At 64.1% G+C, this 55,734-nt stretch carries 56 protein-coding genes and 1 pseudogene (1 of these 57 only partly in view); 15 read left to right on the top strand and 42 right to left on the bottom strand.

Features of this window, described 5'->3' with window-relative positions; genetic code table 11:
* Positions 1-38: 38 nt before the first annotated feature.
* Genes F7P65_RS01415 through F7P65_RS01395 form a run of 5 tightly spaced genes read right to left on the bottom strand, consistent with a single transcriptional unit; the run spans position 39 to position 7,504 of the window.
* Entirely contained in the window at positions 39-3,275 is a 3,237-nt protein-coding gene (locus F7P65_RS01415) for an efflux RND transporter permease subunit (RefSeq protein ID WP_150289964.1), read from the bottom strand.
* The gene (locus F7P65_RS01410; RefSeq protein ID WP_150289963.1) at positions 3,272-4,420 is read right to left on the bottom strand and encodes an efflux RND transporter periplasmic adaptor subunit; all 1,149 of its coding nucleotides are present in this window, start codon (positions 4,418-4,420) and stop codon (positions 3,272-3,274) included. Before F7P65_RS01410 ends, F7P65_RS01415 begins: the two co-directional genes overlap by 4 nt.
* The gene (locus F7P65_RS01405; protein WP_066701120.1) at positions 4,417-5,685 is read right to left on the bottom strand and encodes a TolC family protein; all 1,269 of its coding nucleotides are present in this window, start codon (positions 5,683-5,685) and stop codon (positions 4,417-4,419) included. The genes F7P65_RS01410 and F7P65_RS01405 overlap by 4 nt, the downstream gene beginning before the upstream one ends.
* Positions 5,686-5,739: 54 nt before the next feature.
* Entirely contained in the window at positions 5,740-6,108 is a 369-nt protein-coding gene (locus F7P65_RS01400) for a hypothetical protein (protein WP_066701121.1), read from the bottom strand.
* Positions 6,109-6,166: 58 nt separating this feature from the next.
* Positions 6,167-7,504 (bottom strand): MFS transporter, encoded by a 1,338-nt coding sequence (locus F7P65_RS01395; protein WP_066701122.1) that lies wholly within the window; start codon positions 7,502-7,504, stop codon positions 6,167-6,169.
* A gap of 91 nt (positions 7,505-7,595) precedes the next feature.
* Between F7P65_RS01395 and F7P65_RS01390 the strand changes: the two genes are divergently transcribed.
* The 5 genes from F7P65_RS01390 (at position 7,596) to F7P65_RS01370 (ending at position 11,557) form a co-directional block, all read left to right on the top strand.
* On the top strand, positions 7,596-7,865 hold the full coding sequence (locus F7P65_RS01390; RefSeq protein ID WP_066701123.1) for a metal-sensing transcriptional repressor: 270 nt from the start codon (positions 7,596-7,598) through the stop codon (positions 7,863-7,865).
* A gap of 136 nt (positions 7,866-8,001) precedes the next feature.
* Positions 8,002-8,853 carry a chromate resistance protein ChrB domain-containing protein gene (locus tag F7P65_RS01385; RefSeq protein WP_066701124.1) on the top strand — a complete coding sequence of 284 codons (852 nt, stop codon included), beginning with the start codon at positions 8,002-8,004 and terminating at the stop codon, positions 8,851-8,853.
* Positions 8,850-10,265 carry a chromate efflux transporter gene (gene chrA, locus F7P65_RS01380; protein WP_066701125.1) on the top strand — a complete coding sequence of 472 codons (1,416 nt, stop codon included), beginning with the start codon at positions 8,850-8,852 and terminating at the stop codon, positions 10,263-10,265. The genes F7P65_RS01385 and chrA overlap by 4 nt, the downstream gene beginning before the upstream one ends.
* 31 nt (positions 10,266-10,296) lie before the next feature.
* The gene (locus F7P65_RS01375) at positions 10,297-11,022 is read left to right on the top strand and encodes a superoxide dismutase (protein ID WP_083216031.1); all 726 of its coding nucleotides are present in this window, start codon (positions 10,297-10,299) and stop codon (positions 11,020-11,022) included.
* A gap of 331 nt (positions 11,023-11,353) precedes the next feature.
* Positions 11,354-11,557 (top strand): hypothetical protein, encoded by a 204-nt coding sequence (locus F7P65_RS01370; protein WP_066701126.1) that lies wholly within the window; start codon positions 11,354-11,356, stop codon positions 11,555-11,557.
* A gap of 8 nt (positions 11,558-11,565) precedes the next feature.
* On the opposite strand, the gene F7P65_RS01365 is transcribed toward F7P65_RS01370, so the two are convergent.
* From F7P65_RS01365 to F7P65_RS01275, 19 genes are all read right to left on the bottom strand, one after another.
* The gene (locus tag F7P65_RS01365) at positions 11,566-14,379 is read right to left on the bottom strand and encodes a conjugal transfer protein TraG N-terminal domain-containing protein (protein ID WP_066701127.1); all 2,814 of its coding nucleotides are present in this window, start codon (positions 14,377-14,379) and stop codon (positions 11,566-11,568) included.
* 18 nt (positions 14,380-14,397) lie between these two features.
* Positions 14,398-15,852 (bottom strand): conjugal transfer protein TraH, encoded by a 1,455-nt coding sequence (locus F7P65_RS01360; RefSeq protein ID WP_066701128.1) that lies wholly within the window; start codon positions 15,850-15,852, stop codon positions 14,398-14,400.
* Positions 15,852-16,679 carry a conjugal transfer protein TraF gene (locus F7P65_RS01355; RefSeq protein WP_083216030.1) on the bottom strand — a complete coding sequence of 276 codons (828 nt, stop codon included), beginning with the start codon at positions 16,677-16,679 and terminating at the stop codon, positions 15,852-15,854. The genes F7P65_RS01360 and F7P65_RS01355 overlap by 1 nt, the downstream gene beginning before the upstream one ends.
* A 283-nt stretch (positions 16,680-16,962) precedes the next feature.
* The gene (locus tag F7P65_RS01350; protein WP_150289962.1) at positions 16,963-18,756 is read right to left on the bottom strand and encodes a conjugal transfer protein TraN; all 1,794 of its coding nucleotides are present in this window, start codon (positions 18,754-18,756) and stop codon (positions 16,963-16,965) included.
* A gap of 38 nt (positions 18,757-18,794) precedes the next feature.
* Positions 18,795-19,541, bottom strand: coding sequence for a type-F conjugative transfer system pilin assembly protein TrbC (gene trbC, locus F7P65_RS01345; protein WP_066701129.1), 747 nt, complete (start codon positions 19,539-19,541; stop codon positions 18,795-18,797).
* A 12-nt stretch (positions 19,542-19,553) separates the two neighbouring features.
* The gene (gene traU / locus F7P65_RS01340; RefSeq protein ID WP_096367889.1) at positions 19,554-20,573 is read right to left on the bottom strand and encodes a conjugal transfer pilus assembly protein TraU; all 1,020 of its coding nucleotides are present in this window, start codon (positions 20,571-20,573) and stop codon (positions 19,554-19,556) included.
* Positions 20,573-20,842 carry a hypothetical protein gene (locus tag F7P65_RS01335; RefSeq protein WP_066701131.1) on the bottom strand — a complete coding sequence of 90 codons (270 nt, stop codon included), beginning with the start codon at positions 20,840-20,842 and terminating at the stop codon, positions 20,573-20,575. Before F7P65_RS01335 ends, traU begins: the two co-directional genes overlap by 1 nt.
* Positions 20,842-21,498: a type-F conjugative transfer system protein TraW gene (gene traW, locus F7P65_RS01330; RefSeq protein WP_066701132.1), complete on the bottom strand. Its 657-nt coding sequence runs from the start codon at positions 21,496-21,498 to the stop codon at positions 20,842-20,844. The genes F7P65_RS01335 and traW overlap by 1 nt, the downstream gene beginning before the upstream one ends.
* On the bottom strand, positions 21,495-22,031 hold the full coding sequence (locus F7P65_RS01325) for a S26 family signal peptidase (RefSeq protein ID WP_066701133.1): 537 nt from the start codon (positions 22,029-22,031) through the stop codon (positions 21,495-21,497). Before F7P65_RS01325 ends, traW begins: the two co-directional genes overlap by 4 nt.
* Positions 22,012-22,686, bottom strand: coding sequence for a TrbI F-type domain-containing protein (locus F7P65_RS01320; RefSeq protein WP_066701134.1), 675 nt, complete (start codon positions 22,684-22,686; stop codon positions 22,012-22,014). The genes F7P65_RS01325 and F7P65_RS01320 overlap by 20 nt, the downstream gene beginning before the upstream one ends.
* On the bottom strand, positions 22,679-23,038 hold the full coding sequence (locus tag F7P65_RS01315) for a hypothetical protein (RefSeq protein WP_066701135.1): 360 nt from the start codon (positions 23,036-23,038) through the stop codon (positions 22,679-22,681). Before F7P65_RS01315 ends, F7P65_RS01320 begins: the two co-directional genes overlap by 8 nt.
* Before the next feature lie 5 nt (positions 23,039-23,043).
* Positions 23,044-25,635, bottom strand: a complete 2,592-nt coding sequence (traC, locus tag F7P65_RS01310) for a type IV secretion system protein TraC (protein WP_066701136.1) — start codon at positions 25,633-25,635, stop codon at positions 23,044-23,046.
* Position 25,636: 1 nt separating this feature from the next.
* Entirely contained in the window at positions 25,637-26,632 is a 996-nt protein-coding gene (locus tag F7P65_RS01305; protein WP_150289961.1) for a TraV family lipoprotein, read from the bottom strand.
* Positions 26,629-27,507: a DsbC family protein gene (locus F7P65_RS01300; protein ID WP_066701138.1), complete on the bottom strand. Its 879-nt coding sequence runs from the start codon at positions 27,505-27,507 to the stop codon at positions 26,629-26,631. Before F7P65_RS01300 ends, F7P65_RS01305 begins: the two co-directional genes overlap by 4 nt.
* Complete coding sequence (locus tag F7P65_RS01295) at positions 27,494-28,834, bottom strand: TrbI/VirB10 family protein (protein WP_066701139.1); 1,341 nt, start codon at positions 28,832-28,834, stop codon at positions 27,494-27,496. The genes F7P65_RS01300 and F7P65_RS01295 overlap by 14 nt, the downstream gene beginning before the upstream one ends.
* Before the next feature lies 1 nt (position 28,835).
* Positions 28,836-29,645, bottom strand: coding sequence for a type-F conjugative transfer system secretin TraK (locus tag F7P65_RS01290; RefSeq protein ID WP_066701140.1), 810 nt, complete (start codon positions 29,643-29,645; stop codon positions 28,836-28,838).
* Positions 29,645-30,211: a type IV conjugative transfer system protein TraE gene (locus F7P65_RS01285; protein WP_066701141.1), complete on the bottom strand. Its 567-nt coding sequence runs from the start codon at positions 30,209-30,211 to the stop codon at positions 29,645-29,647. Before F7P65_RS01285 ends, F7P65_RS01290 begins: the two co-directional genes overlap by 1 nt.
* A gap of 1 nt (position 30,212) precedes the next feature.
* Positions 30,213-30,503, bottom strand: coding sequence for a type IV conjugative transfer system protein TraL (gene traL, locus F7P65_RS01280; RefSeq protein ID WP_066701142.1), 291 nt, complete (start codon positions 30,501-30,503; stop codon positions 30,213-30,215).
* A gap of 58 nt (positions 30,504-30,561) precedes the next feature.
* The gene (locus F7P65_RS01275) at positions 30,562-30,882 is read right to left on the bottom strand and encodes a TrbC/VirB2 family protein (protein WP_066701143.1); all 321 of its coding nucleotides are present in this window, start codon (positions 30,880-30,882) and stop codon (positions 30,562-30,564) included.
* A 377-nt stretch (positions 30,883-31,259) separates the two neighbouring features.
* Here F7P65_RS01275 and F7P65_RS01270 point away from each other — a divergent pair, with 377 nt between their 5' ends.
* Together F7P65_RS01270 and F7P65_RS01265 are read left to right on the top strand one after the other, a co-directional pair.
* The gene (locus tag F7P65_RS01270; RefSeq protein ID WP_150289960.1) at positions 31,260-31,724 is read left to right on the top strand and encodes a hypothetical protein; all 465 of its coding nucleotides are present in this window, start codon (positions 31,260-31,262) and stop codon (positions 31,722-31,724) included.
* Between the two features lie 101 nt (positions 31,725-31,825).
* A complete protein-coding gene (locus F7P65_RS01265; RefSeq protein ID WP_066967399.1) occupies positions 31,826-32,404 on the top strand; it encodes a hypothetical protein in 579 nt (192 codons plus the stop codon).
* On the opposite strand, the gene F7P65_RS22260 is transcribed toward F7P65_RS01265, so the two are convergent.
* Positions 32,401-32,850 carry a lytic transglycosylase domain-containing protein gene (locus F7P65_RS22260; RefSeq protein ID WP_232037496.1) on the bottom strand — a complete coding sequence of 150 codons (450 nt, stop codon included), beginning with the start codon at positions 32,848-32,850 and terminating at the stop codon, positions 32,401-32,403. The genes F7P65_RS01265 and F7P65_RS22260 overlap by 4 nt on opposite strands.
* A gap of 642 nt (positions 32,851-33,492) precedes the next feature.
* Here F7P65_RS22260 and F7P65_RS01255 point away from each other — a divergent pair.
* The gene (locus tag F7P65_RS01255) at positions 33,493-34,791 is read left to right on the top strand and encodes a hypothetical protein (protein WP_150289959.1); all 1,299 of its coding nucleotides are present in this window, start codon (positions 33,493-33,495) and stop codon (positions 34,789-34,791) included.
* Between the two features lie 15 nt (positions 34,792-34,806).
* Here F7P65_RS01255 and F7P65_RS01250 read toward each other — a convergent pair whose 3' ends face one another.
* Positions 34,807-35,076, bottom strand: a complete 270-nt coding sequence (locus F7P65_RS01250) for a hypothetical protein (RefSeq protein ID WP_066701146.1) — start codon at positions 35,074-35,076, stop codon at positions 34,807-34,809.
* A gap of 154 nt (positions 35,077-35,230) precedes the next feature.
* On the opposite strand from F7P65_RS01250, the gene F7P65_RS01245 reads away from it, so the two are divergent.
* On the top strand, positions 35,231-35,554 hold the full coding sequence (locus tag F7P65_RS01245) for a hypothetical protein (protein ID WP_070936271.1): 324 nt from the start codon (positions 35,231-35,233) through the stop codon (positions 35,552-35,554).
* Between the two features lie 559 nt (positions 35,555-36,113).
* Here F7P65_RS01245 and F7P65_RS22590 read toward each other — a convergent pair.
* The 3 genes from F7P65_RS22590 to F7P65_RS01225 form a co-directional block, all read right to left on the bottom strand.
* Entirely contained in the window at positions 36,114-36,455 is a 342-nt protein-coding gene (locus F7P65_RS22590; protein WP_076605463.1) for a winged helix-turn-helix transcriptional regulator, read from the bottom strand.
* 412 nt (positions 36,456-36,867) lie between these two features.
* Positions 36,868-37,596 (bottom strand): methyltransferase family protein, encoded by a 729-nt coding sequence (locus tag F7P65_RS01230; RefSeq protein WP_083216029.1) that lies wholly within the window; start codon positions 37,594-37,596, stop codon positions 36,868-36,870.
* The gene (locus tag F7P65_RS01225; protein WP_066701148.1) at positions 37,593-37,862 is read right to left on the bottom strand and encodes a DUF2933 domain-containing protein; all 270 of its coding nucleotides are present in this window, start codon (positions 37,860-37,862) and stop codon (positions 37,593-37,595) included. Before F7P65_RS01225 ends, F7P65_RS01230 begins: the two co-directional genes overlap by 4 nt.
* Before the next feature lie 252 nt (positions 37,863-38,114).
* Between F7P65_RS01225 and F7P65_RS01220 the strand changes: the two genes are divergently transcribed.
* From F7P65_RS01220 to F7P65_RS01200, 5 genes and pseudogenes are all read left to right on the top strand, one after another.
* A complete protein-coding gene (locus tag F7P65_RS01220; protein ID WP_171012665.1) occupies positions 38,115-39,575 on the top strand; it encodes an MBL fold metallo-hydrolase RNA specificity domain-containing protein in 1,461 nt (486 codons plus the stop codon).
* Positions 39,572-41,110 (top strand): thymidine phosphorylase family protein, encoded by a 1,539-nt coding sequence (locus F7P65_RS01215; protein WP_066701149.1) that lies wholly within the window; start codon positions 39,572-39,574, stop codon positions 41,108-41,110. The genes F7P65_RS01220 and F7P65_RS01215 overlap by 4 nt, the downstream gene beginning before the upstream one ends.
* Positions 41,107-41,991: a ribose-phosphate pyrophosphokinase gene (locus F7P65_RS01210; RefSeq protein WP_150289958.1), complete on the top strand. Its 885-nt coding sequence runs from the start codon at positions 41,107-41,109 to the stop codon at positions 41,989-41,991. Before F7P65_RS01215 ends, F7P65_RS01210 begins: the two co-directional genes overlap by 4 nt.
* A gap of 169 nt (positions 41,992-42,160) precedes the next feature.
* Positions 42,161-42,356, top strand: a pseudogene (locus tag F7P65_RS22255) (hypothetical protein); the annotation flags it as partial.
* A gap of 593 nt (positions 42,357-42,949) precedes the next feature.
* Positions 42,950-43,570: a response regulator transcription factor gene (locus F7P65_RS01200; RefSeq protein ID WP_030541612.1), complete on the top strand. Its 621-nt coding sequence runs from the start codon at positions 42,950-42,952 to the stop codon at positions 43,568-43,570.
* A gap of 143 nt (positions 43,571-43,713) precedes the next feature.
* Here F7P65_RS01200 and F7P65_RS01195 read toward each other — a convergent pair whose 3' ends face one another.
* The 10 genes from F7P65_RS01195 to atpD form a co-directional block, all read right to left on the bottom strand.
* On the bottom strand, positions 43,714-45,480 hold the full coding sequence (locus F7P65_RS01195) for an oleate hydratase (RefSeq protein WP_066701150.1): 1,767 nt from the start codon (positions 45,478-45,480) through the stop codon (positions 43,714-43,716).
* Positions 45,481-45,559: 79 nt separating this feature from the next.
* On the bottom strand, positions 45,560-46,408 hold the full coding sequence (locus F7P65_RS01190) for a F0F1 ATP synthase subunit gamma (protein WP_021245233.1): 849 nt from the start codon (positions 46,406-46,408) through the stop codon (positions 45,560-45,562).
* On the bottom strand, positions 46,405-47,937 hold the full coding sequence (locus F7P65_RS01185; RefSeq protein ID WP_306303067.1) for a F0F1 ATP synthase subunit alpha: 1,533 nt from the start codon (positions 47,935-47,937) through the stop codon (positions 46,405-46,407). Before F7P65_RS01185 ends, F7P65_RS01190 begins: the two co-directional genes overlap by 4 nt.
* Positions 47,909-48,658, bottom strand: a complete 750-nt coding sequence (locus tag F7P65_RS01180) for a F0F1 ATP synthase subunit B family protein (protein ID WP_021245231.1) — start codon at positions 48,656-48,658, stop codon at positions 47,909-47,911. Before F7P65_RS01180 ends, F7P65_RS01185 begins: the two co-directional genes overlap by 29 nt.
* Position 48,659: 1 nt before the next feature.
* Complete coding sequence (locus F7P65_RS01175; RefSeq protein WP_017501321.1) at positions 48,660-48,902, bottom strand: F0F1 ATP synthase subunit C; 243 nt, start codon at positions 48,900-48,902, stop codon at positions 48,660-48,662.
* Positions 48,899-49,570 (bottom strand): F0F1 ATP synthase subunit A, encoded by a 672-nt coding sequence (locus F7P65_RS01170; RefSeq protein WP_234703094.1) that lies wholly within the window; start codon positions 49,568-49,570, stop codon positions 48,899-48,901. The genes F7P65_RS01175 and F7P65_RS01170 overlap by 4 nt, the downstream gene beginning before the upstream one ends.
* Before the next feature lie 26 nt (positions 49,571-49,596).
* Positions 49,597-49,863: an ATP synthase subunit I gene (locus F7P65_RS01165; protein WP_017501319.1), complete on the bottom strand. Its 267-nt coding sequence runs from the start codon at positions 49,861-49,863 to the stop codon at positions 49,597-49,599.
* Positions 49,860-50,135, bottom strand: a complete 276-nt coding sequence (locus F7P65_RS01160; protein ID WP_021245229.1) for an AtpZ/AtpI family protein — start codon at positions 50,133-50,135, stop codon at positions 49,860-49,862. The genes F7P65_RS01165 and F7P65_RS01160 overlap by 4 nt, the downstream gene beginning before the upstream one ends.
* Complete coding sequence (locus tag F7P65_RS01155) at positions 50,132-50,542, bottom strand: F0F1 ATP synthase subunit epsilon (protein WP_037448025.1); 411 nt, start codon at positions 50,540-50,542, stop codon at positions 50,132-50,134. Before F7P65_RS01155 ends, F7P65_RS01160 begins: the two co-directional genes overlap by 4 nt.
* Positions 50,539-51,951: a F0F1 ATP synthase subunit beta gene (gene atpD, locus F7P65_RS01150; protein ID WP_037448022.1), complete on the bottom strand. Its 1,413-nt coding sequence runs from the start codon at positions 51,949-51,951 to the stop codon at positions 50,539-50,541. The genes F7P65_RS01155 and atpD overlap by 4 nt, the downstream gene beginning before the upstream one ends.
* A gap of 275 nt (positions 51,952-52,226) precedes the next feature.
* On the opposite strand from atpD, the gene F7P65_RS01145 reads away from it, so the two are divergent.
* Entirely contained in the window at positions 52,227-52,646 is a 420-nt protein-coding gene (locus F7P65_RS01145) for a hypothetical protein (protein WP_017501314.1), read from the top strand.
* A gap of 27 nt (positions 52,647-52,673) precedes the next feature.
* On the opposite strand, the gene fabI is transcribed toward F7P65_RS01145, so the two are convergent.
* The 3 genes in view from fabI to F7P65_RS01130 are tightly spaced (each overlapping or abutting the next) and all read right to left on the bottom strand, a layout consistent with a single transcriptional unit that may run on beyond the window.
* Positions 52,674-53,447, bottom strand: a complete 774-nt coding sequence (gene fabI / locus F7P65_RS01140) for an enoyl-ACP reductase FabI (protein ID WP_037448018.1) — start codon at positions 53,445-53,447, stop codon at positions 52,674-52,676.
* Positions 53,444-54,634: an acetate/propionate family kinase gene (locus F7P65_RS01135; protein WP_037448015.1), complete on the bottom strand. Its 1,191-nt coding sequence runs from the start codon at positions 54,632-54,634 to the stop codon at positions 53,444-53,446. The genes fabI and F7P65_RS01135 overlap by 4 nt, the downstream gene beginning before the upstream one ends.
* A protein-coding gene (locus tag F7P65_RS01130) for a bifunctional enoyl-CoA hydratase/phosphate acetyltransferase (protein WP_066701152.1) crosses the window boundary here: on the bottom strand, positions 54,627-55,734 show its 3' portion. The gene runs 320 nt beyond the window's last position; only the last 1,108 of its 1,428 coding nucleotides appear in the window; its start codon lies off the right edge, out of view — the gene reads right to left on this strand; it ends in the stop codon at positions 54,627-54,629. Before F7P65_RS01130 ends, F7P65_RS01135 begins: the two co-directional genes overlap by 8 nt.

Here is a 55,734-nt window from a genome sequence, read left to right as displayed (position 1 = left end):
CGTCCACTCCTCGGTAGTGTAGCCTTCGTGGCCCGCCGTTAACTCTGGACAGCGGCGTCGATCTTGGATCGTTGATCACGGCGGACTTGCCACCGAGCAGCAAGAGCCGTGATCGCCGGCAAAACGAGCAATGTGAGCACGGTCGAGGTGATCAGTCCGCCGATGACCACGGTCGCGAGCGGCCGCTGGACTTCGGCACCCGTACCGGTTGCCAATGCCATCGGCACAAATCCGAGACTGGCGACTAACGCCGTCATCAACACGGGGCGCACGCGCTGCATCGCGCCACTGACGATGGCGTCTTCCTCGCCCGCCCCTTCTTCGCGTCGCTTGCGGATCGCGCTCATCATGACAAGGCCGTTGAGCACCGCCACGCCCGACAGCGCGATAAACCCGACCGCCGCGGTGATCGAAAACGGGATGCCGCGCAGGAGCAGCGCGAACACGCCGCCGGCGAGCGCCATCGGCACCGCGCTAAAGACGATCGCTGCCGGCACGAGCCCGCCGAGTGCCATGTAGAGCAGTGCGTAGATGGCAACGAAGCAGATTGGCACGACGATCAGCAAGCGCAGCCGGGCCGATTGCAGGCTTTCGAATGTGCCGCCCCAGGCTGTATACATGCCGGGCGGAAGATCGAGGTTGCCGATCTTCGCCTGCGCTTCCTGCACAAATCCGCCCAGATCTCGGCCGCGGACGTTGACCTGCACGACCACCATGCGCTTGCCGTTCTCGCGGCTGATCTGGTTCAGCCCCTGGGTGTAGCTGAACCGCGCCACTTCGCGCAGCGGGATCGAGCGGGCAATCTGGCCATCGGCCGCGGGCAGCATCACCGGGATGGCGCCGAGCGTTTCAAGATCGTCGCGCTGGGCGTCGGGCAAGCGAACGACCACCGAGAATCGCCGGTCACCTTCAAACAACAGCCCCGCCTCACGGCCTCCCAGTGCTGCGGCGACGGTACTGGCGACCTCCTCAACCGTCAGTCCGTAGCGCGCCGCCGCGAGCCGATCGATCTTCACATCGAAGGTCGGCGCACCGTCAGTCTGTTCGGCGCTGACGTCGCCCGCGCCGGGTATCGTGCGCAATACGCCGGCGATGCGCTTGGCCTGCGCGCTCATCGCATCAAGATCGTCGCCGTAAAGCTTGACCGCGACATCGGCGCGCACGCCCGCGATCAGCTCGTTGAACCGCATCTGGATCGGCTGCTGGATCTCGGTGCGGTTGCCGATCAGCGGCTTCATCCGCTCCTCGATCCGCCGCAGGATATCCTCCTTGGTTTTGACCTCGGCGGGCCATTCGCTCTCGGGCTTGGGGATCACATAGGTGTCCGAGGCATTGGGTGGCATCGGGTCGGTGCCGAGATCGGCGTTGCCGTTCTTCGAGAAGACCAGCGCCACCTCGGGCAGCGTCTTCAGGGCGTTTTCGATCTGCAGCTGCATCTGGGTCGACTGGTCGATCGATGCGGAGGGCACGCGGAAGTTGGTGACGGTGATGTCCTTCTCGTCGAGCTGCGGCATGAACTCCTCACCGAGGAACCCGAACGCGAACACAGCCGCGGCAAACACGCCGACCCCACCGAGAATGAACGGCATCGGGCGCGCGACCGCCTTGTCGAGCAGCGGGGCGTATTTCTCCTTGAACCAGCGGATCGGCTTGACCTCGGTCTCGCTGACCCGGCCCTTGATGACGATCGCGATCATGGCGGGCACGAAGGTGATCGACAGCACGAATGCGCTGGCCAGCGCGACCATGAGCGTGATCGCCATCGGCGAGAAGGTCTTGCCCTCGACCCCCTGGAAGGTGAGCAGCGGCACGAACACGAGGAAGATGATCAGCTGACCATAGACGGTCGGCCGGACCATCTCCTGCGCCGCCTCGATCGTCTCGCCCATCCGCTCCTCGAGCGTGAGCAGACGGCCTTCATGCTCCTGCCGCTCCGCAAGGCGCCTGAGCGCATTCTCGACGATGATGACCGCACCGTCGACGATCAGGCCGAAATCGAGCGCGCCGAGGCTCATCAAATTACCTGATACGCCGAGCCCATTCATGCCCGCCGCCGTCATCAGCATGGTGATCGGGATGACCGCCGCCGTGATCAGCGCGGCGCGGACATTGCCGAGCAGCAGGAACAGGATGACGATGACGAGCAGCGCGCCTTCGACCAGGTTCTTCTCGACCGTGGCAATAGTCGCGTTGACCAGTTTCGAGCGGTTATAGACCGGCTCGGCGAAAACGTCAGGTGGAAGGGCCTTGTTGATTTCGGTGAGCCGCTCGGCCGCGCTGTTGGCGACGATGCGGCTGTTCTCGCCGACCAGCATCAGCACAGTCGAGATGACCGCTTCCGATCCCATGCGGCTGCCCGAACCGGTCCGCACCGCGCCGCCGATGACGACCTGACCGACATCCTTGACGCGCACGGGGACGCCCGCGCGGGTCGCGACGACGGCCTGCTCGATCTCGTCGATCGATCTGAGCCGCGCATCGGCGCGGACGAGGAAGCTCTCGCCCGCGCGCCGGACATAGTTGGAGCCGGCCGAAAGGTTCGCCTTCTCCAGCGCATCGGCGAGGTCGGTGATCGATAGGCCGTAGGTCGAAAGCGCATTGAGGTTCGGCTCGACCAGATATTGCTTCACATAGCCGCCGTTTGAATCGACGCCGGCGACGCCTTTCACGTTGCGCATCTGCGGACGGATGATCCAGTCCTGCACCGTGCGCAGATAGGCCGCCTTGGCGAGTTCGGTGGTGAGCCGCTCGCCCTCGGGCGTCAGGTAACTCCCGTTGGACTGCCAGCCGGGCTTGCCGTCGGTATGTTCGGCGCCGCCCTTGCCGTCGGGATGCCGGAACGCGACCGAATAGAAGAAGATCTCGCCAAGCCCGGTGCTGAGCGGTGCGAGGTTGGGCTGGATGCCGGCAGGCAGGCTGTCCTTGGCCTGGGCGAGACGCTCGGTTACCTGCTGTCGCGCGAAATAGATGTCGGTCGTGTCCTCGAACACCGCCGTCACCTGGCTGAAGCCATTGCGCGAGAAGGACCTGGTCATCTGCAGGCCCGGAATTCCGGCGAGCGCTGTCTCGACCGGGAAGGTCACCTGCTTCTCGATATCTACCGGTCCAAGCGTCGGCGCAAAGGTGCTGATCTGCACCTGCCGGTTGGTGACATCGGGCACCGCGTCGATTGGCAGCTTGGTGATCTGCCAGGCGCCGAACGCGACGACCAGCAGGGTGAGACACGCAACCAGCCAGCGGCCGCGCACCGAGAGTTGGAGGATGCGGCCGATCATTCCGCCGACTCCTTCTCGAGTTCGGCCTTGAGCAGGAAGGCGTTGATAGTCGCAATCGGCGTGCCGGCCTTTAGCCCAGATACGATTGCAACCAGTCCGCCGCTGCGGCTGCCGACCTCCACATTGGTCGCCTTGAAGCCGTTCGCCGTGCGGACGAACACGACCGTTCGGTCGCCGACGGTCTGGACCGCGTCCTGCGGCACCATCACGCCATCCTTGGCGGCGCCACCGCTGCCGAAGATGCGGGCCTGTATGAGCTGGCCGGGTGCCAGCATCGACACGCCGGCACTTGGTTCGATGACCACCGTCGCACCGCGCGTGTCGGGATCGACCACGCCCGTCGAAGACCGCACCCGGCCTTCGATGATCTGGCCGTCAGCCAGGCTGAGTTCGACGCGATCTCCCGCACGGACACGCGGCGCATCGGCCGACGGCAGGCTCGCCGTGATCTGGAGACGGCTGGGATCGGCCACTCGGAACAGCTCGGTCTCGGCCGAAACGAACTGGCCAAGGTTGGCGGGAGCTGCGGTGACACGACCTGAGACCGGGCTGGCTACCACCACCGATCGCCCGTCACGCGCGACCCGCGTTGCGCCGGCGGCAGCGCTGGCGCGCATTGCGTCGGCGCGGGCGACCGCGAGGTTGGCTTCAGCCGTTTCATAGTCCGCGCGCGGCGAGACGCCCTGCGCGAGCAGGCTGCGCTCGCGCGCCAGTTGCCGGGCCGCGAGCGTCACCCGCGCGGAGGCAGCAGACTGGTCTGCGGCGATCGCCGAGGCATCGCGACTCTCGACCAGCGCCAGCGTCTCGCCGGCGCGAATGGGATCGCCGATCCGCTTGAAGATGCGGCTCACCGTGCCGGCGGCGCGCGAGGTCAGCACCGCCTCCGCGTCGGGCGTCGCCTCGAGCGTTGCGGATGCCGCGATCGCCGCGTCGAGTTCGCCCGAGGCAGCGGGCGCGACCGAGATCTGCGAGGTCTTGATCGCCTCGGCGGTCATCGCGACGCTGTCCGATGGCGCGGCCGATTGTTCGGCGGCTGCTTCGACCTGTGGTGTGGGAGCGGTCAGGCGAGCAATGCCGAACCCGGCGCCGGCAGCCAGCACGAGCGCCAGCGCAGCGCCGGCAGTGAGTTTCTGATTGGCGTTCATTGGATGGGTTCCCCCGTGATGGTGCGGCCAGCGAGGCGGGCTAGGCGTGCGCGCGCTTCGAACCGGGCGGTTTCGGCGTCGAGAACGGTGCTGCGGGCGGTGCCGAGACCGTGGCGGGCGGCGAGCAGTTCGACGAGCGGCGACTTGCCTGCCTCATAGGCGATGCGGGCGAGACGATAGGTCTCGTCGGCGGTGGCAAGCGCGCCGCGCGCGGCGGTCACCCGGCTTTCAGCGGCGGAGAGCTCGGCGGCCGCCGATTGCGCTTCGGCACGGGCCTCGGCGCGTAGCACCGCAAGCCGGGCTTCGGCGGCATCGACCTCGGCGCGCGAGGCGGCGATGTTGCCGCGGTTGCGGTCGAACAGGTGAAGCGGAATGGTCACGCCGCCGAGCACCGCGGTCGCACCCTCATATTCCAAGCGGCGCACGCCCACGCTCGCGGTGATGTCGGGTGTCGCACGGCGGCTTTCGACATCGAGCCGGCGCGCTGCGGCCGCGCGTTCGGCTTCGGCGACGAGCAGCGCGGGACTGGCCGTCGGATCGACTGGGCCAACCATGTCCGGGCTGGGACCGGTATCGAGCAGCGATTCAGCGAGGCTGGCAAATGGCGCATCCGCTCCGACCAGTGCCGACAGCCGGACATAAGCGGAGATGCGGTTCGCTTTGGCGAGATCGAGCTGGGCGCTGACCTCGTTGAGCGCCGAGCGTGCCTGGAGCGCGCGGAGCCGCGTTTCCTTGCCCGCACCGACCAGCGCTTCGGCTGCCTTCAGGTCGCTCTGCGCTTCCTCGACTTCGTCTTCGGCAAGGCCAACGCGCCGGTCACCGATTTCGGCGGCGGCGTAGGCGCGTGCGAGATCATAGGCGAAAACGACCCGGGCATCGCGGTCGCGAGCACGCGACGCGACCACGCCGGCTTCTCCGGCAGCGATCCGTGCCGAGCGCTTTCCGCCCAGTTCGATCGGCTGGCTATATTGCAGCGTCGTCTCGGCGCGCCCGAACCCGGAATAGGGTGACGATCCCGCCACATTCTCGGTCATCACATTGATACTCGGATTGGGCCGTGCGCGCGCCTGATCGCGCAGCCCTTCGGCCTGGCGGACGCCGGCTTCGCTTACCGCGAGCCGCGGAGCGTCCTCGCTTTCACGCAGCAGCGTGGCGAATGGCGGCGCTACCTGCGCATAGGCGCTCTGGGCGACCGCCATGAGGCAGGTCGCGGCCAGCATGCCGGCAACCGCACGCCGCGGCAGCCGGCCTCGAAAGGCTTGCATCGGTATTTCCCCTTGAAGGCTTGAAGATCGGGCGCGCCAGACGGGCGCGCGACTTCAGCCTCGCGGGGGTCTCAGGAGTCCGTCGGGGTGGATCGCGCCGGGCGCCTGCGGGCCGGCAATGCTCCACTGGAGCGGCACCGGCTTGAGCATCGCAGCCAGCACGGGCTGGCGCGGTACATCGATCGTCTGGATCACGGCGTGCGCCGCCATGTGCAGGACATCCGCCATGTCGGGCGTCTTGCTTGGCGCATGCTCGTGATGATCGCGATCGACACTGGTTGCATGAACTGCGGCATGGCTGTGCGGCATGCCATCGTGCCACGTCGATAGCGCCAGCACGCCGATCATTGCGAACAACGCCATAAGCGCGGCGACGCGCCCGAGCGCGCCACCGGAGCCGAAGCGCCGCGTGGAGATCGACATTGCTGTCATACGACAAGACCTATCGCGAGAGCTGTGAACTCACAAGACGAACGCGCGATCATTGGCGCGGCCAATGCTGGTGCAGATCGTCGATCACGAAGACATGGCTCTGGTTGCCGCCGCTATGATCTTGGCGAAGATGCGGATGGTCCGGGCCAAGCGTCTCGTGATCATGCGCGATCTCTTGCGGATCGCTCTTCGGCCATAGCGCGACGGCTGCAAAGAACCCGATCCCGGAGAGACCTGCCATCGCGGTCAGCGCCGCGGGCATTCCAATCGTCGCGCCAAGCTGGCCGACCAGCGGATAGGCGATCAGCCAACAAACATGGCTGAGCGCGAACTGGGCGGCGAACAGCGCGGGCCGGTCTCCGGCGCTGGCCGAGCGACGCAGCAGGCGCCCCGATGGCGTGACGCTCATCGAATAGGCGATGCCGAGCAGCGGCCATGTGAGCAACAGCACCGTCCAGCCAATCCGCCCGCCGCCCGCGGTCGCGCCCCATGTGGCGAGGCCGGCGAGCATGACGGTCAGCAAGGCGGCGGCACTCACCATCACCGCGCGATCGGCAATACGATCGAGAACGCGCGGCAACAGCAGCGCCGCGAGCATCGAGCCGCCGCCATAGGCGGCAAGCGCCAGGGCGACCTGCGACTGGCCGAAGCCGAGTCCGCGGACGATGACGACGGTGTTGACGATGACCATCGCGCTCGCCGCGGCCGCAGCAAGCGTCACCGCGAGCAGGCCGCGCAGGCGCGGTGTCTTGAGATAGATACGGATTCCGCGGGTCGTCTTGTCGTAGATGCCAGTATCGGCCTTCGGTGAAGCGGCGCTCCTGGCGAGGCCTGATGAGACCACCAAAGCCGCCGAGGCGAGGAACCCGATCGCGGTCCCCGAGAACAGCCAGTGGAAATTGATGATCGTCAGCAATGCCGCCGCGAGCATCGGGCTGGTCAGGCTCTCCATGTCATAGGCCAGCCGGGACAGCGACAGAGCGCGGGTATAGTCGCCCTCGTCGGGGAGCACGTCGGGGATGGTTGCCTGGAACGTCGGCGTGAACCCTGCGGACGCGGCCTGCAGCACGAAGATCAAGACATAAACCTGCCAGACCTCGCTGACGAACGGCAGGCAGATCGCGACCGCCGCGCGGACCAGATCGAGCGCGACCAGCAGCGCCTTGCGCGGCACGCGGTCGGCGAACGCGCCGGCGATCGGACCAACGCCGATATAGGCGACCATCTTGATCGCCAGCGCCGTGCCAAGCACCGCGCCCGCATCACCACCGGCGATGTCATAAGCGAGCAGGCCGAGGGCGACCGTCGCCAGGCCGGTCCCGACCAGCGCGATGAGCTGGGCGAGGAAAAGATGACGATAGGTCCGGTTGGCGAGCACGGTAAGCACGCCCGCCCCATATCCCCCTGGGGGGATACATGTCTATCCCCCCAGGGGGATATTTTCTCGACAGTCGGTCGCCTGCATGCGATGCTATCTCATGGCCCACTATGCACACTCCAATCATCCGGCGATCATCAAGCGGCTGAACCGTGCCGCTGGTCACCTGAAAAGCATCGTCGGGATGATCGAGGAGGAGCGGCCGTGCGTCGATATCGCGCAGCAGCTCCAGGCGGTCGAAAGCGCGATCGCCAGCGCGAAGAAGGCACTGATCAACGATCATATCGACCATTGCCTCGTCCATGCCGAGGAGGGTGAAGGACCGGCGGAGGCGATCGCGCAGTTCCGCGCGATCTCCAAATATCTCTGACCAATGCGCTTTCTTGCGCAGAGCTTTCTTGACAGTCGCGGGCTCCGGAGGCTTATTCGCGGCATGGGGATCGCGATCACCCCATGAGGCGACAGGCTGAAGCATCGCGTCCTTCTTGATAACTCAAGGACGCATCATGCCTGCGCTCAATTCCATCCAAGTCGACAAACTATTTCGCCTGATCGGCACGCCCAAGGCGCCGGTCATCATCGATGTTCGCACCGACGAAGACTTCGCCGCCGATCCGCGCCTCATTCCCGGTGCGATGCGCCGACCCTGGGCCGAGGTCGCCAACTGGGCGGGCGGCTTCCGCGGCAGGCCGGTCGTGGTCGCGTGCTGGCAAGGCCACAAGCTCAGCCAGGGCGCTGCCGCATGGTTGCGGCAGGATGGCGCGGAAGCTGAAGCACTCGACGGCGGCGTCAAGGCGTGGGTCGATGCCGGTTATCCGCTGGTGCCCGAAGCGATCCTGCCAACGCGCGATCCGCAGGGTCGTACCGTGTGGGTCACACGCGCGCGGCCGAAGGTCGATCGCATCGCTTGCCCTTGGTTGATCCGCCGCTTCGTCGATCCGAACGCGGTCTTCCTGTTCGTTGCGCCCGGCGAGGTGGTCGGGGTCGCAGACCGGTTCGGTGCGGCGCCGTTCGACATCGAGGGCGACGGCATCCGCTGGAGCCACGACGGCGATCGCTGCACCTTTGACGTGATGCTCGACGGGCTCGGCCTGGCCGGGGTCAAGCCGCTTGCCCATCTCGCCATGATCGTGCGCGGCGCCGATACCGGGCGTCCCGATATCATTCCCGAGGCAGCGGGGCTGGTCGCGCTGTCGCTCGGTCTGTCGCGCATGTATGCCGACGATCTCGAACAACTCGACGCCGGAATGCTCGTCTATGACGCGCTCTATCGCTGGTGCCGCGATGCGACCGGGGAGACCCATGACTGGGTCTCGCATCAACCGAAAGGCGCGCGCGCGAAGCCGGTGACGGCATGAGCACCGCATCCGTGGAAGTGGGCGTCGCGTCGTCGCGGCAGCCGGGACCGGTCGCGCCGGTCACACTTGGCGAAGCCTTCTGGGTCTGGCTGCGCATCGCCGCGCTCTCGTTCGGCGGTCCCGCCGGGCAGATCGCGGTGATGCACCGCATCCTCGTCGACGAGAAACGCTGGATCGGCGAGCATCGGTTCCTGCACGCGCTCAACTATTGCATGCTGCTTCCCGGTCCCGAGGCGCAGCAGCTCGCTACCTATATCGGCTGGCTGATGCACAAGACGCGTGGCGGCATTGTCGCCGGCGCGCTGTTCGTGCTGCCCGGCGCGGTCTCGATCATGGCCTTGAGCTGGATCTACGCGCTCTACGGCCGGGTCGGCATCGTCTCTGCCTTGTTCTTCGGCCTCAAGTGCGCGGTGCTCGCGGTGGTGTTGCAGGCGGTCGTGCGGATCGGCAGCCGCGCACTCAAGAACACCATCATGCGCGGGTTGGCAGTGCTGGCATTCCTGCTCATCTTCTTCCTCGGCGTGCCGTTCCCGGTCATCGTGCTCGGCGCTGGCCTGATCGGCTATTTCGGTGGGCGCGCGGGGATCGCCGCGTTCCAGGTCGGCGGCGGGCACGGCGCGGCCAAGGGCGAGATCGTCGAGGATGCCGACACGCTGCTCGGCGAGGCGCTGCCCGCGCACGCCAATCCCACGATTCGTCAGTCGCTGCGCCAGGCGGTCGTCTGGATGGTGCTGTGGCTGGCACCGGTTGCGGTGCTCTTATTGCTCCTCGGGCGGACCAATGTGTTCAGCCAGATCGCCACCTTCTTCTCGACCATGGCGGTGGTGACGTTCGGTGGTGCTTACGCGGTGCTCGCCTATGTCGCGCAGCAGGCGGTCGAGGGCTATCACTGGCTCAGCCCGACCGAGATGCTCGACGGTCTCGGTATGGCCGAGACGACGCCCGGACCACTGATCATGGTGCTCCAGTTCGTCGGGTTCATGGGCGCCTATCGCAATCCGGGGATGCTCTCTCCGTTGCTCGCGGGGACGCTCGGCGGACTGCTCGCAACCTGGGTAACGTTCATTCCCTGCTTCCTGTGGATCTTCCTCGGCGCGCCGTTCATCGAGCGGATGCGCGGCAACAAGGCGCTCTCCGGCGCGCTCGCGGCGATCACCGCGGCTGTCGTCGGCGTAGTGCTCAACCTTGCCGTCTGGTTCGCGATCCACACGATCTTCCGGCAGGTGCGGCCGCTGCGGGCCGGCCCGATCGAGTTCGACATGCCGATGCTGACCAGCGTCGATCCGTGGGCGCTCGCCATCTCGCTTGCGGCGATCATCGCCATGTTCCGCCTGAAGGTCGGTATCTGCCTGACGCTCGGCGGCGCTTCGGCCGCAGGCGTCGCCCTTCACCTCGCCGGGCTGGTCGGATGACCGGCCACAGCCATTTCCAAAGGAGACGCCCATGACTGACCCCACGATTGATCGCCGCAACCTTCTCGCCGCCGGCGCGATGGTGACTCTTGGTGCCGCCGCCCTCGGTTCGGCCGAAGCCGTGGCACAGGCTCCGGCCGCGGCCGGTCCCGCCGGCAAAGCGTTCGCGCCGCAGCCCGTTCCGCTGCCGTTCGATCCGAAGTCGATCACCGGCTTGTCCGAGCGGCTGCTCGTCAGTCATCACGACAACAACTACGTCGGCGCGGTGAAGCGGCTCGGGGCGATCAGCACGCAGTTCGCGGGGATCGATCCGATCAAGGCGCCGGGGTTCACGGTCAACGGCCTCAAGCGCGAGGAACTGATCGCCTGGAATTCGATGATTCTGCACGAGCTCTACTTCGCTGGCCTTGGCGGAACGTCGCGCCCGGGTCGCATGCTTGGCCAGCTGATCGAGCGTGACTTCGGCAGCTTCGATCGCTGGGCAGCGGAGTTCACCGGGATGGGCAAGGCACTCGGCGGAGGATCGGGCTGGGTGCTGCTCCAGTGGAGCCACCGCGACAACCGGCTGACCAACCAATGGGCCTCCGACCACACCGCGACCCTCGCCGGGAGCACGCCGCTCCTCGCGCTCGACATGTACGAGCATGCCTACGCGATGGATTACGGCGCCAAGGCAGGAGACTACGTCGATGCGTTCATGCGATCGATCGCGTGGAGCCATGCCGACACGTTGGCCAGCCATTTCGGTGGCGGTTAAAAAGACGCCCGCCAACGAAGCTTTCGCTCTGTCTGTTCAATATTGAGGGAGCTCATCGCAGAGCGATGGTTCCTTTGGTTTGTCGACAGCGAGCGTCGTTATGAGCCGGGGCAGCGTTGAGCTGTGTGGAGGGCTCCACACTGCCCCGGCTCATAACGACGGTTGGGCAGCCCTATCGCCAGCGAGAGTCTCGTTTCTAACTTGCGCGAGAATGTCTCTTTTCAAAATTGGTTTAACAGAATTTGCGATTGTGGCACGTGTCCGCATCGGCCTATTCCGGTTTGAATGCGAAGTTACTCAATGATATGATGTCGGCGGTAGAAAGTCGCCCATGTTTGATACGATCACATACGCATTCACCAAAGATCTACCCGGCGGCCCAATCTATAGGCCGGCCGATCCGATGCCGCATGAGATCAATTCCGACGAGAGCGATGACGATACTAGCGAGCTTTCGCGTGGCCGCCTGATCGGTGGCGTGATTTCGCTTGTCCTGCTCGTGGCGACGGGTGCCTATCTTTACCTGACGCTCTGACCGGTCCTTTACTTCCGCAAGTTCGGATCGGTGAAGAAACCGCGATTGAGTTCGCGGCCGACCTCGGATTGTAGATCAACATTCGCGCCACCGCGATTGTTACGGGCGGCTTCCGCTGCCGCCCGATCACCGTCCAGCTTCGCCTGTCCATCAGCGATCATGCGGGCAGCGGCGCCAGGGTCGCCGCCTCCCCCACCGCTACCGATCCCGCTAACCCCGCGCGGATTATAGGAGCCGCGCACATCGCCGGCGTCGAGATCGATCCGCGACACGTCGACCAGCGACGGGTCCTTGATATCGCCGCTGATCTCGGACCAAAGCGCGTCTCGTTTTTCCTGTGCCCACTGTTGAATCAATTGGTCACGGACCGCGCGCTTCTGCGGCGTTAAGTCGGTCGCCCAAAGCTCGGGCGCATCAAGGTTGGGATGAAGGGCCTGTTGCAGCCTGTACCATTGCGCAAGATCCTGGCTCATATTCTCGCTGAGCTGCATCCCGTGCGATTCGGCGAAGCTCGCATCGCGCGCGAGGGATTGCGATAGCTCTTCCATACGCCGCGCGGCCTCGGAATAGGATCGTGCCCGCGAAAGGGCGTCCTCGGTGCTCACCGAGGACGATGACGTCACCGATGACCGGCTGAACGAGCCTGAACGAACATAAGTGCCGTCGGATGTGCTAGCTCCGCTGCCGTTGGAGTGCTCGTCGCGCACACCGCTTGAAGACGAGCTGGAGCTGTCGGAGGAACGCGTTTGATCCGTGCCATAGCGAAGATTGTCGACCTGTTGCCCGGTCTTGCTGACCCCAAGGGAACCGCCGACATTGGGAAGAAGTCCCCCGCCGCCTGCCCGCCCACCGCCACCCTTACGACCTCCGCCGCCGCCGATGCCGCCATTGATCCCGCCGGTCACCTGATCGAGCGTGCCGGCTGACCGATCACGGCCCATCGAGATCCGATCGGTCAACCCGGTCGAGGAGCGCTCCTCTAGGCCCTGCGAGCTCGACCCGGTAACACGATCGAACTTCTCGACATTTGTATTTGCGGTGGACCCGCTTCCAGATTCAAAGCCTCTGGATCGCTCGGACGAGACCCCAAACGCACTTCGGTTCGTGTGTGTGCTGGTCAGAATATCCTGCGCGGCATTCTCCCACGCTTGCGCTTGGCGATGCGCCGCGCTCGACATTTCCCGCCATTCCGCGACGGTGCCGCTGTTCATGGTTGGCGTGAACCCCAGCCGCGAGATCGCGCCCGACATGTCGATGACATCTTGTCCATTGCCGAAGCCCGACACCACGGCGCCGTTGTCCTGGCGCCAACCCACGCTGGTCGCACCGCCCGTGAAACTCGGCGCAATCGACCATTGGTCGCTCTGGCGCATGTTCGACGTCGCATTCGCCCAGCTCACATTGCCGTAAGAATAGTTTCCCGTGGTCTGTTCCAGCGCGGCAGCCTCGGCGGCGTTCTGTGCCGGCGCAAGCATCGAGGTCGCCTGGCCCGCGATCGACATCGCGCCCCGTGCAAGACCCGCGGCGAGAAATGGGATGCTCATCAGCATGAAGCCGGCGATCGTCGCAGTCTCTCCATTCACGGCGCCGATGCCGGCATAGGTGCCCAGCGTGACGCCGCCGGGCGCGACCCCCGCGGCGGCGGCCTCGGCTCTTGTCATGCAGATCATGTGCAGGATGACATAGAGAGGCCCCCAGGCTGCGAGATAGAAGAAGCCCATCGCATAGCCCTTCAGGGTCGCGAGACCCGTTTGCGGCATCAGGAACAATGGGAATATCACCGGGAACATCGCGAAGAAGACCACGGTCAGCACGATGTTGAGGATGGGCACCCAGGCCATCGCCTGCTGTGCGATCGAATTATAAGTGTTGCGTGCCTGAATGTCGGCGCGGGTCTGCGCGAAGGTGTCGATCGTCGCCGCGCCCGATCCGCCCGCCATGCTGTTGCGGGCTTGCATGAAGGCGTTGATCGCCGTGTTCTGCCGCATGGAATCGCTGTAGTTGCTGCCCGAGCCGGTGAACGCGGCATTGGCGATCGGCAGATCGTGCCTCAGCTTGTCGGCCGCCAGCGCGTTGCTCAGCTTCGGGTAAAGCTCCTTCCCCCAGAACGGCGTGTTCGCCTCGATCATCGGCGCCCACCGCGCATTTAGCATGTCGTAAGCCTGCCGGCAGGTGACGATCGCGCTGGTGACGGTCCCATCGCCCTGCCGTTCGAGCCATTCCTGCGATCGGGCTTCCGAGCCGGGACCGATTTCCGCCCAGAGATCCTTCGATTGCGCCAGGACGGTCAGCGACTTCCGGTAGAGCATCACGTCCCCGAAGACGCATTTCTTGAAATGCTCCTCAAGATTGGTCGAGAACTCGGCATCGCGGATCACGAAGTTGCGAGTGGCGTCGAACAGGCGCGCGCCATAGACCATGCCGTTGGTCGAATAGTTGAGCTCGCTCGGCATCACGAAAACGGTCTCGGCCGTCCGCGTCAGCCAGTCGCCAATCTGCGTGGTGAAACTTGCCAGAACACCAAGCCCGAGCGGCACGTTCGCGACCGTTGCCGGTGCCAGTGACGGATTGATCCGGTCGGTGACCTTCACGTCGATGGTCGGCACCATGAGGCAGAGATAGATCGCCGTCGATTGCAGAAACCAGTTCATCCACACGCGAAAGTTCATCGTGAAGGCGACGACGAGCAGAGAGTAGATGAGCCCCATCACCATCACGACGCGGAGGAGCGAGCGGTATCCACCTCCCCCGGACCAGGCAGCGACGGCGTTGAAGGTGTTGACGAGATATTCCCCGCCCCCGACCGTAAAGACCTCGAGCATCGCGCCGGCTCCCCTGCCCTAATTCAGCCCTTGTGCGTTCAACCCGCGCGAGAAATTGAGCGCGGACGCCATGCCCGGCGTCATCGAATTCTGGAGCGTGGATTCGAGCATGATGCTGCGATCGATGATCTGCATCGTCACCTGCAGCTTGTTGGAGAGCTTCACGTCACGCTGCGCGAATTTCTGCCGCGTCGCAGCGATTTGCTGTTTCCACTGCGTCGCGGTGGCCTGGTCGAACGTCTGATAGTGAGTCTGCGCCTGCTCGACGCGATCGAGCATGTTATCGAGCATCGCGGCCAGCAGATCGACTGCGACGATCTCTGAGAGCGTTTCGATTTCGCCGTCGGTCAGCGCGTAATGCGCATAGGCCTGGACTGACAGGATCTTGTAGAGCGGTACGGTCGCGAGGTTGAGGAGCTGCTTCTCCGAACCGTCGAGCGCGGTGTCCGTCCTGATCTTGCTGCTCATCGAGCGGATCATCCCTGCGATCCGCGGCCGCAACGCCGACGAGGCCGGCACCGTCAGGGTCTGCTCACCGACATCGTAGCAATCCGTGTCGTTGCACTTGAGCATCTTCACCGCCGGTGCGTTCGCCGTGCCGTCGAGCAGCGCCGTAACCACCGCCTCCTCGGCGGGCCCGAACATGATGACCTTCCCGCCTACGCTCGGATCGGTTGATGGCGTGGTGATCACCGTGCCGACGAGCGTCATGATATATTCGGAGAATGACTGGTCGAACGCCCCGAATTTGGCGGACTTCTTCAGCGCCTCCCAAGTGTAGTTGTGTGGCTCGCCGACGAGCTGGTCCTTCATGCTCGCATCGGTATTGCCAGCGATTGTGCTGTCCCGGCGGTTGCCGTTGTTGCAGCCTTGCCGTGAAGCGGCCCAATCGGAGAATATGCCCTGGCTGTTGCCGACCGCCTCGCAGATCGTCGAGCGGGTGGTTTCCATCTGCGGCCAGATTCCACCGACCAGCGCCTGCGCCGTCTCGCAGCTCGATATATTCATCTGGTTGAGAAGCTGCGCCTTCTGGCTGAACTCATCCATTACCTTCCCGATCTCTGGCGAAACGGAATCGATCGCGAGCTTGAAGGCGAAACCAAGGGCATTGTTGGCGGTCGCCTTCAACATCGCCACGATTTCCGAGGCGTTGATGAAGGAGAAGCTGCCTGCGAACAGGTCGATGCCGCCGCAGCCCGCCCGCGCGCTCGGAAGCTGCAGATTGAACGGCGAGACGCTCTTCTGCGGAAAGCGGGTCCACACGTTGCCAAGCGAGTAATAGCCCGCGGACTGACCCTGGAATGCCGTCGGCCCGGTGACATTTGCGGCGCCACCGGCATCGTTGAAGAAGCCGTTCATCTCAGACGCGACATCAGCGTGCGCGACGCCGACGATCGCGAAATGGGAAGCTGCGATTAACGCCAGACCAGAGCCGAACTTCCGGCGCAGGACGCCCTTTTTTGCCTGTGTCATCAATAGTCGCTCCCGACCTTGGTGTTGGTCAGCATGAAGATGCGGTCCATGATTTCGTCGGCGCTGAGCACGCCGTAGCCGACCGGAATCGTCCGCTTGGTCTGGGTATCGAACAGGACCAGCGCAGGCGTTTCATTGCCCGGCACACCCATTCGTGCCCGCTGCCCGGAATCGACGACGTAATTCGGAAAATCCCTGCTCGGCCCGCCGTCCATGGATACGGCCATCACCGTCATCCGATGACTATCGGTGACCGATCGCAGGATCGGCGCGAACACCTCGCACGCGCCGCAACTTTGGGCATAGAAATAGAACAGCCCGTAGCGCTGGCCGAGGCTGGTGAGGACAGCATCGCGGTCGGCCTTCCGATTATCGAGCCACAGACGCTTGCCGACCGTCGAAACCGGGCGTTGCAGCGTATAGTCGAGGTCCGGGTTCTGCCAGAGCGCGCGTTGCCAGGTGTCCGAGAATGTCGACGCGCGATCGAGCTGTTCGCGCTGGAAGCGGATATAGTTGATGACGTTCGCTTCCGTCGGCTCGAGGATGGCCTTGGCCTTCAGCTCGTCGAGTTGCTTGGCGATCGCGGCGATCCGATCCGTGGCGCGATCCGCTTCGACAGGCGTCGCCGGCTTGGCGTTGTCCATCGGCTTTGGCTTCGCGCAATAGAACCACTGCCCCAGCCTGCGCTCGCCGCAGTAGAATTCGTCCGGCCGATCCTGCTCGATGGTATCATTTCGGGCCGCGGGCGCGTCCTGGGCAAGCGCGGGCGCCCAAATCGCCGCCGAGAGAGCTGCCGCAAGGATCACCGTCCGGTCAAGAATTGCCATGTTCCGTCCCTCCCTCGGCCTTACCGGGCGACTGTGCAGGGCGTTCGCGGGGCGGGCTTTCTTTGCGCGCTTCCCAATCCGGTAAATGAACACAGCAATCGGCCACCGTTGCGGCGTGCCGGGAGGCGCACGGCGGGCGCGGCGACGGGCTCTCGTGCGCTGGCTGAAGCAGCAGCGCTGCCGCGATGACGGGCAGCTCAAGAAGCGGCATCGACATGATCATTCTCCCTGACTTTCTGGCTTCGGACGGCCTCCCCCCGGCGTGGTGCACATCTGACCCGCCTCATTTTCCGTGGAGGTCGTAGTAGGACTGAATTTTCGCCTGGATGTCCGTCATCGTCTGGACTTCGTCAGGCAGCTTCGCCGCATCCATGAAGTCCGCATACACCTCGGTGAAATTCATGACGGAGAGGTCGAGGCGGGCAAATTCGTCGACGGTGAAGCCCTGACACGTTTCCTTTTTGGCGCTCCCCCAAGGCTTGCCGAGCTGTGGCCGGCCCTGTTCCTGAAGCACGCGGCTGAGCTTGCTTTCAAAGCAGCAATAGGCGGTCCGCTTCGTTGTGCAGATGCCGAGGATCTTCGATGAGCAATAGGTTCCGAGATTGTGGCACAGACCCATCCGATCCTTGATGTCGAGCTTCATCTCGTCCTGCGAACAAGCGAACAGGGTCAGGAAGGGCGTCGCCAACGCGGCGATCGCCGCAGGCCCGCCGGCCAGTGCGGCTGCGCCTGCACCGACCGTCAGCAGGCCTGACGTTTTGCCGGCGCAGCAGTTGATGAGCCCGAACACCGGCTTGTGACAGGTCTCGCGATTGCCCTTGAAGACCGTGAAATTGGTCTCGTCGAACTCCTCACCGGCCTGGTCGATCGAATGCAAGGCGACGAGCGCATCCTTGAATTCGGTCGACGCCTCGCGAACGATCGGCTCGCAATCACCGTTGATGCAGTAGACATCGTCGCCGCAAATATATTGCGGTGCGTCGCTGGTCCCACTCAAGGGCGTCGGGCATTTATAAACCCGGTTTTCGACCTGACATGCGCCGCCGTTCGGTTCGTCATCAAGGCATTCGGTCCGCAAATAGGTGCAGGCCCGATTGCTCTCGAGGTCGCCGCAGTCGCTGGCGGGAGTCAGCGTGTGGCAGGTGAAGTCTCTTTTCCACGCCCAGCATGCCTGGGTTATCGGCACCCCATTGATGACGCGGGTCTCCGGGCCCTCGGTGCAAATCTCCCCCGCAGGATCGGCCGTGCACATGGCATCCGCTGTAAGAGGTCCACAGCCGTCGGCCCTCTTGACGGTGACCTGCGTGTCGGTCGTTTTGGCATGCCAATCCCGTCCGGTAATCGGGCTAGGGAGGAAGGCAATTCCCGTCAGGTCCTGGGAGCAAACATATTCGGTGGCGTTGTAATCGTCGCAAAATTTGTTCGTCGAAACGCCGTAGATGCGATGGGCGGCGCACGCCTGCATCACCACGCCAGTCGGACGGCATGTCCCGGCCGTTATATGCGGCGCCATCGAATCGTACCGTGCGAACGGGGTGCCGTAGGCGCTGTTGGGAACCACAAAGAATTTGAAGGCGTCGACCGTCGTCGTCTCCGGCACCATCGTGATCGAGCAGGAGCGCGGCTGGTCCTCGATCTTCGTGCCCTGATTGCAGGTCGCTTCGTAGTAGCCTGCGTTCCCAACCGCCGGTGGCAACGGCACACAAGACCCGCCACCGCCGCTATAATCTTCACCGGCCAGATAGGTGGATGGATCGTTCTCAACCGACGTCGCCCTCTGCGTGGCCGCCAAGATCTCCGAATTGCTGAACGTCGCGCGCGTCCGATCGGCGTCCGTCGTGATGCGATATTGCTCGTTCGAGGACTTCGCCGATTGACCGGCCGCCTCAAGTCGCTCGGGATCGTCGAAATAGGAACCTTCGGGCAGGCTCGGGCCGGAATAGCCGGGGACCGCTGCCGCCTGGGCGTCACTCGACGGTACGAGCGTCGGATCGTTGCGCTTCTGGGTGCCGAGCTCCTTGCCCTGCTCCCGCGCCTCCTCGACGGTCGTTTGCGCCAGCGCCGGCGTTACGACCATCAGCGCGACAACGAGCGCAGCCGAGGCGGGGATCGACCTCACCGATTGACCTTGCGCATGTTGGAGAGCCCAACGGCGGCGACGCGGGCACCCGGGCCATTCCCCTCGGCAAACTGCTCGAGCGCATATTCAACCGAGACGTTGCCAATGAGACGGTCGTGGGGCGGAACCTTGGTCTGGCACGAGAAACCGGCGCAAAGGTCGAAATCGGACGAGACGGCGATATAGGTCGGAACAGCTTGGACGTCGAAAGCGCGGAAGAGGCGCGGATCAATACCGACATTGGCGAAATCGTCCTGCCGGGTCACGATCTTCCCGAGGGCGGACGAAAACTCCTTCATCGAATTGTTCGGAAAGCCCCGGAAGACGACCACACCGCCCGCGCGCGCGGTATCGCCGATCAATTGCTTGAGCGCCTGTGGCGGCATCGACAGGCTGGCAAACACTATGAACTGGGGTGCTTCGCCCTTCCCCACCGTCGCGTTCGACGCGGCGCCCGCTACGATTTCGTCGAAGTCGACCGGACCAGCGGGCCCCTTGGGCAGATCGGTCTTCGCAACGCGCTGCATGTTGGCCATGCCACCGTCATTCACATTGGCCGCCTCCTCGCGGAACGCATCACCCCTGTCCTTCACCTGATTGACGAACGCCTCGGCATCAGCCTGAAGCTCGGCTGAGCGCTTCTTGATCGCCTGAACGTCGATCCCATCGACGCTCTGCGCAAGCACCGCCGATATGCTGGCGATGCCGAGAACAGCAGTAGAAGCCCAAAGATATCCGCGCATCGAAAGGCCCCCCTAGAGAACGCAGCAGTTGCGTTTGCGCCAGACCAGGTAGCCCATGTCCTCGCCACCGGCGGGATAGGCGCGGCCTGCGTCGGGCGGCATGGTGGATGCCCCGATCGCGGAGCAAGCGAAGCGACCGCTCACGGTCGGGATCGGATTGACCATCTGAAAGCGGTATTGCTGCTTCCGCATGATCGGCATGAGGTACTTCTTGCAGAGGCCCGCCGACCCCATCGTTCCCCACGCCAGCGCCTCGCGGTGCATCTTGTACGCAAAGCGCGACAGCGCGAGCCGCGAGGACTGAACGTGGCCGATCGACGACGGCACGTTTCCATTGAGCGGATACATGCTGCCCTGGCAGCCAGCGCACCAGAATAGCGGATCGAGCGGCAAATGGGCGGTGCCGGCGATGCAGTCTCCGGCGCAGGCAACCTGGGCGATCGGATTGGCAAAAACGATGGCTTCCGGGTTGATAAGTGCTGTCAGCGAGTCGTCCTGCCAGAGCGGGTCGATCTCGGTCATGTACGCGATATCGAAACTTGCCTGCTCGAAGCAGACGAAGTCGGTCAGGATTTCCATCCAGTAGAGGAGCGGGTACACATACCAATGGACGTGCCATTTGGCCGTGCTCTGGGAGCGGCCGCCCACCATCGACGGGCCGGCCAAATAGCCCTGTCCGATGTCGAAGCCGGGTGCGATGCGGATACCACCAAGGTTCGGAAAGCACCAAGGCTTCATGGTCACGTCCGCGAGGCGCGCTGGTTCCCAGAAACCGACGGAGATACCGATCCGAGGAATGGGGCTGCCGCAGGCGCAAATAGGCGAAGCCGGATTGGCTGTATCCGGCCGGCCGCTCGGCCAGATCTTGAGGCCGCCCACCGACAGCGGGAAGAGGCACGACCAACAGACATCGGTGATCGGGTTGACGAACTTCCCGTGACAGGTCGGTCCCGCCGCCTGAGCGCTCGGCGCGAGAATGAAGGCGGCGATCATCGTCAGGAGGAGCCGCAGAGCCCATCGCGCGCTATGCATCATTGCTCCTCCCCGCTTGCTTCCAGAAATGAGGTGTCGGCGCGATGCTTCCGCGCGAGGTAGACGGCGGTCGTGCAGATATTGGCAAGCAGAAGTACTGCGATCGCGCATGGCGCCGCCCGCCCGAAGGCGAGCGATAGCGGCTGCAGGCCAATAATCGCGGCGCCGAGCATCAGACAAAGCATCTGCCAAATCAGGCGCAGACGTCGCAGCGCGCCGGTCTCGGGGGCCGCCATCGGCGTGCGAAGCATGTCTAGCCAAGGTGGCATCAGCCTGTTTTTCCGGGCTTGAGCGCGACTTCGGACACGCGCATCACCCTGCCGGCCTGGGTGACGATTGCCGGTGTGTGCTCGATGCCGAACCGGGTCGTGAGCTTGCCTGCCTGGTCGAAATAGAAACGCCGCTTTTTCGCGGTCATCAGCTCGACCGGCGAGCCATTGACCAGGATGATCTTGGCCTTGATGTCGGAGTAATGCTCGATGGCCCACGCCGTCTGCGCGGGGTCGTCACCATCGATGAAGACGAGGTCCTGTCGGACCGAGACGAAGTCGAGCGGATTGATACGCTGGCCGGCCGCGGCGATCAGGTTTCCTTTCTGATCGCGAATGTCGCGCTCCATCATGACCGAAGGATCGAAGTCCCAGCTTCGGGCCGCTCGCGCCGCGGTTATCCCCGCCACGGGATCAGGACGCCGAACCTTCGCCTCGACGCGCTTGGCAAACATCTCATTGGTGCGCGCGAGTTCGCCACTCGCCTCGGCCCTGCGCAGTCGGGCTTCGATCGTCGAAAGCAGATCCGGCTCGATCACCGGAAATGCCTGTGCCGCCTGGCCATAATCCTTCGCTTCCGACCGCATCGGGGGAAAGACGAGCGCCGCGCCTAGCGCCGCAACCGCGCACACGCAGCTCGTGACAAGCATCCTCATAGGATTGGCTCCCCTGTCCCAATGATCTGGCGCCCGCAGACGAAGCCAATTTCGCCGTAACGGCTGTCGAAGCCGTCCTTGTGAGGCGTCGCCGCGAAATAGCATCCGGCCGGCACCCGTCCGGTGGCGCCAGGAGTCAGCGGCTCGCCGAAGCGTGTGAAGGGCTTCATCTGCGCGACCGGGTGACCATTCACGGCGACCGTCCGGCCGATATGGCTGATGATGTCGCCGGGCACGCCGTAGGCGATCTTCCCGAACATCTGTGGCTTCGCGCCGAAATGGCGGCGGAGGAGCTCGCCGGGCGGCGGATCGAAGAACACATAGTCGCCGCGTGCCGGCAGCTTGTGGCGCTGGATGAGAAACGCCCAATTCGGGAGCGAGTCCGTCGTGTTGATCAAAAGGGCGTGGCCATCACGCCATTCGCCGATCGCGCCGAAGCCAAGCGTCCCGGCGACGGCCACCGCCAGCATCCCCCACATGCGCGTGCGGGGACGCCAACGCAGGGCTTCCACCCTATTGGCCGCCGTTGCCATCAGGTCCTCCGAACGTCGAGACGGACGCACCGGGAATCTGCGGCGGGATTGGCTGGGCCGGAAAAGCCTGGCCCGCGGGCACCTGAGGGCTGGCGCCGGGGACGCCAGCCATCGGATCGATGGTTGCCCCCGGCGCCGCCAGCGGTGCTGCACGCGAGGCGGCCAGCGCCGATTGGGCAGCCGAGAGCTCCTGCATCCGCTGCAATTCCTCGACGGACATACGCTTGGGTTCGGGAACGCCCGAGGCAAAGACCGCCATTTTCAGGCTGTCGGTGATGTCCGGCACGTTCTTGGTGAGCACGGCTTCACCGACAAGCACGATCTGGCCGTCTTGGCTCCTGCGCTGCAGTTCCTTGTCGAGCGAGGACATGAACGCCTGCATCTCGGCGCGCACGCGGTCGGGCGGCGAGCCTGAGAAGCGCTGTGCCTCGACATAGTCGCCGACCAGCGCCGACAACCGTGCCGAAACGATATGGTCTTGTTTCGACTGGGTCAGTGCCCGCGTCACCCACATTCCCCAGATGATCGCAGCGACGAGCAGCAACAGGATCAGCATCTGGACGCGCGTGAAGCCGCCAAAACCGACCCTGCGCTTCGCTGCTCGGGTCTCAGGCGCGGAAGGGGGAGGAAGGTCGAGTTGGGGTTGGTCAGCCATGAGGCGGAACTCCCTCATCCGCACGCTGCGGAAGGATGCGATTGGCGCGAAGAGCGACGACGGCGGTGGAAAGGATCATGTGCGCGATCGCGAACATGTTGAGGAAGGCGGCGGTGCGCGCCGGGTCCGCGGCAACGTAGCGCGTCGTGAAATTATTGAGCTGATGGACGAAACCATCGAACGAGAAGCCGCCGATCGCGAGGAAGAAGAGGCAGAAGAGGCCCCAGGTGATGAGCATCGTCGACGCGACAAAGCCGAGCCCATGCAGCAGGAAATGAAGCATGGTCTGCCATTCATGGCGCGTGAACCCGATGTATCGCCGGGCGGTGGTCGGGACCGGATGCGTCGCCATCCCTGCTACTCCGCCGCGATCGCGATCTCGTCCTCCGGGACGAGATTGCTGACCCACTTTTCGGGATTGTTCGGAAACGCGATCCGCTCGATCGCCTCGTCCATGCTGAGGCCCTCGGCGATCAGAGCGTCGATCGCCGCAAAAGTCTTCGGACTCGAGGAGAACAGCGCTGCGGAATAGGGGTCGAGGACCAGGCGGCCGACAGCGAGGGTGTCGGGCCCTTTGATCATGATGTCCGAATATTCGAAGCCGTTGCGCTTCAAGGATCGCAACAGCGCATCGGTGTGATCGTCCATCTCGAAGCGGTCATGCTTCTTGAAGTCTGCGATCGTCTCCGGCTTTTGCTGGAGGATCACGAACCAGTCGGAATTTTCGAGCGCCGCGACCGATCCGGCCGATTTGTAATAGTCGTTCAGCGATTGCGTCGCCGTGACCAGCGATGCGCCATATTTCCGGCAGGTACGCGCGTAGGTCTCGATGAAATCGGCCATCGCCCCGCCGCGGAGCATCTGCCATGCTTCGTCGAGGAGTAGCGCTTTCGGGATCGAACGATCCAGCTTGCGCATCATCTGCTGCGACATGAACATGATCGCCGTCAGGACGACGCTGCGCAGCTCCTCACGGGCAGACAGATCGGAGAGCTCGAAGACCGTGAGCTGGGCCGAAAGTTCGAACGAGACCTCGCCCTGAAAGAAGCGGCCGTAGGTGCCGCCCGACGAGAAGGGCCGCATCGCGATCGCAAGGTTCGCGGCCAGCCCGTTTCCGGTTGCCTCGAGCGCCTCGATGACAAGATCGATCGAGCCGCGGCTGCCGTGCGCCTCCCAGACCTGGTTCACGGCACCGTCGATCAGCCCGCGCTCGGTGTCGTCGAGCAGGTTGATATGCCGGGACATCTGATTGATGATGGCCTTCAGCATTGCCATGCAGTCGAGGAGATAGTCCTCGTCTTCGGCGGCCTGGGCCTCGTCGATCATCGAGAAGGGATTGAGACAGAAGCCCGAGCTCATGGTGAACTCGACAAAGGCGCCGCCCTGAAGTTTGGCCGAATGCTCGAACGAACGCCCGTCGTCGATCACGACCACTCGCGCGCCGGCACCGCAGAGCGAGCCGCATAATTCCTGCAGCGCGACCGACTTGCCGGAGCCCGATTTGCCGAACACGGCGACGTTGTGATTGCCGGCGGCATTCTCGAAGGGGCTCCAGAAGAAGGGCTGTCCGCGCCGGCCGATCAGCAGCAGGTGGGGAATGCTTCCGCCGAGATATTCCCCCTGCAGCGGCGCGAGATTTGCGGCCGTCGTCGTGAGCAGAGTGCGCATCCGCTTCATGCGCTCGAGATCCTTTGACAGGCCATTGGCCATCGTCATGGGCATCGCGCACAACAGACCCATCACCTGCAGGTAGCGGTCATCGAGAAGATCCCAGCCCGCCGCACGGTAGACCGACTTCAGCACTCGCTCGTTGCTGTCGCCCTGCCCTTTCGGCGAGAACGACGTGACGCTGAAGAACACGCGCACGAGCTTCCTGCCCTGCCGGATCTCTTCATTGACGTGTCGCCACTCCTGCGACTGCTCGCGGAGCTGCGGCAGGAAGCGGGACGATTTGGAATCGGCCAGGCTGGTCGTTCGCATGAACTTGTAGCTGGCCTTGTTGGTCGACGCCTGCGGGTCCGGGAACTCGATGCACAGGTTGGTCGATACGGGGCATGGCATGCGCAGCTTGTCGGTAAAGATGTCGCCGATCAGCCGGGTTACGTCCCATGGCGCCCAGCGCGTGGGCAGGTTGCGCACCGAGAAGGAGCGCACATCGAACACGTCGGGGTAGATCTCCCCGATCTCCGGCGCGCCCTTCAGCGTTTTTCCGGTCGGCCGGAAGCGCTCGGTCCGCAGCAACATGCGGTCCGGCTCGATATGCAGCTCGATATCCCTTCGGATCGCCTGATCGGCGATCGGGTCGAGAGGGTTGTAGCTCACCGCATCGTCGCCAGCGGCGGTGGTCGGCGACGTGATATCGTCGATCCAGCCGATGAGCGCGACCGGGTCCATCTTGCGGGCGGATACGTTCACCGATTGAAGAGCCGAGATCAGCCCGTCCATGAGCGATACGATCTGCTCGATCGTGATGTTTGAGGACTCCGGCGTCGAGTAGGATATCGCGACCCGATGATGGCGAAGGCAAAACGGCGCGTCGGCTGAAAGCGAATTCCAGACGCCGTCCGTCAGGAAGTCGACCCGGTGCTTGGCCATCCGTTCGTAAACGCCGCGCGCCGAGTAGCGGGGCAGATACCATTTCGAGAGCTGCTCGCCGATGCGCGGCGACATCCATTGGTGAATCTGAAGGCAGCCGGGCGCGGGAATGCCTTCGGACAGGAACTGCGCCAGGATCTCACCCGTCCGCTCGTCCGCGCCGACCAGCGGCGCGGCCTCGATCACGAAGCCGCGCGAGGCGCTATTGTAGAAGATACCGGTCTTCGGGTCGAAGCTTCGATAAGGGAGCCAATGCGCAAGCATCGGGACCACCAGGTCCGGCCGCTGGGTGTCCGGTCGCTTGCTGTCGCCGAAGATACCGGACAGCAACTCATCGAGGAAGCCGCTCGCCATCTCAATTTTCCTCTGGAGCAGCGGCCGGGAAGTTCGCCGCGCGCACGGTGGGCTTCGTCTTGGGCTCGGGTGTCGGCGTCGATCCGGGCAGAGCTGCTGCCTTCGCGTCGCTCGCTGCCTGAGCCGAGCGCGCCTGGTATTCGGTAGAGCCTCTCACCCGCGTGATTGCTTCGCCGATCGCGGTCGCACTGTCTGCGCCCTCCGGCGCCGGGGCGGTCCCGGCCGAGGCTTTGTCTGCCGTTGCGAGCGGCGGCACCTTCGCTTCGATAGTCGGCGCCCCCGGCACTGCTCCCTCGACGCTGCGCGATTCCGCGCGCCTGGAGGAGACGTTAGTGGCCGGGGGCGTCGGTGTGCGGCCCGCCTTGGGGGCTAGACGGGTCGCAACATCGTCCTTGATCGCTTTGACCGGGTCGGCTGCACGGGCGCGGGCTGCCGCGACGGCCGCAGGATCGGGTAGATTGGGGTCGACGCCGCCCGTCGCTCGGCTTGCCAGTTCCGCTCGATCGACCGCTTCGGCGAGCGATTCCGGCTGCTCAGCAGCGACAATCGCATCTCGGTCCGGTATCGCTGTTGCATTGACGAGGAATTGTTGTTGCCATTCCCCGCTTTGCACCACGGCATGGACTGCCGTCACCTCATGAAGGCGGCCACGCTCATCGATATATGGCTGAAAGACAATGCGCAGCACGCGCTCCTGGGTACGGCGCGCATCGATCTGAGGTGCCGGCGCTTGTCCTAAAAAGGCGATGTGCGAGGATCTGGGTGCAGACTGCCTGGCCGGCCCGCTGCTGGCCGGCGATGAACGCTCGACAGTGCCCTCTCCGGTGATCATCGCGAGTGCTCGATCGTCGATCGAGGACGATGGCGCGCAGATGCCATCGGGCGCTTTACAGGAAAAACTTCCCTTCACATTGCTGCCGAACGTGGCGCACCCGCCAAGCAGGGACAGAGCGGCGATCGCGCAGCCGCGCAGCGACAGGGCGTGCCGCGCCGTCACGACCGCGTCCCCTGCAGCCAGGCCTCGAGAAACTCCTTGGGCCGATATCCTTCCAGGACGGCGCCATCACCCCGAACGATGATTGGCGTCGCATTAAGCCCATGCTCGCGCGCGAAGCGCTCGTTTGCATCGAGCCCCTTGGTGTCGCAGCTCGCCGGCGCTTTGAATGGCTCACCGGCATAGGCGGCATGCAGCGCCTGTTCCTGGTTTTTGGAGCAATAGACGCGGTCGGCGATGTCGCGGCTACCGAGGACCGAGATCGGACGCTCGACCACCTTCACATCCATGCCGCGCAAGACGCTGGCGAGCGCCCTGCAATAACCGCAACGGAAGTCCGTGAAGATGGTGATGCTCTGTTTGGCCGACCGGTTGCCCCAGACAATGGCCCCGTCGGCCGGAAGCCCAGACAGGTTGAGCGAGACGGGGCGGACCGGCGCGGATGTCTTGCCGACACCGCGCGCCGTCGCTGCGATTTCGCCAGCCTCGCCGTCATCGGATACCGCGGCGTTCGCCTTGGCGGCCCCGCCCACCAGCATGTCCGGATTGATCTCGAGCAGCCGCGCCGCGGTCAGGTCTTGGCGCGTCTCCATATCGTAGACACGACCGATGATCAGATAGCGCGCGCCATGATTGACGTAGAAGAGGTTCGCGCCCGAGGTGACTTCGCACAGCCCGTCGATCTTATCGCAATCGAGCTTGTTGATCGGCGTCTTCGGAAGCCTGGTCTTCAGGAGCAGGCTGACCTTGGCGTCATCCTTGCCGGCGACATCGGCTGCAAGAGCGATTCCGGCAACGCCGAGCGCGGCAGCGGCCGCTACAATCGGCGCCGGGCGAGCGAACGCGCGCAGCTTTCGCAGACGATCAATTGCGGACATAGACACCCTCCAGGAAAACGATTTCGACATCGATGCCGGTCGGCATCTCGATCACGGGCTGATATTGCTCGGCCCGCTCGATCAGATATTTCGAGACGTCCTTGCCCGATTCCGCGGCACCGCCGCCGAGCGCGCGCAGGCCGACGCTGCCGAAGTTGGGCGTGCGGTTGACGCCCCCCTCCCCGTCGGTGCTGATGCTGGCGAGCGGCTGATTGAAAGCGGTGTTGAGAGCGTTGCCGCCACCACTGACCAGACCGGCCAGAAACGCCTGCATGGCAAGCGAGCCTTCCCGGCTGACCACTCGGCCGCGCACCCCTGTCTTGCCGCCAAAGGCGATGAACCCCTTGACCTCGGAGACGGCGTAGCGCCCGCCAGGCTGCGGGCACGTCATCTTTTGCAGTTTGACGTAGACCTTCTCGCTCGAGAGCTCGCCGCGGGCGGCACCGTTCACGAGGCAGCCTTCGATCTTGGTCGTTAGGAGGCGCCCGTTCTGATAGACGGAACGGGCCGGGCCAGTGACGCGAAGCACGACCGGCAAGGGGTCGGTCTGGCTGTTGACGCCGGCGCTCGCGTCAACGCCGACTATGACCTTGGCACTGGCGAAGCTGTTGGGCGGCAGATAGTTGATGCTGTCGCTGAAGGTGGTCGTTCCCTTAGCGACGCGCGTGGCATTGCCGGCATCTGCGGTCTGGAAACTGACCAGCTTGACCTCGGCGGCGCCTCCCATCGGCATCGGGCGACCATTGGCAGACGCGTTCGGCCCATCCGGACGCTGATAGGCCTGGGTCCCGTTGGGCCCGTACATCGCGCCCGGCCCGGTCGCGGGCGCTGGCGCCGGCGTAGTTCGGGCGGAAGCCACCTGTCGGCGCAGCGCCTCATTCTCTTGCTGATAAGCCGAGAGGACGCGCGAGCCGTCCGCCCGCATCGCCTGATTTTCCCCCTTGAGCAGTTCGACCTGCTGCGAAAGCTGGTCCAGGCGTTGCTGCTGGCCGTTGACCGATTTCAGTTGATTCTCGACCGATTGCATCTGGTTTTCGGAGAGCGCCATCCACTCCTGCTGGTTGAGATTCTTGTTGACCATGTCCTTGGTCGACACCTCGACCTTCGCGGTCCCGTCGTCGTTCGTACCGGTCGCCTTCTCGTCGCCGCCGAAGATCCAGAAGGACGATGCCACCAGGCCGACGCCGGCGACCCCGGCGAGCAGCATGCGCTGCTTTTTTCGGATGCTTTCGTTCGCGGACAGGTCGGCCGAGATGGGCGAGACGCCCTCAGTATCGCTGCCATCCAACGGCTCACGATTGCGTTTTAGGAAGTCATTCCAGGCCATGTCACTGCCTCCCGGTTTGTGAGACGAGGTAGGCCGTGGTGACCTTCCCAGGTTCCAGCTTCGGCTCGGCGATCGACACGGCGAGCGCACTGCTCGGCGCGACCGTGCTCTCCGTCAGCGTGACGGCTTCCCCGCCGCGATTCTCTATGCGCAGCACGCGGCCGGTCAGTTCCGACCCCCGATATTCAGCGATCATCTGGACCTTGAGATTGCCGACATAGACCGGCCGCAGAGTGCGCTGGCGCATCTCGTAGCCATCGGCGACGCTGTTTGAATACATCGCCTGGATGAGGACGACCGCCGCTTCCTGCGGGCTGGTTGCAACCACCGCCTGGGGCGCCCCATTCTCCTCCACGTTGGCCTTCGCGATCGCCGGATTGGAGATGAAGAGCTGCACGGCCTGCTCGCCGGCGATCCGGCACACGATCTTGTAGACGTAGCCGCGCTTGCTGGTCGCAAAGAACGAAAGCGCCGGGCGCGCGAAGCCCTCCGGCACCGAGAGGTAGATGTCTCCCCGCACCGGTTCGTTGACGACGGAAAAGTCATCCTGCGGATTGCCGGTCGAGATCTTCGAGACCGACGCAAACTCGTCCTCGACCAAGCTGATCCTGGTGAGATCCTTTGCCGACGCTGCGCAATCAACCTGGCTGCCGTCGGCTGCCATCACCGTCTGGTCCGCCCAAGCCGGGGAGGTGATGAGGAAGAAGCTCACGGCGACTAGGGCAACGCCGATCATCCGGCTCACGATGCAATAATAGCGCGACAGGAAGACCGCGCCGGTCGCGGCGCTGCCGATGATGTAGACCGACATCACTGATCCTTTTCCTTGCCGGTCGTCACCATTCCGAAGCCCACGAGCTTCAGGGACAGTCCGGAATATTGCCAATCGAAGCGGAAGGAGCGGCGCTCGCTGGAGACGACCTTGTTGCCGACGATCGTGTGCAGGTCGCCGGTGACGGTCGACCGCAGATTCTTCGTATCCAGCTCCATAGTCTGGATGGTGAAGAACTGGGCGATCGACGAGCCGCGCTGCTCGTTGACGATCTTCATCAGGTCGGCGCGGATCTTTCCTTGCGCGCTGGGCGCGGTGATATCGAGTACCGACTTCATCCAGTATTCGAGATTCGCCGGGCTGCGATCGAGCGTCAGCACCGCGGTGTCGCGGGTGACCAGCTCGAGATACTGCCGCGAGACACCTGAAGAGTTCACGACCAACGGCGATGCCAGGATCGGTTGAAGGACAATCTCCCTGTCGCGCGTGACTGTCACAAGACCGAGGATGGCGCACAGGCTGCCAAGGACGCCGGCGACGATCACAAGCAGGTTGCGCTGCTTCAGGACCCGCTGGCTTTGAGCGTGGGTGTAGGAGATTTCCATCTCAGCCCGCCATCAGCCGGAGATAGGAGGGCGGTGTGGCCTTCATGCCGGTGAAGCCGGCCGGAAGATGCCAGTAGGCCATGTGAAGCAGCCAGGAGATCGCCCGTCCTGCCTTAGCCTTCTTCAGTCCCCACCAGCCTGCGCCCGCAAGCAACATGCCAATGAGAATATGCTGAGACAGGATACCCCAGACGAATGGCAAAACCATCGCTAGGAACTCATCCAGCGTCCACAGCCCGATTAGCTCGGGATCATCCAGATGAGACGGAACGACGTACTTGTCCGCGGCCATATCACCACCCTCCCCGCAGGCCGACCGGATCTGCTATTCCGGCCGACCCTTGGACTGTTCAGATTGTTGCCGTGACGGTGGAGGTGACGATCGGAATGCCGGTCCCGGCACCCACACCGACGCCGACAGGAATGGCGATCTGGCCCATCGAGAAGCGGCCTGAGGCCAACGCGACGATGCCGCCCGCGAGCGACAGGACGGTGATGATCTTGCCGCCCGACCCTTCGAGGAAGTCGGTGAACTTCGTGAGCGCCGTATCGAACGTCGTGTCGGCACCGGCGAGGGCCGGGCCGGCAAAGAGCAGGAGCGCGAACGCGAGTGCGACCAAAGCGAAGATCGCCAGCTCCGCACGACCGCTGTACTTTATGACAGACTGCATGAGAGTTTCCCTTCAAACGGAACGCGACTGACCCGCGCCCAATTGAAGGGTGGTCCCGGCGAGCGATCGGCGGCAACGCAGTTCCCGACGGCACGGTCTCGCAAACGAATTTTATGTGAGTCTGATCGGACCCTGCCCCGATGGCCGGGGCGGCGCGCCCCGGCATGCGGGGCAGCTCGCCCCACTATCTGGGGCACGCCGCCCCATTTCTCGGGGCAGACGAATTTTTGATTCGGCGTCCGCGCCTCTAATTGCGATCAATGACGGGCGAAGTTAGAATCGCTAACCGGATTCGGGGGGATCCCGTCAGCCCGGCTTAATCGTGTCTACGTTATCGAACCACAGCTAAGGATGGAGGATAGCCAGGTGCAGGTGCCATGACAGGAGATCAGTGCACCCTCGCGCTCGACATATCGGAGCATTTCTTCAATTTGACGACGGAGAGCCTGCGCCTGCGTTCGAACGAAACCAGGTGCTATCAGACCCTCGGAAATCTGGTTTCCGATCGGATCGGGTTGCCGTGTGCGCTGGAGGACCATGCACCTGAAACAATCCGGGAGCATCTGTCGGCGATCCCTACAACAGGCGACATTCGAATCGATCTGACCATCACCAGATCAAGTGCCGACAGCCTGGATGCAGTAAAGAAGCTCATCTCTGAGGGGCTTGGGTCCGAAATAAGCTTGGGGGACACACTTTCGATCATGCTCTTCCACTACGTGGTCGGCCAGAAAGCTGCGCGCGTTCTTGAGCGACTGGGATTGGAGGGCACAGATAATCCGCCACGAAAATCTGCGATCAGCGAAGAACTGGGTAACGACAAGATAGTCCCGCTAAGATAGTTGCTGCTGGCTTTTGCTGCAGGCGCACAAAATGCAGAGGCTTGCTAAGTCACTGCCTGTGTGTTTCGTTTCAGGCCTTGCGTGCAAAAGGGGGCCATGACTTGTCATCGCTTGCCCATATCGAAGCTTCCGACGATGGCTGCGTTCCGGCCAGGGTCGAGCAGTGGGACTTCATCCCGCTGATCCTCGAAGCAATGTCTGAACAGAATGTAGGCCAACGCAAGCTGGCGCTGAAGACCGGCATCAGCAAAACGCGTCTCGGTCTCCTACTTCACAGTGATCCCGCTAAGCGCGCGCCGATGTTCGTGTATGAACTCCAGCAGGTTTTGGCCGCCCTGGACATCAACATCGTGCAAGCCATGATCGCGATCGAGACCTACAGTGATCCAGCCCTCTTCCTCGACGAGCGCTTCCAAACCTCGCTTGTGATGCTCGCCGAGTTATTCAAAGGCCTCCCGGCGATGCTCGTGGCGGCGCTCGACGAAATCGAAGGGATGGATGGCACAGAGGTACGCAAGGAGTGGGCCGGGCCGCTACGACAAGCGGTAGTTGAGAAGCTAGTCAAGGAGGTCAGTGCCGTGATGGCTCGGCGGGTACAACTCGCTCAGATTTCCACCCTCAGCCTGCTCTTGTGGATGTCGACGATGGCCACGGACTTGCTCGATCCGCTTCTCGCCTAGTACGAAAAAACTGTTACCCTTCGGGCTCTGTGCTGCTGCCGCACGGCAGCGAGCTCCGACATGACCTGGACCGTCGCCCGCGGCGGCAGCGCCGCCAAACGTCGCCAATTTAGAAGCACGTTATCGACATAGGCCTGGGTCTCGGCGATCCGCGGCAGCATCCCGTCCCTCACGCGGCTCGGTCCGGCATTATAGGCTGCAAGAGCCAGGTGGACCTGTCCGAAGCGATCGAGCTGCTGCCGGAGGTATCGCGCCCCGCCTCGCAGATTCTGCTCGACGTCGTAGCGATTGACTCCAAGGTCGGCGGCCGTGCCGGGCATGAGCTGCGTCAATCCGAAAGCGTTCTTTGGCGAATAGATCCCTGCCTTGTAACCGCTCTCCCGGATGATCATCGCATCGAAGAGGCCGACCGGAATGCCGTACTCACAAGCGATGCTGCTCATCATCTCATAGTATCCGGATCGTCTATATTCGGTGCGGGAATCAAGGAAACTCGCCGGTCGATAGCCGCTTGGGGCGCAGCCCGGCGCACTACTCGTTGGAACACTCGAGAAGACCACACCCTCGCGCATCCAACCTGGGATTGCTATTGGGGAAGTGAATGACACGGCGTCCTGCGACTGAAGAGGCGCAGTTGACGCGACTCCTACATGCGCAAAGGGATCCTGGTCATTGGGATCGGTTTGCGCTGTCGCCGCAGCGAAGCTGTTCGCCATCTCAAAGGCGACCCAACGCCTGCTCAGGTCATGGGTCCGAAATGCCGTAGGAAGCGAATTGGAAGCCGTCACTTGACGATTGCCTCCGTTATCCTCTGCGCGCGGAGCTGTGGCATCGACAGCAGATCCCCTCGGCGCTGGCTCCGTCCCCATCACGATCACCTCCACCGACCTGCGCTCCCTGCCTTTTTGGCTGGCACCGGCTTCCGAGCCATGAAAGGCAACGGATAGGGCGACCGCCACGAGCAAGATTGATCTCATTTCGCACCTCCTAGCCGTGCTCATGGGGAGTGGAGGTCAGGGCGAATATTGTTGTCAATCCTGAACGCTTCAGGGACGATCGGATCGAAACCCGCTTCGACAGGTTAGTCCATGTGGTTGATTGATCGCCATAGCGACGGACTTGACGCCGCTCGCATCCCCCTTCCGCTCCCCCTTCGGGCGGCTCTCGTGCGCTGGTACATCGGTAAAGGATCCCGACATGACGAAGAGGCCGGCATCACGTTGGTGCAGCAGGCGCGTATCGGCTCGAAGTGGATTGCCTGCAACTGCCGTGGCACCAAACAGGCACCACCCATTTTGACACCCGCGTTCCTGTCGGAAGCGGAGACCTATTACCTGCGGCGGCTCACAAGCACAAACCGGCCCGAACACGTTTCGTCCTGTCCCTTCTTTCGGGACCAAGCCACGAACCGCATCACGGAAACGCGGAGAGCCCAGACGCCGGCAGACCCCCCCGTCGGCTATTTCGAGGTTCTGCGCCCGGCGCCGGAAAAGCTCGCTCAACGACCAGATGACGACGCCAGCGACGACCGCACGCGAAGTGCTTCCGTTCCGCGCCTCGCCCGCCTGCTCTGGAGGCTGATCGCCAATGCCGGTCTCAACATTGCCGTCCCCAGCGATCAGGAGCCGTCAGAGCGTGCCATCGGCGCGGAGTTCAAGCTGCTCGCAGCGGCCGCCGCGAGGATCGAAGTTGCCCCTGGAATCGAACTCGATCGTGTTCTCTGGACTCACGGCGACGCGCTTCACAGCAGGCGGGCCTTCGCAGGCATCCGAGCGCTATCTCGCCGATGGCCGCGCGGCCATGCACCCCAAGGCTTTCTCACGATCTTTGCCAAGTCGTTCAAAGGCTCCACGATCTTTCCGGCAGGATCCGAGCCGATCGCAGTCGCCAATCGCGTCCAGTCGCCATCGGTGCGGGATAACTCGATCACAGGGCCGTATCTGGTGATTGTCGTTATCGGCCAATATCCCGAAGCGCAAGGCTATGCGCCACTGCGAGCCTACGCCCAACCGATTTATTCGGGTCTGAGGTTCATACCGGTCGATAGCAATTTCCATAGGACCTTGTTGAGAGCCCTCCTCCGATCGAGGCACCGCCTCATGCAAGATGGCATCGAACTAGCAATTGAGAAGCCAGTTTTTGACCGGCTGACCCCGCTTGGAAGCTGTCGACCGGAATTCCTCCTCGAAGCGCGCTCGCGTCTTACTGGTGAGATTCGACGATTCATAGTGCAAGCTCTAGAGGAGACGAGCGTCGAGCTACGTATCCCGAAGCTGGCTGCTCGCCGGAGCCTTGAACAGATCGCTCCCGTTCTTTCAATCACGCCGAAGGACGTTGAGGATGAACAAATCTGGCGCCTGATCGTCGAAGCGTTCTACCGATCCTGATGGAAGGGCGTAGCCCTAAGGCCAAGACAATGTCATGGCGAATGCACTCACGATGGCAAGCGTAACAGGGGTCGAAAGCAGGTACAGCTTCTGCCATCTCCACCAGGTTTTAGGGATGAGCCGGAGCAGGTTCCTCGGCGTGGTGACCGTTTCCCATGTCCGTTCGCGGCACAGCTCGACGGTGATGAAACCCAAGGACATGATAAGAGCAAGGGCGCAGCAAAGCCCCGCAGCGGCATAGAGCGCGATCCAATTCTGAAGCTCCGCGGCCGAAAGATGTTCCACGGTTCACAACCCTTCCATCCGCTCTGGTCGTATCAGTCGACCACGGCCGTCGTTTCCATGAGACTTACACCAGTCGCAATCAATCGACTACACACGCAAAGTTGCTCCAATTTGGAGACGATTTTCAGCGATCTCGAACGGCGTCGGGCTTAGCATGGTCAGCAGCCTGGAGACAGTTCATAAATTGGTAGGTACACAGGGCGAGCTTCAAGGTGTCATGCAGGTATCGGTTCTTGTGATACTCTATCGTGGGCGAGAGCGCATCACGGTTCACGACGACAGTGATAAGGCCTGGTCTGAACTTGTAAATTTTGTCGACGCCTTCTGGAAGAATTCTGACGTGGCGGTGCTGACCTCTACCCCCGCCTCAGAAGAGCAGCGCGTCAAACTATTCTTTTCCGAGACGGGTGCATCCTATATCCTAGGCCATGCCGACGTGTCGGCGCTTGCTGCACACGTTATGGCAATGGAAGACTAAGCAAGGCCGAGTTGGTTCCAAGTTCTGTACCGTCCGGCAATCTCAGTCGCCTCTCTACACGAGGATGTGCATGTTCGCGTGCCTTGTTATCGGTGACAGCATTGGCGTCGGACTGTCGGGAGCGATCAATAACCGATACGCCAGTGGGTGCGATTCGGTGGTCGAGGCAGGCGCTACCATCGACCAGATACTGGCGTGGCGTAAACCCGCCAGGCTATATGGCACCACCGTCCTCGCCGTCGGATCCAACGATCAGCCGAGCCGACAGCTAACGCTCAAACTGACCAGACTACGCCAAAATATCGCGACAAAACGAGTGATCTGGATGCTGCCCTACTCCCGGGAGCGAGCCTATCTCATAAACTCGATTGCTGTGACGTTCGGCGACGACACGTTGGACATCGCGCGTTTCCGCACGAGCGACCGTGTCCACCCGATCAGCTACGATGAGATCGCGGCTGTTCTCCTGCCGAGGGGCCAACCACGGGGGAGCAGGAAATCCACTGTTGAGTGGTCTCAACGCAGTCGACGATAAAGCATCGACCTAAAACGCTGCATTTCATTCGAGTAAGCTGAGCTTAGTCCTCCATTGCTCCAGATGTTGGAGCGCAGGTCTCAAACCATGCGCCAATGGCCCCAAGCCATAGAGTTGATAGGATTCAGGCGGTGGCGACATCATTCGCGAGACCAGAGATACGCCTTCCAATTCCCGTAGGCGGACCGTGAGCACATTAGCGCTGATTTTCGGTATGGCTCGACGAATGGATGTAAATCGCAGCTCGTCTTTGCTCAGGGCTACCAGGATGTGCAACACCCATCGGGCACTCAATGTATGGAATATCGCGTCGGCCGCCGCAGGGTCTATCGCTTGAAAAAGCTGTCTTTCTGACTCGATGCACATCCAGTTACTTTCTCACCCTAAAAGGCGCACGGCCGGACTGAGTCAGCTACGCCGTTCGCGGTTCCGTCGGGCCCGGCTTGGCGGTGCTTGGAGGGTCGCCGACCCGCTCATGGACAATTGCGGAGGGCGTGCGCGAACGGCGGCGGCGAGCGGCCGAACTTGTGACCACCACTGCCTTGGTACGTCTTCGTCCCAGTGAAGAGCAGATGAGGGAAGGCGCTTTTTGACATCACGATTTGCCGATGCGCGAAGGTCCGATGAGGGACGACTCTGGGGCACCACGACGGATTTCATGTCACGCGATCCGCCAAATCAAGTGAAGCTACTCCCGACAAATCAAAGTACCGCAGTGCAACGCGCCTGATGCGTGCGTCACCGTTCGAATATAATACGCGGCGAAGCGTCCAACCCCTCAGCCTCGGCGCGGCGGAGCTTGCTCTTCGGGCCTCATCGCCTTACCTGCCGCCTCCCCCCGAGCGGGGTTGGAGTCGGAGAAACGAGCCGACCGACCACGTAGCCGCGGAACAAAGGCGGGTACGCGGTCCATATACGCACGATATGCCTGGCCAAATTCCGCGAGCGCCGCCTTCTCCTCATGCCGGGCAAGGCGAATATACATCACCACCAACACCGGAAACATGGCGAGCGTCAGTAACGTCGGCCATTGCAGCAGAAATCCGAGCATCACGAGGATGAACCCGATATATTGCGGATGGCGAACCTTGGCATAGATTCCCGTCGTTGCGGGCTTGTGAACGCGCTGGGCTGCGTGAAGCGGCGCCCATCCGGCCGAGATCAGCCAGAAGCCCGCGCCGATCAGCACGAAGCTGGCAAGATGGAACGGGCCAAAATGTGGGTTGACCCTCCAGCCGAACATCATCTCGAGCAGATGGCCGGCATCGTGGCTCCACCAGTCGAGGCCGGGGAAATGCGACTGGAGCCAACCCGAGAGCAAGAAGATGGTGAGCGGGAAGCCATACATTTCGGCGAAGAGTGCAACGATGAATGCGCTGAATGCGCCGAAGCTGCGCCAGTCGCGCCCGGTGGCGGGTTTGAAGAAGCTGTACGCGAATAGGATGAACACGGAGGCGTTGACCAGCGCCAGCCCCCAAAGACCATAGCCATAATCGGTATGCGTCATCGCGGCCCCCCTTCCACGCGCTCGTTCGAATTCGCAGGCAGTCCGGTCGGGACAGCACCCGGCATCTGGTCATGGCCATGCTGATGGCCGCCATGACCGTGATGCATGAACAGGTGCATGAGCGGACAGGCGAGCAGGATCAGATAGGGCAACACACCCAGGAAATGTGCGGTGTGCTCGGTGATGAGGAAAAAGCCCGCGACTAGCAGGAAGCCGATCAAAACGATCTTTCCACGCTTGCGCATGCGATGGTCATGCCCGTCCATATGCCGCTCTTCTCTCGCCAATGTCTTGCGAGCATAGATCCGAGTCCCGGGAGCAAGGTATAAGTAGAGACCGAAGTCCGTCATTCGCCCAAGAAGGCGATGCCGGCTGGTTCACAAACCTCACCATCCCTATCGGCGTTACGCAGTGGTCATGACGCGGCCGTCATTCTGCGGCTTTTGCGTATAGGCGTGCGCTGGTCGTCCACCAATGCTGCGCTAAGGACAATAAGCGTGAGAGGCAGGCCAGAGTTCATGCACAAGAAAAGGAAAAAGCATCATTCCCGCGGCCATGTCGGGGTGAACCTGCTCGAACGGGAAGCAAGGATCGACCTCGCCACGCGACCTGCCGACGGCCTTGGCGTCGCGTTCCTCGGCGCATCGGAAACGGTGACAGGGTCGCGCTATCTGGTGGACGACGGCGATACGCAGGTCGTGGTCGATTCAGGCCTGTTCCAGGGTCCGAGGGATTTGCGCCGCCTCAATTGGGCGCCGATCGCGCCCGAGGTTGCCGATGTCGGCCTGTTGCTGCTGACGCACGCGCATCTTGATCATTCCGGCGCGCTGCCACGCATGGCGCGCCTTGACTGGGACGGGACCGTCCTCAGCACCCGGGCGACCGAAGCTTTGTGCGAGCTTCTGCTCCCCGACAGCGGGCACCTCCAGGAAAAGGATGCGGAGTTCGCCAATCGCCACGGCTTTTCCAGGCACCAGCCCGCGCTGCCGCTCTACACGCAGGCTGACGCCCGCCTTGCGCTGCAGCTGTTCCGCACGGTCGAGTTCGGGGCGTGGCACCCGATCGCGGACGGCATCAGGGCGCGCTATCATCGCGCCGGCCACATCCTCGGCGCCGCCTCGATCGAGATCGATTGGAAGGGCCGCACGATCCTCTTCTCAGGTGATGTCGGGCGCTATGGCGACGCAGTCATGAAGGATCCCGAGCCACCTGCCCGTGCCGATTATGTCCTCGTGGAATCCACCTATGGCGATCGCCGCCACGAACAGGTCGATCCGACCAAGACCCTGGGGGACCATGTCGAACGGTGCGTCAAGCGTGGCGGGACCGTGGTGATCCCCGCCTTCGCCGTGGGCCGCGTCCAGTCCCTGCTCTACCATTTTTCCCGGCTGCGCGCCGAAGGCCGTCTGCGCGACATCCCGATCTTCCTCGACAGCCCGCTGGCGATCAACGCGAGCGGGCTGATGTGCGATTTCATGGACGAGCATCGCCTGACACGCGCCGAGTGTGAAGCGGCGTGCGGGGTCGCGCACTATGTGCGCGAAGTGGAAGAATCCAAAGAACTCACCGCCAACCCCGCCCCTAAGGTCATCATCTCGGCCAGTGGAATGGCGACGGGCGGCCGCGTGCTCCACCATCTCAAGCGCTTCGCGCCGGATGGGAAGAACCTCATCCTCTTCTCGGGCTTCCAGGCGGCGGGCACCCGCGGCGCCGCCATGATCGGAGGCGCCCGGACGATCAAGATCCACGGTGAGTATATCCCGGTCGAAGCCGAGGTCGCCAACCTGACGATGCTCTCGGCCCATGCCGACAGTGACGAGCTGATGCGCTGGCTCGGGTCTCTGCACGAGGCCCCACGCCATGTCTATGTCACCCATGGCGAGCCGACCGGCGCCCAGGTTCTGGCAAAGCGCGTCTCGGAGGAGCTGGGCTGGGCATGCAGCGTACCGGCGCTGGGTAGCTGGGGCATGCTCGCATGAAGCCCGGGATTATCGAGGACGCCGAAGCAGAGCCTGTCGCGACGACGCTGCGGGCACACCGCATCGGCCTGTCGGCTGCCGGAAGCGATCAGATCGCGGTCATGCGCCACGACTGTCCGGTCTGCCGCTCGGAAGGTCTCGCGTCGCGCGCGCAAGTTGCGCTGCGCGCCGGCGGGCGGGAAATCGTCGTCTCGCTGCTGCATAGTTCCGCGGAGGCTCCAGCGCCAGGCGAGATCGGCCTGTCCGAATCCGCTTGGCAGCGGCTCGGCGTCAGTGACGGCGATCCGGTCGAGATCGCGCACGCCCAGCCTCTCGCCTCGCTCAGCGACGTGCGTCGGCGCGTCTATGGCAATCGGCTTTCCGATGGGGCTTTTTCAGCGATCATCACCGACATCGCCGAGCGACGCTATAGCGATGTCCATCTCTCGGCGTTCGTCACGGCCTGCTCAGCGGTCCCGCTCGATACGGACGAAACGATCAGCCTGACCAGGGCGATGGTCGATGTCGGCGAGCGATTGCAGTGGCCCGAAGAGGTCATCGTCGACAAGCATAGCGTCGGTGGATTGCCGGGCAATCGCACCACGCCGATCATCGTCTCGATCATGGCCGCGGAGGGCCTGATCATGCCCAAGACATCGTCGCGGGCGATCACCTCGCCGGCCGGCACGGCGGACACGATGGAGGTGCTGGCACCTGTCGACCTCGACGTTTCCGCAATCCGCAAGGTGGTCGAGCGCGAAGGCGGCTGCATCGCCTGGGGCGGCGCCGTCAATCTCAGCCCTGCCGACGACGTGATCATCGGCGTGGAGCGCGTGCTCGATATCGATGCCGTCGGGCAGATGGTCGCCTCGGTGCTGTCCAAGAAAATCGCGGCCGGTGCGACCCATCTGGTCATCGACATCCCGGTTGGGCCGACGGCGAAGGTACGCGGCGCCGATGCCGCCGACACGCTCGAGCGCGCGCTGAGCTCGGTCGCCCAAGCCTTCGGGCTTCGCACGCGCGTGATGCGCGGCCCCGGCGCCGAGCCGATCGGACGGGGCATCGGTCCGGCGCTCGAGGCGCAGGATATCCTTGCCGTGCTCCAGGGGCAGCCGGGCGCCGAGGATCTCGCCCACCGGGCCTGCGAGCTGGCGGGAGGACTGCTTGAGCTCGCGGACGCAGCCCCGGCCCGCGAAGGTTATGCGCGTGCGCGGGCGTGCCTCGAAAGCGGCCGGGCCTGGGCCAAGTTCCAACGTATCTGCGAAGCGCAGGGCGGCATGCGGGCTCCACCGGTCGCCCGGTTCCAACAGGATATGATCGCTCCCTATAGCGGCCGCCTGGTGAGTATCGACAATCGCAAGCTCGCGACGGTCGCGAAGCTTGCCGGCGCGCCGATGGCCAAGGCCGCCGGCGTCGCGCTGCAGTGTCGGCTGAACCAGATGGTGGATGCCGGGGCTCCCTTGTGCACCATTCATGCCGAGAGCCCGGGCGAGCTCGACTATGCGGCGGCCTATGCGGTGAGCGACGGGCCGATCTTCGGGATTGAAGCGCTATGAACCGTCCCGTGCTGTTCGCGCTGTCTGGCAGCGAGGCCCTGGCACAGCCGCTATCCGCCGCGCTCGATGCAGAGGTCGGCACGATCGAGCATCGTCAGTTTCCTGACGGGGAAACCTATCTCAGGGTCGTAAGCGACATCAGCGACCGCGAGGTCATCCTGCTGTGCAGTCTCGATCATCCGGACGCCAAGCTGTTGCCGCTGCTGTTCGCAGCCGACACCGCGCGCGATCTGGGCGCTCGCAGGATCGGGCTCGTCGCCCCCTACCTCGCTTACATGCGCCAGGACATTCGCTTCCATCCCGGCGAGGCGGTGACGTCGCGAACCTTTGCCGCGATCCTGTCCCGCCATCTCGACTGGCTGGTGACGGTCGATCCGCATCTCCACCGCTATCATGCGTTGTCGGAAATCTACCGCATCCCGACCCAGGTTGTTCATGCTGCGCGGCTTCTGGCCTCGTGGATCAAGCGCAATGTCGCTCGTCCGCTGATCATCGGTCCGGACCTGGAAAGCGAACAGTGGGTCTCGCAGGTGGCGGCCGATGCCGATGCTCCGTTTCTCGTGTGCGAGAAAATCCGGTCCGGCGACCGTGACGTCACCATCTCGATTCCGAATGCCCCAGCGTTTCTCGATCGCCAGCCGGTGCTGGTCGACGATATCGCCTCATCCGGCCGGACCCTCGCCGAGGCGGCGCGCCAGCTGGTCGGCATGGGGTTCGCGCGACCGGATTGCGTGGTCGTGCATCCGCTTTTCGCCGGCGATGCAGCGCAAGTCCTGGGTGGGCTCGTCGAGAGGATCGTGAGCACGAACGCTGTTGCGCATACCTCTAATGATATCGACGTGATGCCGGCGATTGCGGAGGCCGTTCGTCACGGAATTTGAACGGTGCGCTGCGCGTCAGTTCTTCAGTACTCAATGCTCAATGCACGATGAAAACGAACGCCCGGCAAACGCCGGGCGCATTCCCATCCATTGACCCTACACGAGCCCGAACCAATCTTCCGGGAACTTCGCTTTCGGAGAAAGTCGCGGCAGGAAAGGAGGATATGTCATGTCGCACACACGCTCTTTCCTTGATCCCTTCATCGTTGCTCGGACCCGCAGCTTGAGCCCGAAGTGAAGCCCGCCATCCTTGCATCCTGGGCGTCCGATCGCTCCGCCGTCGAGGGCCAACCGGCCCTCCGTCGCCCGCCAGCATCCCGGTGCCGGTCGACGATGTGATGGCAGCGCTGCGCTGGCTCGATCGCGCTGAGCGCGGCGCGGGCCTGGCATCCTTGGTTCGTCAGGAACAACCCGGTATCGGTGCCATCCTCGCCGGGAATATCGAAACTGCGACACGGAAGGCGGGCGATCTCTGCGATGATCAGCCTTCGATCTCAAAACCCTATGATCACCGGTTCGTGCTGAATCGGATTCGCCGTGCCGTAGCGGCGCGCGAGCGGAGCTGCGATCCGCCCCGGACATCGGCGTTACGGCGCGCTGCTGACACAGAATAGCGATTATCAGCTTCTTGCCATGACAACATGACGCGTCGAGCTTAGGAGCAACCAGCGCGCTCATCCCCCAAGAGGCGTGCCCACTCCCGGCGGCAGCGTCTTGCGGCGCCTTGCCGCCGGGAGACCAGAGGGAGCGCCGCCCCGTTCGCAAGAGCGGTCATCTCGCAAAGTTCGGCACATGATGCCGGGTCGCTTACCCCCCTCTCGCCGAGCACCTGCCTTGCCTGTTGTGATGCGGCGGTATTTCGGCCTTGACCTTGGACCATGGCCCTACCCGTAGAAGGTCTCCCCTTTGAAGCTGTGCCCGCTGGGGTGCGCAGCAATGCCAACACGTCCGGGGGGCCATGGAGAGCAAGCGCGTCGTTCATGTCATTGATGACGAAGAAACAATCAGGAAAGCTGTAGGATTCACATTAAGGACAGCGGGATTTGCCGTCGAGACCTATGGCTCGGGAGTCGACTTTCTGAAAATTGCAGATGAAGCTGAAAGAGGTAGCATCGTTCTCGACATGCACATGCCGGACATGAACGGTCTACAGGTTCAGGCAGCGCTGACGCAGATGGATATAAGCATGCCAGTCGTGATGCTGACCGGCAACGGAGACATTGCGCTTGCTGTCCAAGCGATGAAGGCGGGTGCTGTCGATTTCCTGGCCAAACCTATCGAACGGGCGCTGCTGCTCGATGCGATAGACCGAGCGTTCGCGCGCATCGACACGGCCGAGGGGCGCGCTCTCGAAGAAGCCGAGGCATGCCGACAGGTCGATCTACTGACACCGCGCGAACGGGATGTTCTCGAAGGCCTTGCGCAAGGCCTTCCGAACAAGACCATCGCCTATGATCTGGGCATTTCTTCACGGACGGTCGAAGTCCATCGCGCGAGCATCATGTCCAAGCTTGGAGTCCGTACCCTTGCCGAAACCTTGCGGATCGCCTTTGCGGCTGGAATGGGAAGGCCGCTGTAGGTAAAGGCGGCCAGGGCTGCTGCGGTTGAATCTCTGCGTGTCACCTGATGGCGCGGACATAGTGCCTGCCGGGATGCATCGACGTTGTTCATCAGCTTTTGGCGGAATTTTCGTGAGCCCAGGCGAAGGGTCGCGCTTGATTGCTATCGCGAAAGGAGATGAAACTCTTCCAACAGCTGGGCGATCTCTGTGCCTTCAAGCTTCTTCATCAACAGCTTGCGCAGGAAGGACGGGCCGGGAATGTCGATCCCTTTGCCATCCCTGAGCGGCCCGATTGTGGCCAGAAGCGTGCGGATATCATAGGTTGAGTTGAACACTTCCGGCACGCCGCGTTCGACCTTCATCAGGGTGTAGACGGCCTCCATCGGCGTGCGCACCGAATATTCCGTCGTGAAGATACAATCACGCTGCTTCGACTCGGCAAACTGGCCGACAAAGGCGAAGTTGACCGCGCCCTCGGGCACCACGTCCGGCCGGTCGCCGGCCTGGCGCGGCATGAAGAAGGCGGTGATGTAGGGCATCATCACCGGCACGGTCTTCGCCCCCGTCGCGGCGAGGCCGGGGATGTCCTCGACCGGCACGCCGAGATGATAAAGCCATTCCTGCGTGATCTCCTCGCCCGTGCAGTCCTGCATCGGCTTCTTCACATAGTCGCCCGGCCGGTCGACGAACAAGGCATAGAACCAGGCGACGATCTGGTCCTTCGGCTGTTTCCTGAAGTGGGGTTGCCGGCTGACCGTCCAGCTCAGCAGCCAGCTCGAGTCCTTGACCGTGACGATGCCGCCAGTCACCACCGTGCCGCTGAACGGATCGCGCCTGGCGATCTTGCGAATGTACGCCGGAATGCGCGCGTCGAGCGTGGTGATGGTCGCCGACGCCCATTTGGTTTCCGGGATGTGCGATCCGAACACGTCGGGACGACCAAAGGCCGGGTCCTTGGCCGCGATCCGGCGCCACAGGTCCCAGGCCGGCGCCGGCCCCTCATTCAGCCTGGCCGGTGTATGATGATCGCCATTGTCGGAATTTTCGGTCAGCGATCCGATGGTGATGAAGACGAGATCATCGGCGCCGAGATCGACGCCGCCTTCGACGCCGTTTTCGATCCAGGCAATCCGGGTCGCCTGCTTGCGGCCGGGCTGGATGTCGAAATCGACGTCGGTGACCTCGACGCCGTAGCGAAATCTGACACCGCGATCCTGCAACCATTTGACCAACGGCAGGACCATCGATTCATATTGGTTGTAGCGGTTGAACTTGAGCGAGGAAAAATCCGCCAGACTGCCGATATGGTGGATGAAGCGATGCAGATAGAGCTTCATCTCGAGCGCGGAATGCCATTCCTCGAAGGCGAACATGGTGCGCCAGTAGAGCCAGAAATTGCTCCTGAGGAAATCATCGCCGAAGACTTCGTTGATCCGCTTGTTCTCCATCTCCTCCCGCGTCGCGAGGAAGACGGAGATCAGATCTTTTTGCGCGCGACCGCCGAGTGTCAGCAAAGCCTTGTCGGGCACATCCTGGCCCTGGTTCTGCGTCACGCGTTGAAGCGAAAAATTGGGATCGTCCTTGTTGAGCCGGTAGAATTCGTCGAGCACACTCGCATCCTCGATCTCCAGCGAAGGGATCGAGCGATAGAGATCCCAGAGGCATTCGAAATGCTCCTCCATCTCGCGCCCTCCGCGGATGACGAACCCCTTTTCGGGGACGTCGAGGCCGTCGAGCGCGCCGCCGGGAACATGCAGCTCCTCAAGGATGGTAATATGCTCGCCGGCGACGCCGCCGTCGCGGATCAGGAACGCCGCGCCTGCCAGTCCCGCAAGACCCGAGCCGACGAACCAGGCCGTCTTCCTGTCAGCGCCCTCAGGTTTGCGGGGCCGCACGAAAGCTTCGTAGTTCCCGCTACTATAGTGCATGCTCAACTCCATCCTTGATCCCGACGACAATGGCGGTTCTGCGGTTTCTTGCTGAACAGCAGAAATGCCTGCCCTGCATTCATTCTCGCCGATGTCGCCCGCCGCTCAGTTCGACGACTTCACTGGTGATCTGATCCTGACGCGTGAGGCGCTCCTCGAGGCGCAGGGCCTCGCCCTTGCGATCGATGTGGCTGCGGGCGGTCGCCATGGTGCGCAGCCGTGCCTCATTCTCGGCGACGAACGTCTCGACCGCAGCCGCGCAGATGTGGGCGAAGACATATTCCGCGGTCAGGTCGCCGATAAGGTCCGCCGCGTTGATATTGACGAGCGGCGGCAAATCCGCCGTGGACGCGGGGAAAGTGTCGAGGTCGAGCGGCAGGAGGCTCGCGCGCACGATCGAGACGCCCTTGCCGCTGCTCCAGACCGGATAAGCCATGGTGATGGGCACCGCGCCGACCTCGTCCAGATAGTCGTACAGCGCGTCGATGATGCTTGTCGCGAGTGCGGGCAGCGCATCGGCCTTGCTCGGCATGCTCGCGCTCCATGCGATGCGCAGACCGCGCTCGGCCGCAAGCGTGGCCGTGCGCGCGCCAATCAGAAGAATATGCCTGTCCTGCATGTCGGCCGCGGCGCCGTCGAGCAGCTGCTCCGGAAAGGCCCCGGCAAAGCCTTGCTCCGCACCGAACAGGATAAGGCCGCCTCTCGCACCACCGACCGCCCGCGCCGGAAAACGCGCCAGTGGCTCGTCAAGGCGGCGCGCCTGGCCAATGGCGGTGCGGGCGGTCTCCGCATAGCGTCGCACCGCAGGCAGCAGCGCGCGCGCCTGATGCGCCCGCTGCGCGGCGATGCCCTGCATGGCGTTGACCACCGCACCGAGCTGGCGGACGGTCTCGATCCGCTGGCCGATCTCGGCGAGGCGATCGCTCATGATGCAGAACCGGCCGGCTGGCTTTCGATCAGCGCTTTCACCGTCGTCATCAGAGCGGACCGCTGCGCGGTGTCGATCTGTCCAGTCCGCTCGATCTGCGCGCATAGATCGGGGACGTGATCGTCGATCCAGGCGGGCAGCCGCGTGCGGAGCGACGATATCTCCGAGACCGCCATGCCATCGAGCAACCCTTCGCCGAGCGCCACGACCAGCGCCACCTGGTCGACGACCCGTAGTGGACTCGACAGCGGTTGCACGAGCAAGGCGCGCAAGCGCTTGCCGCGTTCGATCTGGGCGCGGACACGCGGCTCGGGCTGCTCGCCGAAGCGGGTGAACATCTCGAGCTCGAGGAACTGCGCATAGTCGAGGCGCATGGTCCCGCTCGCGTCGCGCAGGACGCGAAGCTGCGTCTTGCCGCCGACCCGGCTCACGCTCGTGCCCACATCGATGGCGGGCTTGTGCCCCTGCGCGAACAGCTTCGCGTCGAGAATAATCTGACCGTCGGTGATCGAGATCAGATTGGTCGGGATATAGGCGCTGACGTTGCCGGCATCGGTCTCCGCGATCGGCAGAGCCGTGAGCGAACCGCCCCCCTTCTCCGTCGAGAGACGCGCCGCACGTTCGAGCAGGCGGGAATGGAGGAAAAAGACGTCGCCGGGATAGGCCTCGCGCCCGGGCGGCTGTCCGGTCAGCAGGGCGATCTCGCGATGGGTCGCGGCATGCTTGGTGAGATCGTCGAGCACCACCACCGCATGGCCGCCACCATCCCGAAAATACTCGGCCATCGTGAAGCCCGCGAACGGCGCGATCCATTGCAGCCCCGGCGCCGCGGCGGGGCTCGCCACGACGAAGATGGTGCGGTCCGGCGCGCCATGCCGCCGCACCTGGTCGACCACGCGCGCGACCGCCGAGCTTTTCTGGCCGATCGCGACATAGACGCAGATCATGTCGCTGGTGCGCTGGTTGATGATCGTGTCGACCGCGAGCGCCGTCTTGCCTGTGGCGCGGTCGCCGAGAATGAGTTCGCGCTGCCCCCGGCCGATGGCGAACATCGCATCGATTGCGAGCGTGCCGGTCTGCACCGGCTGGACGACGAGGTCGCGTTCGATGATCGCCGGCGCCGGCCGTTCGACAGGATCGAAGCGCCTGGCCCGGATCGGCGCGCCCCCATCGAGCGGACGGCCGAGCGGATCGACGACTCGGCCAAGCAATGCCTCGCCAACCGGCACGCGCACCACCTCGCCCGAGCCGGTTACGGTGTCTCCTGCCTCCACCTGGGCGGCATCGTCGAGCAGCACGCAGCCGATCCGGTCCCGGTCGAGCGTGTGGACGAATCCGGTCTGGCCCCGGGCGAAATAGAGCAATTCGTCGAGGCGCGCGTCCGGAAGGCCCGAGACCATGGCAACGCCGTCGCCGATCGATTCCACCCGGCCAATTGCATCGACACGCGGCCCGAGATTGGCGCGCGTGATGCAGCTCTGGGCCTGCGTCAGCCAGTCTTCAGGCGATCCGGGCATGATCGTCTTCATTGAGGCTCTCAACCATGGCGTCGAGATCGGCGCGCCAGCTGTTGCGCACGACGGCGTGGGGCGTGCGAAGCTCCGCGCCGGCGATGAGATCTGGATCGACTGCGAAGATCGGGGTCGCGGTATCCGGCAGGATTTCGCCAAGCGCGCGCGCTACCTGCGTCTGCAGATCGGCCGTCAGCGGCGCGGGCGTCGCGACGGTGACGGGCCCGGCGGCCGCCAGGCTGCGGCGATCCGCCTCGGAAAGGTCTCCGAGCCGCGCCTTGAGCGCGTCGACCATGGCCTGCACCGTCTGCTCGGGCGGGAGACGAGCGAGCAACGTGCCTGCCATCGAGGCGGCGAGGTTCGCTGCCTTTTCCCGCCACTGCGCCGCCACCCGCCCGCGTTCGGCATCGATCGCCGCATGGCCTTGCTCGACGACGGCGTCCGCCTCGAGCCTGGCCTGCGCGAGGAGGCGCTGGCGCTCCGCTTCGGCCTCGGTCCGGATCTCGGCGCGGCGAGCCGCCGCATCCGCGACGAAGCCGTCATTCTGCGTTTTGAGCGCCTGCGCTTCGGCCTGTGCCCGGTCCTTTGCCTCCCGCGCTTCGTCGAGCAGCGCCTGGGCCGATGCCTGGCGGGCAGCGATGGCATCCATCACCGGACGGAACAGGAAGCGTCCGAGCAGCCACACGAGGATGAGGACATTGACCGCCTGCAGCGCGAGCGTCCACCAGTCGATCCGCATGTCAGGCGAACGGGTTGGCGAAGAGCAGCAGCAGCGCGATCACGAGGCAGTAGATCGCCATCGTCTCGATCATCGCGAGGCCCACGAACAGCGTGCGCGAGACGGTGTTGGCGGCTTCGGGCTGGCGCGCGATCGCGTCCATCGCGGCGGCGACGGCCCTGCCCTGCCCGAGCGCCGGGGCGATTGCGCCGATCGAGATCGCGAAAGCGGCTCCGAGGATGCTGGCGAGATGGATCCAGTTCATGCGGGGGACTCCTGTTTGGATGGCGGGCGGGCGCCGTTCTCGCTGATAGCGCTCCCGATAAAGACCATGGCGAGCGCGCCGAAAATGTAGGCCTGGACCGCGCCGGTCAGCATTTCGAGCGCCATGAGCGGGATCGGGACGAGCAGCCCGGCGAGGCTCAGCACGACGCCGATCATGAAGACGCCGCTCATGACGTTGCCGAACAGGCGCACCATCAGCGAGAAGCTGCGGGTGAAGAGCTCGACGATATTGAGCGGGGCGAGCAGGATCGAGGGGCGCGCGAAGGTCGCGAGATAGGCCCTGGGCCCGAGCGCGCGGACGCCGAACCAGAGCGTCGCGCCGAAGACGATCAGCGCCAGCGCCGCGTCGGTTTCGAGGGTCGCGGTCGGCGGCTCGACGCCGGGGATCAGCGACGACCAGTTGGCGACCAGCAGGAACAGGAACAGCGTGCCGATCAGCGGCAGATAACGCTGCGGTTCCGCCTCCATCGTCTCGCGGATCTGGCCGGCGACGGTCTCGACGACCAGCTCGAGCGCCGCTTGGGCTCGGGTTGGGCGTAACGCAAGGCGGCGGGTCAGCAGCCAGCTTCCGATTGTAAGGAAGGCCATGATGCCCCAGGTCGTGGCGACCGGCTGGCTGATCGGCACCGGACCGATCGCGAACAGCACATGGCTTTCAAGTGGTGACGCGAATTTCATCGGGCGCCTCCGAGCCGGTGGAGCATGATCTGGCGCCCGCCCATGAAGCCGGTTGTTGCGGCAAGAAGCGCCGGCCACCCTTGCCGGCTGGCGATGACGAGAACCAGAATAGTGACGGCGAGACGCCCGAGCCTGAGCAGGATCGCGCGCGATGCCGGGCCGCCATGGGTGACGAGGTCGGCTTCTCTGGCGATGGCCGCGAAATGGGCGAGGCCGACCGCAAATCCGAGGGCCAGGAACAGGATGGGGGAGAGCTGGCTCATTGCCGGTGCATCCAGCGCCAGCCCGACCAGCAGCCGAGGGCGAGCCCGACGAGCAGGAGCGGCGCGGTCCAGAAGATGCCGCTATCCAGCCGGTGGTCGAGCCAGCGGCCGATCGCGAGACCGACCAGCGCGGGCAGGACGATCTGCCAGCCGAGCACGCCGATCTGGCCGAGATTGCGGGCGACGGAAGGAAGCCGCTGCGCAAGCCGCCGCCGTTCCGCGCGGGTCCGGATGGCTTCGACGATCGGCTGCTCGGGCTTGTCCGCGGTCACAGACCAAGCTCCCGGCCACCACCCTGCAGGGCCTCGACCATATGGCGGATCGCCTGCATCCTGAGCTTCGCCGACGCGGTCCGTTCGGATCGTTCGCCCTCGTCGCGCTCGCGGTAGCGCGCGAGCACGTCATGCTCGAGCGTTCCGAGGTCATCGCCGACATGGCCTTCGCGCGTCGCGACCGCGACCCCCGTGCCGTGGCTTACGGTCAGAATGCCGTTGCGCACCGCGCAATAGCCTGGAGCGCCATCGGCGCCCCGCCAGGAGACGATCGAGACGCCAAGCGCGGTCAGGAAATCGGCGTGGCCCGACAGGATGCCGAAACTGCCGCTGGCATCCTCGGCGCGAACCGACCTGACGTCCGTGTCGACGAGGATCGCGGTCGGATCGGTGATCCGCAGCTTCATGCGCCCTGCCCCACGCGAGAGCGTGCCTCTTCAATATCGCCTACCATGTAGAAGGCGCTCTCGGGCCAGTCGTCGGTCGCGCCGGCCAGGATGGCCGCGACGCCCTTCAGCGTATCGGCCAGCCCCACAGAACGGCCGGCTTGCCCGGTGAAGGCCTGGGTCACCATGAAGGGCTGGGTCAGGAAGCGCTGCAGCCGCCGCGCCCTGCCGACGATCAGCCGATCCTCGCGGCCCAGCTCCTCGATACCGAGCAGCGAGATGATGTCCTGGAGCTCGCGATAATGCGCGATCGTCTCCCGGACCTGCTGGGCGAGCGCGTAATGATGATCGCCCACGACCTGCGGATCGAGCAGGATCGACGAGGATCCCAGGGGATCGACCGCGGGATAGATGCCTTCGGCCGCCATGGCGCGCGAGAGCAGAATGGAACTGTCGAGATGGGCGGAGATGGCGGTGACCGCAGGGTCGGTGAAATCGTCGGCGGGCACATAGACCGCCTCGATCGCGGTCACCGCCGCTCCATGCACCGAGGCGATGCGCTCCTGCAGCGCGGCCACTTCGCTGGCCAGCGTCGGCTGGTAGCCGACGCGTGAAGGCATGCGTCCGAGCAGGCCGGAGACTTCGCTGCCGGCCTGGACGAAGCGGAACACATTATCCATGAGCAGCAGGACATTGCGCTTCTGCTCGTCGCGGAAATATTCGGCGATGGTGAGCGCGGTCAGCCCTACCCGCCAGCGCGCGCCCGGCGGCTCGTTCATCTGCCCGAAAACGAGCACGGTCTTGTCGATCACGCCCGAGCCGCGCATGTCCGTGAGCAGCTCATGGCCCTCGCGCGATCGCTCTCCGATGCCGGCAAAGACGGAAACACCTTCATAGCGCGCGACCATCGCGTTGATGAGTTCCATCACCAGCACGGTCTTCCCCACCCCCGCGCCCCCGAACATCGCCGCCTTGCCACCCTGGGCGAGCGGCGCGAGCAGATCGATGACCTTGATGCCAGTCTCGAACATCGCCGTCGCCGCGTTCTGGTCTTCGAGCGGCGGGGGTGCGCGGTGAATGGGCCTCAATGGAACATCCGGCCCAAGCGGCGCGCCGCCGTCACCCACCTGCCCGGTCGGCGTAAGGAGCCGCCCCAGAACCTTGTCTCCGACCGGGACCGCGATGGGGGCGCCCAAGGCCGTCACGCCGACATTACGAGCGAGACCGGAGGTCGGCTGAAGCGCGACGGCGCGGACGGTGCGGTCATCGATATGGCTCTGCACTTCCGCGACCAGCGGGCCTGACGATGCATCGACGCGCAGCGCTTCATTGACCGCGGGCAGCGGCCCTTCGTCGAACTCGACGTCGAGGACGGGACCGCGCAGCGCCGCAATCCGGCCGAGCCTGGCTATGGACGGTATCACGCCCATGCCGGTTGCCGGGTCAGACCATAATCATGCCCGACCGTGCCGCGATCATGACGGGACGGGTAGAAGTCGCTGCCCGCGGGCACGACATGGACGACAAGCCAAAAGTGCATTGGCTGAGCGTCGCAGGCAAGCCGCAGATTCGGCATACGTAGAGTTACCGATTCTCTCTGATTCAGCCTCGCCGAATAACGGCGGCGCGACGCGATGGGCCTCAGGCCAGGGCGCTATGCCCGATATGCCAGAGCTCAAACGCGAAGAGAAAGGTTCACCGTTTCATGCCCTATCCCGTTGATCAACTCGCCGCGCTCGCCAAAGCGAATGTCGGCCTGATGCTGAAGCTCGCCGAAGTCGCCCGGAAAGGTGGCGAAGAGTCGCTCGAGGTCGGCAACCGCGCCGCCGGCCGCTTCGCCGAAGAGGCGCGTGCCTCGATTGCGGGCGCGACGGACAAGACGTCGGACGCCGGCGCGGTCAGCCCGGCCGGACCGCGGGCACTGTTCGAGGACATGGCCACGGTCCGCGAGCATATGATTGCCGGCACAAGATCGGCGTTCGAGGAATGGCAGCAGGCCTGGCAGGCCGTCGCGAGCGCTCCGACGGCTCCCGGGGCGCTGGATGCCTTTGCTGCCATTGTCGGACCATGGTTCGGGCAGAAAAGCCCGGGCGACGGCGAGAAGCAGGCCACCAGCGACAAATAGGATAGCCCCCGATCGCGGCGAGCCGCCCTAGCCGAGCAGGTGCTGACCGCCATCGACCGGAATGATCGTGCCGGTGATATGGCGGCCGGCATCGCTCACCAGAAAGGCGGCGAGCCCTCCGACATCCTCGATGGTCACGAGCTGGTGCTGCGGGACCGTCGCCGCGGCCCGTTCGAGCAGCTCGTCGAAGCGGTCGATGCCGCTGGCAGCGCGGGTCGCGATCGGGCCTGGCGAGATCGCATGGGCGCGAATGCCCTTGGGGCCAAGCTCAGCCGCGACATAGCGGGTCGCGCTTTCGAGGGCCGCTTTGACCGGCCCCATCAGGTTGTAGTGCTCGACCACCCGCTCCGACCCGTAGAAGGTGACGCACAGCAGGCAGCCGCCATCCGACATCAGCGGCTCGGCGAGACGCGCCATGCGCAGGAAGCTGTGGCACGAGACGTCCATCGCCAGCGCGAAGCCTTCGGCCGAGCTGTCGACGACGCGGCCGTGCAAATCCTCCTTCGGCGCGAAAGCGATCGAGTGAAGCAGGAAATCGAGGCCGCCCCATTCGGACTTCACCCGCTCGAACAGGGCCTCCACTTCGCCCGGCACCCGGACATCGCACGCGGCGAGCCATTCGACTCCCAGGGTCTCCGCGACGGGCGCCACGAACGGCTCGGCCTTTCCGTTGAGATAGGTCGCCGCCAGTCTCGCCCCACAGTCGTGAAAGGCCTGGGCGCAACCCGCCGCGATGCTATGCGCGTTGGCGATACCGATCACCAGGCCGCGCTTGCCAGTAAGATCGACGAGAGGTTTCATGCTTTCGGCTCCTCACGCAGCAGATCGGCGGCGTGGATAGCGATCATCCTTTCCTCATCGGTCGGGATGACGCGGACGGCGACACGGCTGGACGGCGCGCTGATGACTGCATCTCCTCGGAGGTTCGCGTCCGCGTCGAGGTCCACGCCGAGCCAGCCGAGCCGACCGGCGACGCGGGCGCGAATTTCAGGCGAATTCTCGCCGATCCCGGCAGTGAACACGAATGTGTCGAGACCCCCGAGCGAGGACGCGAGAGCGCCGGCCTGGCGCGCGATCTGCCAGACGAAGAGCTCGATCGCTTCCCCAGCGGCGGGCGTTTCGCTGCCGAGAAGCGCGCGCATGTCGCTGGAGACGCCGGACACGCCCAAAAGGCCGGACTCACTGTAGAGGAGATGCTCGACTTCACGCGCCGTCATGCCCCTCTGCTGGAAAAGATAGAGCACCGCGCCCGGGTCGAGCGCGCCGCAGCGCGTACCCATCACCAGCCCGTCGAGCGCGGTGAACCCCATCGTCGTGTCGATGCTGCGCCCCCCGGCCATCGCGCAAAGGCTGGCCCCGTTGCCGAGATGCGCGGCGATCGTGCGGCCACCGCCTGTATCGGGATCGATCGAACGCAGCTGCCGCGCGATATATTCGTAGGAGATGCCGTGAAAACCGTAGCGCCGCATGCCCTCTTCGCCAAGCGCGCGCGGCAGCGCGAGGCGCGTCGCGATCGGGGGCTGGCCATGATGGAAGCCGGTGTCGAAGCAGGCGACTTGCAGCACAGCGGGGCGCAGCCTGGAGACGGCGCGGACCGCGGCGAGATTATGGGGCTGATGCAATGGCGCCAGTGGGCAAAGCGCCTCGAGCGCGGCGAGGAGTGGCGCGTCGACCCGCGCCGGCGCTGAATAGTCGGTGCCGCCATGAACGATCCGATGGCCGACCGCGATCAGATCGTCGCCGACCGAGGCTTCGATCTCCCGCAGCAAATCCTCGAGCAGCGTCTCGTGCGTGATCGTGCCGTCTTTCGTCCAGCGCCGCTCGGCAAGGACATCCCCCTTCGCATCGCGCGCGATCAGGTGCGGCTCAAGGCCGATATTCTCGATCTTGCCGCTCGCCAGCAAAGAGGGCTCATCAGTGCCCGGCTCGGCGTAGAGCGCGAACTTAAGGCTCGACGAACCGGCGTTGAGGCACAGGATTTCAGCCATCGCGGCGCTGTCCCGCAACGCCGGGAGCCGCCTTGGTCGCAGCCCGCGCCAGCAGCACCGCGAGCGCGCAGGAGGCGAGGCGCGTGCGCACGCTGTCTGCCCGGCTGGTGAGGATGATCGGAGCGCGCGCGCCGAGCACCACGCCTGCGGCATCGGCGCCGCCCAGGAAGGTCAGCTGCTTTGCGAGCATGTTGCCGGCCTCCAGATCGGGCACCAGCAGGATGTCCGCCTGGCCGGCGACCGGCGAGACGATACTTTTCTCGCGCACGGCCGCCTCGCTGATCGCATTATCGAGGGCGAGCGGGCCATCGAGCAGCGCGCCTTCGATCTGGCCCCGGTCCGCCATCTTGCAGAGCGCCGCGGCATCCAATGTGGTGCGCATTTTCGGATTGACCGTTTCGACGGCGGCGAGGATCGCGACCCTGGGCTGTTCGATCCCGATCACATGGGCAAGGTCGATCGCGTTGCGCGCGATGTCGGCCTTGTCCTCAAGCGTCGGCTCGATGTTGATCGCGGCGTCGGTGATGATGAGCGGGCGCGGATAGCCGGGCACGTCCATCACATAGGCGTGGCTGATCCTGCGTTCGGTCCGAAGGCCCGTGTCGGACGATACGACCGCGCCCATGAGCTCGTCAGTATGAAGCGAGCCCTTCATCAGCAGCGCGGCTTCGCCGGCCCGCACGCGCGCGACGGCTTCGGCGGCGGCGGCGTGGCTGTGCGGGACGTCGATCACCCGGAAGGCCGCAATATCGACACCGGCGTCCTTCGCCGCATTCGTCATACGCGCCGCAGGGCCGATGAGAATCGGAACGACGATGCCGGCGTCGGCGGCCTCAGCCACTGCGCGCATGGCGTCGGCGCTGCACGGATGGACCACGGCCGTGACGCACGCAGATCCGTCCTTGGCGCGCGCCATCAACTGGCGGAAGCGGTCGTGGCTGGCGATCCGCACGTCGGGAAGCGGCATGCGGGGCCGGCTGACTTTCTCGGTGGGCGCCTTGACCTCGGCCTGGCCGCTGATGACGGTCTCGCCCTTCTGGTTCACACAGGTGCAGTCGAGAACGATGACATGATGCTCGGCGCGCTTCTGCGCGACGGTG

Origin of the sequence: Sphingobium estronivorans, from assembly GCF_008692605.1 — a bacterium.
GTDB lineage: Bacteria > Pseudomonadota > Alphaproteobacteria > Sphingomonadales > Sphingomonadaceae > Sphingobium > Sphingobium estronivorans.
This window is presented reverse-complemented; position numbering and strand designations above follow the sequence as displayed.

Bases quoted from the DNA above. Each gene is read 5' to 3' on its own strand.
- F7P65_RS01415 (WP_150289964.1), bottom strand. From the start codon at position 3,275: ATGATCGGCCGCATCCTCCAACTCTCGGTGCGCGGCCGCTGGCTGGTT.
- F7P65_RS01410 (WP_150289963.1), bottom strand. From the start codon at position 4,420: ATGAACGCCAATCAGAAACTCACTGCCGGCGCTGCGCTGGCGCTCGTG.
- F7P65_RS01405 (WP_066701120.1), bottom strand. From the start codon at position 5,685: ATGCAAGCCTTTCGAGGCCGGCTGCCGCGGCGTGCGGTTGCCGGCATG.
- F7P65_RS01400 (WP_066701121.1), bottom strand. From the start codon at position 6,108: ATGTCGATCTCCACGCGGCGCTTCGGCTCCGGTGGCGCGCTCGGGCGC.
- F7P65_RS01390 (WP_066701123.1), top strand. From the start codon at position 7,596: ATGGCCCACTATGCACACTCCAATCATCCGGCGATCATCAAGCGGCTG.
- F7P65_RS01385 (WP_066701124.1), top strand. From the start codon at position 8,002: ATGCCTGCGCTCAATTCCATCCAAGTCGACAAACTATTTCGCCTGATC.
- chrA (WP_066701125.1), top strand. From the start codon at position 8,850: ATGAGCACCGCATCCGTGGAAGTGGGCGTCGCGTCGTCGCGGCAGCCG.
- F7P65_RS01375 (WP_083216031.1), top strand. From the start codon at position 10,297: ATGACTGACCCCACGATTGATCGCCGCAACCTTCTCGCCGCCGGCGCG.
- F7P65_RS01370 (WP_066701126.1), top strand. From the start codon at position 11,354: ATGTTTGATACGATCACATACGCATTCACCAAAGATCTACCCGGCGGC.
- F7P65_RS01365 (WP_066701127.1), bottom strand. From the start codon at position 14,379: ATGCTCGAGGTCTTTACGGTCGGGGGCGGGGAATATCTCGTCAACACC.
- F7P65_RS01360 (WP_066701128.1), bottom strand. From the start codon at position 15,852: ATGACACAGGCAAAAAAGGGCGTCCTGCGCCGGAAGTTCGGCTCTGGT.
- F7P65_RS01355 (WP_083216030.1), bottom strand. From the start codon at position 16,679: ATGGCAATTCTTGACCGGACGGTGATCCTTGCGGCAGCTCTCTCGGCG.
- F7P65_RS01350 (WP_150289962.1), bottom strand. From the start codon at position 18,756: ATGGTCGTAACGCCGGCGCTGGCGCAAACGACCGTCGAGGAGGCGCGG.
- trbC (WP_066701129.1), bottom strand. From the start codon at position 19,541: ATGCGCGGATATCTTTGGGCTTCTACTGCTGTTCTCGGCATCGCCAGC.
- traU (WP_096367889.1), bottom strand. From the start codon at position 20,573: ATGCATAGCGCGCGATGGGCTCTGCGGCTCCTCCTGACGATGATCGCC.
- F7P65_RS01335 (WP_066701131.1), bottom strand. From the start codon at position 20,842: ATGCCACCTTGGCTAGACATGCTTCGCACGCCGATGGCGGCCCCCGAG.
- traW (WP_066701132.1), bottom strand. From the start codon at position 21,498: ATGAGGATGCTTGTCACGAGCTGCGTGTGCGCGGTTGCGGCGCTAGGC.
- F7P65_RS01325 (WP_066701133.1), bottom strand. From the start codon at position 22,031: ATGGCAACGGCGGCCAATAGGGTGGAAGCCCTGCGTTGGCGTCCCCGC.
- F7P65_RS01320 (WP_066701134.1), bottom strand. From the start codon at position 22,686: ATGGCTGACCAACCCCAACTCGACCTTCCTCCCCCTTCCGCGCCTGAG.
- F7P65_RS01315 (WP_066701135.1), bottom strand. From the start codon at position 23,038: ATGGCGACGCATCCGGTCCCGACCACCGCCCGGCGATACATCGGGTTC.
- traC (WP_066701136.1), bottom strand. From the start codon at position 25,635: ATGGCGAGCGGCTTCCTCGATGAGTTGCTGTCCGGTATCTTCGGCGAC.
- F7P65_RS01300 (WP_066701138.1), bottom strand. From the start codon at position 27,507: ATGTCCGCAATTGATCGTCTGCGAAAGCTGCGCGCGTTCGCTCGCCCG.
- F7P65_RS01295 (WP_066701139.1), bottom strand. From the start codon at position 28,834: ATGGCCTGGAATGACTTCCTAAAACGCAATCGTGAGCCGTTGGATGGC.
- F7P65_RS01290 (WP_066701140.1), bottom strand. From the start codon at position 29,645: ATGTCGGTCTACATCATCGGCAGCGCCGCGACCGGCGCGGTCTTCCTG.
- F7P65_RS01285 (WP_066701141.1), bottom strand. From the start codon at position 30,211: ATGGAAATCTCCTACACCCACGCTCAAAGCCAGCGGGTCCTGAAGCAG.
- traL (WP_066701142.1), bottom strand. From the start codon at position 30,503: ATGGCCGCGGACAAGTACGTCGTTCCGTCTCATCTGGATGATCCCGAG.
- F7P65_RS01275 (WP_066701143.1), bottom strand. From the start codon at position 30,882: ATGCAGTCTGTCATAAAGTACAGCGGTCGTGCGGAGCTGGCGATCTTC.
- F7P65_RS01270 (WP_150289960.1), top strand. From the start codon at position 31,260: ATGACAGGAGATCAGTGCACCCTCGCGCTCGACATATCGGAGCATTTC.
- F7P65_RS22260 (WP_232037496.1), bottom strand. From the start codon at position 32,850: ATGATGAGCAGCATCGCTTGTGAGTACGGCATTCCGGTCGGCCTCTTC.
- F7P65_RS01255 (WP_150289959.1), top strand. From the start codon at position 33,493: ATGTGGTTGATTGATCGCCATAGCGACGGACTTGACGCCGCTCGCATC.
- F7P65_RS01245 (WP_070936271.1), top strand. From the start codon at position 35,231: ATGGTCAGCAGCCTGGAGACAGTTCATAAATTGGTAGGTACACAGGGC.
- F7P65_RS22590 (WP_076605463.1), bottom strand. From the start codon at position 36,455: ATGTGCATCGAGTCAGAAAGACAGCTTTTTCAAGCGATAGACCCTGCG.
- F7P65_RS01230 (WP_083216029.1), bottom strand. From the start codon at position 37,596: ATGACGCATACCGATTATGGCTATGGTCTTTGGGGGCTGGCGCTGGTC.
- F7P65_RS01225 (WP_066701148.1), bottom strand. From the start codon at position 37,862: ATGGACGGGCATGACCATCGCATGCGCAAGCGTGGAAAGATCGTTTTG.
- F7P65_RS01220 (WP_171012665.1), top strand. From the start codon at position 38,115: ATGCACAAGAAAAGGAAAAAGCATCATTCCCGCGGCCATGTCGGGGTG.
- F7P65_RS01215 (WP_066701149.1), top strand. From the start codon at position 39,572: ATGAAGCCCGGGATTATCGAGGACGCCGAAGCAGAGCCTGTCGCGACG.
- F7P65_RS01210 (WP_150289958.1), top strand. From the start codon at position 41,107: ATGAACCGTCCCGTGCTGTTCGCGCTGTCTGGCAGCGAGGCCCTGGCA.
- F7P65_RS01200 (WP_030541612.1), top strand. From the start codon at position 42,950: ATGGAGAGCAAGCGCGTCGTTCATGTCATTGATGACGAAGAAACAATC.
- F7P65_RS01195 (WP_066701150.1), bottom strand. From the start codon at position 45,480: ATGCACTATAGTAGCGGGAACTACGAAGCTTTCGTGCGGCCCCGCAAA.
- F7P65_RS01190 (WP_021245233.1), bottom strand. From the start codon at position 46,408: ATGAGCGATCGCCTCGCCGAGATCGGCCAGCGGATCGAGACCGTCCGC.
- F7P65_RS01185 (WP_306303067.1), bottom strand. From the start codon at position 47,937: ATGAAGACGATCATGCCCGGATCGCCTGAAGACTGGCTGACGCAGGCC.
- F7P65_RS01180 (WP_021245231.1), bottom strand. From the start codon at position 48,658: ATGCGGATCGACTGGTGGACGCTCGCGCTGCAGGCGGTCAATGTCCTC.
- F7P65_RS01175 (WP_017501321.1), bottom strand. From the start codon at position 48,902: ATGAACTGGATCCATCTCGCCAGCATCCTCGGAGCCGCTTTCGCGATC.
- F7P65_RS01165 (WP_017501319.1), bottom strand. From the start codon at position 49,863: ATGAGCCAGCTCTCCCCCATCCTGTTCCTGGCCCTCGGATTTGCGGTC.
- F7P65_RS01155 (WP_037448025.1), bottom strand. From the start codon at position 50,542: ATGAAGCTGCGGATCACCGATCCGACCGCGATCCTCGTCGACACGGAC.
- atpD (WP_037448022.1), bottom strand. From the start codon at position 51,951: ATGGGCGTGATACCGTCCATAGCCAGGCTCGGCCGGATTGCGGCGCTG.
- F7P65_RS01145 (WP_017501314.1), top strand. From the start codon at position 52,227: ATGCCCTATCCCGTTGATCAACTCGCCGCGCTCGCCAAAGCGAATGTC.
- fabI (WP_037448018.1), bottom strand. From the start codon at position 53,447: ATGAAACCTCTCGTCGATCTTACTGGCAAGCGCGGCCTGGTGATCGGT.
- F7P65_RS01135 (WP_037448015.1), bottom strand. From the start codon at position 54,634: ATGGCTGAAATCCTGTGCCTCAACGCCGGTTCGTCGAGCCTTAAGTTC.